The following is a 57,671-nucleotide window of genomic DNA, read 5'->3' on the forward strand; positions in this document are numbered from 1 at the left end:
TTGTTCCCGGCATGTCATAAACCACAACACGATCTTCGCCCAGAATACGGTTGGTTAGTGTGGACTTACCGACGTTTGGACGCCCGACGATAGCGATCTTGATAGGCAGATCTTGAGGATTGAAATCATCTTCTTCCTCTTCAGCCATCTCATCGGCTTCATCCGCTTCAAGCTCTGCCCAGTAGGCCGCATTAGCTTCTTCTTCCGTCAGCTCACGCTCAGGCTCTGGAGCTTCAACGAACGGGATCAGCGCTTCTTCAATCAGCTGAGCGACGCCACGGCCATGGGAGGCGGCAATTGGATAAACTTCGCCAAAGCCTAATGAGTAAAAATCGCCGATCGCAACGTCAGGATCGATACCATCAGTTTTGTTAGCAACTAAGAAAGTGGCTTTTTCACGGCTGCGCAGATGCTGAGCAATGCCTTCATCGGCAGGCATTAAACCTGCACGAGCATCAACCATAAACAGCACGATATCCGCTTCTTCAATCGCCATTAACGATTGTTCAGCCATATGCGTTTCAACGCCATTTTCAGTGCCATCAATACCACCGGTGTCGATGATAATGAATTCATTCCCATTAACTTCAGCACGGCCGTATTTACGGTCACGGGTCAACCCTGGGAAATCCGCAACCAACGCATCACGAGTGTGCGTTAAGCGGTTAAATAAGGTGGATTTACCCACATTCGGGCGCCCGACCAGCGCGACGACAGGTATCATTGTTGAAGCCTCTATTACTTAATTTAATTCCAAATACGCGGGGAACATTCACTCCCGAGCAAGGACTTTTCAGAAGACGAAACGGCCCCTGAGGTGATCAGGAGCCGTTCCCAGACGGCTAATTCGCCGCCCTAAATAATTGTTTTATTAGCGAGTAAATGCGTAAACTTTACCGCCGCGAGCCTGAATAATCAGCTTATCGCTGGCTACCAGAGGCGCGCTTAGCAGACCAGAACTGTCTACTTCTTGCTGAGCAACAAAACGCCCATCATCGGTATTCAACCAGTGCAGATAGCCTTCGCTATCACCCACGACCAAATAGCCGTTATACAGCGCAGGCGCGGTCAGATTACGGTGCAATAAATCGCTTTGTTTCCACAGAGAAACACCGCCATCGGCGCTTAATGCCGCAACGCGGTCATCTTGGTCAACCACATAGATACGGCCAGCATCAACGATGAAATCGTTCACTGAACCCATTTCGCGTTTCCATTGGATTTGTCCAGAACGCAGATCCAGCGCCGCCAAGTTACCGTTGTAACCCAGAGAGTATACAACACCATCGACTACGACAGGGGTAGTATCCACGTCATTTAAGCGGTCGATTTCGGTTGAACCCATAGGCTGCGCAACACGCTGCTGCCAAATCATTTGGCCTTGCTGCATCATGATTGCGCTAACGCGACCATTATCACCACCAACGATAGCTGCACCAAATGCCGTAGCAGGCGCTGACTCACCGCGTAAAGTCAGAGAAGGCATATCAAGGTTAACAGTCCACTTAATGGAACCATCAGCTTCATCTAACGCCTGCAGCATACCGTTAGCGGTATGGATTAATACCAGACCATCGCTAATCACTGGGCGAGAAATAGCTTCACCGGCTACCGTCGTTTTCCACGCTTCGGCACCGTCTTCAGTGCTCAGCGCATACACAACGGCACGTTCTGAACCAACAAAGACTTTTCCGCCAGATACTGCTAAACCACCAGACAACAGAGCCGTTTTGTGCGAGAACCAGCCATCTTTCTCAGCCAAGTTCACAGACCAAACAACGTCGCCGCTATCCGCGTCCATTGCTTTTACAACGCCCATGCGGTCAGCCGCGTAAATGCGGTTATCCTGCCAAGTTGGACGCAGGTGGGAATAGAATTCGCCTACACCATCGCCTACTGACGTGCTCCACACCTTGTTCGGTGTGAATTGGTTTTCAACTTTTGGCAACGGTGACATGGTGACCACATCAGTTTCACTGCTGAACCACGAGCATCCGCTCAAAAACGTCACAGACAGCAATCCGACCAAGAGCGTTTTACGCAATTGCATTGATTATCCCCTTAGTTGGATAAATTGTTCAGTTTCATGCGCAGTAAACCCTGCAATGACTGGGAAGCATCAGAGGCTAAGCCTTTGCTGTATGCTTCACGGGCGCCTTTTACGTCGCCTTTCTTGACCAGTACATCACCGCGAATATCCTGCGCCATAGCAACCCAGCCGGTCGCTTTAATTAAATCCAATGTTTTGAGTGCGTCGTCCAGCTTATTTTCCTGTAGCTGTACACGAGCTAAACGCAGATCAATCAGGGATTTCAGATTTTCGTCTTTCGTTTGACCTTGAGCCCAAGCCAGCTGCTGTTCAGCTTTAGCAAAGTTCTTCTGGTCAACTTCATGTTGCGCTAACTGCAAGGCAGCCAAAACACCATAATTGTTAGCGTTTTTTTCAATAAACTTTTCAGCCAGTGCCACGCCGTCAGCTTTACCGCCGGTCAGCGCTTCACTTGCTTGCTGATATGACTGGGATGCACCGGTCATTTCTGCCTGCTGATGATTCTGCCAGTAACGCCAACCGAGCAGTGCACCAATCCCAATGACAACACCAATCGCCAACGCCTTACCGTTTTCGATAAAGAAGCGGCGCAGGGCATCAACTTGTTCGTTCTCTGTGCTATAGACTTCCACTGTTCTCTACTCCTTACGCCAACATTGATGCCAGGAACGCCGCAACGTCGTCCTGAGCAAGAGTTTGCTGATCGCCACTTTGCAGGTTCTTAACATTCACCTGACCCGCATTCATTTCATTTTCGCCTAATACCAGTGCAACGCGAGCGCCCCACTTATCAGCACGAGCGAACTGCTTCTTAAAGTTGCCGCCGCCATAGTTGGTCATCAGTTTGACCTGTGGATACGCATCGCGAATCTTTTCTGCCAAACGCATGGCAGCGCTTTGCGTGCCTTCACCTGAGGAAATCAGGTAGACATCAACGGCGCGCTGAGGCTGGAAGTCAGGGTTTACCGCCTGAACCAACAGAACCAGACGCTCCAAGCCCATGGCAAAACCAACCGCTGGCGTTGCATGCCCACCAAGCTGAGCAACCAAACCATCATAGCGGCCACCGGCACAAACGGTGCCTTGTGCGCCTAAGCTATTCGTCACCCATTCAAATACGGTACGGTTGTAGTAATCCAAACCACGAACCAAACGCTCATTAACGGTATACGCAATGCCCGCTTCATCCAGCAATTTACATAGGCCAGCAAAATGCTCACGAGACTCTTCGTCCAGATACTCTGACAGACGCGGAGCATCGTTGAGCAATGCCTGTACGTCTGGATTTTTAGAGTCCAGAACGCGCAGCGGATTGCTATACATACGACGCTTACAGTCTTCGTCCAGCTTATCTTTAAACTGTTCCAGATAGGCTACCAGCGCATCGCGGTAGTTAGCACGAGCTTCCAGAGAACCAATTGAGTTCAACTCCAGAGCAACGTGCTCAGAGATCCCAAGCGCACGCCACCAACGAGCCGTCAGCAGAATAAGCTCTGCGTCTACGTCAGGGCCATTCAGGCCAAAGACTTCCGCGCCCAACTGATGGAACTGGCGATAGCGACCTTTTTGCGGACGTTCATGACGGAACATCGGACCGATGTACCATAAACGTTGTTCTTGATTGTACAGCAGACCATGTTCGATACCGGCGCGCACACAGCCAGCCGTCCCTTCAGGACGCAGCGTCAGGCTGTCACCATTACGGTCATCGAAGGTGTACATCTCTTTTTCAACGACGTCGGTCACTTCACCGATCGCACGTTTGAATAACGGGGTCTGCTCTACAATCGGCAAACGGATTTCGCTGTAACCGTAGCTGGTCAGGACTTGTTTGAGCGCAGCTTCAATCGGCTGCCAAAGCGCCGTATCTTCCGGCAGGTAGTCGTTCATGCCACGAATAGCTTGGATATTCTTCGCCACGTCAATTCTCTATACTATGTAATTCAAAAAATGACCCCGATTATGGAGGATTGAAGCAATCTCATCAATCGGGAGCATTGTTTATTCAAAGCAAATGAGATTACAGGCCGCCTAAAGCGACCTGCTATTCAGTTACTTCTCGTCGATCTGGCTGACTTCGATGCGCTTGTTAACATCCAGCATCGATGCTTTGGCACGGATCTTAGCCTCAAGCTGATCGATCATCTGTTCGTTATCAAAACGCTCTTTTTGACGCACACCGTCTTCATAGAAGCCGCTCTTATTGTGTCCGCCTGTCACGCCAATCGTTGAAACCAAGGCTTCGCCTGGACCATTCACCACACAACCGATAATGGATACATCCATTGGTGTGATGATGTCTTCTAAACGCTGCTCTAGGGCATTTACCGTACCAATAACGTCAAATTCCTGTCGTGAGCAGGTCGGGCAAGCGATAAAGTTAATCCCACGCGAACGAATGCGCAGAGATTTAAGAATATCAAAGCCCACTTTCACTTCTTCAACAGGATCCGCCGCCAGCGAAATACGCAGCGTGTCACCAATCCCTTCGGCCAGCAGCATGCCTAAGCCCACCGCAGATTTAACCGATCCGCTACGCGCGCCGCCTGCTTCGGTGATCCCGAGGTGCAGAGGCTGATCGATACGTGACGCTAACAGGCGGTAAGACTGCACTGCGAGAAATACGTCTGACGCTTTTACGCTGACTTTAAACTGATCGAAGTTAAGACGATCAAGAATATCGACATGACGCATCGCTGACTCGAGCAATGCTTCAGGCGTAGGTTCGCCGTACTTCTCTTGAATATCTTTTTCCAGCGATCCGCCGTTAATCCCAATACGGATGGGGATATTTTTATCACGTGCGCAGTCAACAACTGAGCGAATACGTGATTCATTGCCGATGTTGCCTGGATTAATACGCAGACAATCAACGCCATACTCAGCAACTTGCAGCGCAATGCGGTAGTCGAAATGAATATCGGCCACCAGCGGCACTGAAACCTGCTGCTTAATGAGTTTGAATGCTTCAGCAGCATCCATAGTCGGAACTGACACACGTACAATATCTACGCCAACACGTTCGAGTGCGCGTATTTGTTTTACCGTGGCATCAACATCCGTTGTCTTGGTGTTGGTCATCGACTGTACGGCAATCGGTGCACCATCACCGATAGGCACATTACCGACATAAATGCGGGTCGATTTTCTCCGCTTAATGGGTGATTCATTATGCATATCAATTCTCCATGAATGCCGTACTATCAATTGAAGCACGCATATTCTGCTTCGAACATTTAACCGGCAATCAGGTAAACAAAGTACTTATACTGCCAACGCTGCACAAAACAAACCGCCTTCCCCCTGCTTATTGCAGAATGTCAGAGCGGTTCATTTCGATTCAACAGCGCGCTGCGCTCACCATAAGCGACTCTAACGAATCACTCAGCATTCAACGTCAAACGAGCAACCTGACTTGATTTAATAAAGCGGCTCAAATCAACTGGCTTACCTTGATACGTGATATCCACGGCAGCTGGTGCACCAATTTTCAGCTTATACGGTGCCGTACCGGCTAAATCCAGTGAAGCACCAGATTTTTGCATTCCGCTGAACAGCGTTTTACCCGTTGCGTCTTTAACTTCTAACCAGCAATCAGCTTTAAATTTCATCACTAAGTTGTTGGATGCTGACGCAGCAGAATCGACGGTCGCCCCTGCGGTTGGTAAAGTTGCACCATTCGCAGTGGAGGTGGCATCAACCGGAGCCTGACTCGGAGCAACAACGGTGTTATTGCTTTGGTTTGGCTGGGTTTGAGCCGTTGCGGCTGGAGCGGTAGCCGCATCAGTAGGTGCAGCAGTCGCTTGGCCATTGTCTGCCGCGGTCACTGACGAATCTGGCGGTGTACCGACAGACTCTTGAGTATCCGCAGATTGCGCAACTTCATCAGAACCATTAGCTGATTCTGACGGTTGTAACTGACCATTTTTTGCCAGCTGAGCAGAAGACTCATCCGCCATTGTCGCAATATCTTCTTGTTGAGCTTTGTGATTTTCCCACCACCAAGAACCGGTGATGCCAATAACCACAAATACCACCAACCAGGTAAACATCATCAGCCAACCATCGCGCTTTTTGCGTTTTTTACCCAGTGAGAAGCTTTGCATCGGCGCAACTTTTGCCGCCTTCAACGGCGCCTGCTTTTCTAACAGCGGCGTTAATTCGTCTTCCGGGATATGGACCAGTTTTGCATAGGAACGAATATATCCACGCAAAAACGTTGAGGCCAAATCAGCCGGAGCCTTGTCTTCTTCAATATCGCGAACCGTTGAAACTTTCAGGCACAGACGTTCTGCAACAGCCCGCTGTGTAAGTTCTAACTTTTCGCGCCCTTGGCGCAGGCGTTCACCTGTAGTCAATGGAGCTGTTTGATCTTGGGGGGCTTCAGTATTCATTCGCTAGGAACTGCTGGTACTGTTGAGATTGTGGAAAATTTCGCGCCAGTTGTTTGCCATAACGCTCTAAGTTCGTTTGGCGCCCATCTAACGCAGCGAAGCGGATTTGTAACCATAGACTATTGGCACTCGCCGGTAGAATATGATTGTAAACATCCAACATTACTCGCGCATCTCCGCGCTTCCCTTGGTCAAATTCTCGGATAGCTTCCGCGATTAGCGAAACTCCCTTATCCGGATCGCTCTTTAAAGCGCGACTAAATAATTTTCGCGCTTCGTCAGTCTGTCCTGCTTTTAGAAAACAATAACCTGCATTTTCGAAGCTATCTGCAACCTGACCGTAATCAGGAAGATTTGCAGCTGAACTAAACTGTTGTTGTGCCGCTACATACTGCCCTAAACTACACAGAAACGCACCGTAATTATTCATCACAGTGCCATTCTGTGGCGCTAAATTCATCGCTGTTTGATAACTTTTCTGCGCAGCGTTGTTATCGCCTGTGCGCTGTTGGTAAAGCGCCATGCCAAGCTGGGTTCGGTAATCATCTGGAGCCGCATCTCGCGACTTTTCCAGATTTTGCTGAGCGGCTTTTAAATCGCCCTGATTCAAGTATTCCAAGCCAAGTTCGAGCCGACTCTGCGACGCCGCAGCCATCTGCTCTCCATCAGGTTTAGAGCTTGAACAGCCCACCAACAAACTCGTCGTTAGTAGTCCTATTACCCATCCCATTTTTAGCTTCATTGCTTTACCCCCGTTATCCTTTTCGCTGAATCATCAAAAGATCTGACCAACAATGTTAGGGAAATCACCAATATGCATGCGCTCTGCGTCAGACCTCGCGAACCGTGATAGGTTCACCGGCCATTTTTTTCTTGATCGTGCGTTTGGTACGGTCAATAACATCACCGGCCAACTGTCCACAGGCCGCATCAATATCATCACCACGCGTTTTACGCACAATCACGGTAAAGCCATATTCCATCAGAACTTTAGAGAAACGATCCACGCGGCTGTTTGAGCTACGTCCGTAAGGTGCGCCTGGGAACGGGTTCCATGGGATCAGGTTGATCTTACATGGCGTATCTTTCAGACACTCGGCCAACTGATGCGCGTGATCCATACCATCATTGATATGATCCAACATGACGTACTCAACCGTAACACGCCCTTGGTTAGCATTAGATTTCTCTAAGTAGCGGCGCACAGCCCCAAGGAAAGTCTCGATATTGTATTTGCGGTTGATAGGCACAATTTCGTTACGAATTTCATCCGTCGGTGCATGCAGAGAGATAGCCAGCGCCACGTCGATCATGTCACCCAGTTTTTCCAGCGCAGGAACAACCCCTGATGTTGACAGGGTGACACGGCGCTTAGACAAACCAAAACCAAAGTCGTCCAGCATGATATTCATGGCTGGAACAACGTTATTCAGGTTCAGTAAAGGCTCGCCCATTCCCATCATCACCACGTTGGTGATCGGGCGCTGGCCGGTAACTTTATGAGCGCCGATAATCTTAGCTGCACGCCATACCTGACCGATAATTTCAGATACACGCAGGTTACGGTTAAAGCCCTGCTGGGCGGTAGAGCAGAATTTACATTCCAGCGCACAACCGACCTGCGAAGAGACACACAGCGTAGCGCGATCGTCTTCTGGGATATAAACCGTTTCTACACGTTGGTCACCAACCTGAATCGCCCATTTAATGGTGCCATCGGTTGAGCGTTGCTCTTCTGCGACTTCTGGCGCACGAATTTCAGCGATTTCTTTGAGCTTGTTACGCAACACCTTATTGATGTCGGTCATCTCATCAAAATTATCGCAGCAATAGTGATACATCCATTTCATCACCTGATCGGCGCGGAACGGTTTCTCACCTAACTTAGCGAAGAACTCGCGCAGTTGTTGGCGATCAAGATCGAGAAGGTTAATTTTTTCCGACGGATTGGCCGGGGCAGGTTGCACACTATCAACCTGCGCAGCATTTACAGGTGCGCTAATTTCAGACAAGTTTGACTCGACGACAATAGATTCAGATATAGCATCTGAATTGGATGAATGGGGGGTAGTTGTTGGATCTTCAGACATGCGTATAGACATACTAAACTCTGGCCTCGTTGTTACACTTTGCGGCACGGTATTAAAGTGACTGACCCGACAAGCGTAGTGCCTGTTGGCGACAGATACAAACCCAGTTTGCATCTCATTCAGTCTTGCTCGGTACAACACATCAAAAACACTTATTAAATAAGGCGGTTAGCAATGTGTCTAAAAAAATGTCCCTGAGGATAATCACTCAGGGCGCGGTATTGTACTCGGTCTGTCAACGGTATGCTATGCCATTAGGCTTAGCTTACCGAATCAATTTCCGATTTGCGTAATCGATTAACGAGTGCGCGGGCAAACTTCATTGTTTGCAAAGAAATAGGCGATTTCGCGCTCAGCAGACTCTAATGAATCAGAACCGTGAGCGGCGTTTTCAGTCAGACTGTCCGCATAGTCAGCACGCAATGTGCCAGCTAAAGCATTTTCTGGATTGGTCGCGCCCATAATTTCGCGATTACGGCGAACGGCATCTTTGCCTTCCAGAACCTGAACCATGATTGGGCCAGAAGTCATGAAATCCACCAGACCGTCAAAGAACGGACGACCTTTGTGTTCGGCGTAGAAACCTTCAGCCTGTTCACGAGTCAGATGAACCATTTTTGCCGCAACAATTTTCAGGCCTGCTGCTTCAAAACGAGAATAAATAGCACCGATAACATTTTTAGCCACCGCATTCGGTTTTACGATGGAGAAGGTACGTTCTACTGTCATTTAAACCTCTGTCTAACTTCCAATGAGAGCCGTTATTTCCGCTAGACCATGGCATAACACCAATGACTCTAGGGATACTTTTTATGAGTTTACGAGCAGTAAGAGGCAGATGGAATATTTTTAGAGCACTAACCATTTGAATGAAAGGATTATTCTCTTATTTCACACCCCGAAAGCCGAACCCCGGCCATGAATCGCCGCCGATTATAGATGGGCGGCTAATATTTGCCTATTGAAATGAGATAAAAATGTTAAGGAAATATTACTTTTTTGATTTGAAGCACAATGCGGATTTACTCCACCTGAAAATCAGCGCTAGTCAATTGCCCACCGTCGTCCATAACCGTTAGCTGATATCGTCCTGCACGCGTGAAGCTATAGGCAAACTGTGGTTCCTGAGAAACCAGTTCTCCATTTAAAAACCACCAGCGCTCCCCTGTCCCACCTTGCGTCGTTAGGCGCAAATCGATGCGAGTCTTACCCGGCGGGCGGCGCAGAATCGAACCATCATTGAGCCCAATCAAAATGAGTGGCACAGACGCTGTCTCGACCGGTGGTGGGCAGGTTTGGCTTGCCATAGGCAAACGATGGGATCTTTTTTCGGCCTCAGGGAGCCAAGGCTCTAGCGGCAGTGGCCATAGCGCCAGCTTTTTCTCAACCGCTCCCACGTATTCAGGGGCAACACGCTCGCCTTTATCATTTAACCACTGACGTCGCCAAATCCCCTGACTGCTTTCCTGCCCAGGAGCAACGAGCGTAGGTGGAATAGTGCCATCCAGTATCCACGCCGAGCGGCGTTGGCGACAGTTGGTATCCTGCGCACTTAGCGGCTGGCCGCCAGGCCAGCAGATTACCGCACTGGAAACCGAACGTGGCCGAGGATCTGTCGGCCATCCATTGCCACGCAGGCGTGGGTTATTCAGCAATAAATTATTGAGCTGAAACAGCAGCGGTATCGCCGTCGCATAGCCAAATTGTCCAGCAACCGGAGTACCATCTGGGCGTCCAACCCACACCCCAATGGTGTAACGCGCGTTCACGCCTACGGCCCATGCATCACGATAGCCAAAACTGGTTCCCGTCTTCCATGCCAGCGGAACTACCGCCGATAAGGAGTCATCCGGTTCAGGCCTTGCCTGCCCTGCCAGCGTGCGGCGGATAATCCATGCAGCCCCCGGCGATATCAGCGGCCGATTATGAATTTTTTGCGTGGGTACAAAACGCAAATCTGCACTTTGCCCATGTCGAGCTAGCGCGCTATAGGCAGAAACCAGCTGATCTAGCCTAATGCCCGCACCGCCTAAAATGAGCGATAAATTAGGCTCAGCATAGGCGGGAAAGCGTAGCGTTAACCCTGCATTGCGCAGTTCGGCGGTAAAACGTTTTGGGCCATAGGCTTCCATCAGCTGTACTGCCGGAAGATTCAACGAACGCGTAAGTGCTTCACTTGCCGCCACGGCCCCATGAAACCCCGTATCAAAATTTCCCGGTCGATAATCGCCAAAACGACGCGGCACGTCCTGCAGCAGAGATTCGTTGTGGATAATTCCGTCATCCAGCGCAAGCCCATACAAAAACGGCTTGAGAGTGGAACCTGGAGAGCGCCAAGCGCTCACCATATCCACATAGCCAAAGCGTGTACGGTCGGCAAAATTTAGCGATCCCAGATAGGCTTTCACCTGCATATCCGTGTGATCGACAATCAGCACGCCTACTGATGTTTTCGCTGGCAGACGTGAAAGCCATCCCTGCGCTAACGTTTCAAGCTGCCGCTGGAGGGCTGCATCAATAGTCGTCTGAATGACATCCTGATGTGGATAGGTTTGCACCATGCGCCGTGCTAGCAGTGGCGCTGTCTGCGGCATTTGTCGTGAAGCTAACCAAACTGGCTCCTGCTTGACATCATCTGCCTGCTGTTTTGTCCATACTTGATACTGCACCAAACGATCGAGCACCTTGTTGCGTGCCGCCTGCGCACGCTCTGGGTAACGGTCTGGACGTAAGCGGCTGGGAGCCTGAGGTAATACGGCCAACAAGGCGGCTTCTCCACGTGTGAGTTCGTCAGGCGGCTTGCCTAAATAGGCCCAACTTGCTGCACCGATGCCTTGTAGCGTGCCACCAAAGGGCGCGCGATTAAGATAGAGTTCAAGGATTTGAGTCTTAGATAGATGCCATTCTAGCTGTGCCGTGCGCCAGATTTGGCGCACTTTGCCGCCAAATGTTCGAGGATGGGGATCGAGTAAACGCGCAACCTGCATAGACAGGGTGCTTCCACCGGAAATAATCTCACCGTGGCTAAGGTCTTGCCAAGCCGCCCGAGCAATAGCAAAAGGGTTAATGCCGAGGTGTTTATAGAACCAGCGATCTTCGTAAGTTAGCAATGCCTGAAGATAATACGGCGACACTTGTTTTATCGTAACAGGGTAGCGCCATACCCCCTGCCCGTCTGCAAAACGCCACAGCGGCGAACCGTCCTCAGCGACAACAACCCGCGCGACTTGCACGTCGCTGAGTGGAAGCGGCCAGACTTTATCGGCTAGCCACAAACCAACACAAAGCAACGACGCAAGCAGTGCGATTATCACGCACCACTTGCGTAAGCGTTTTAGTGACATCCTCAATCAGTTATCACTGGCCGATGGTCACAGTTGCGGGCGTTTCACCTACCGCACGCCACTGCGGGATATACATCGATTCCACCTGTGGAGCAGGCAGTTGATATTTACCCGGCGTTACCGCTCTTGCCAGATACAGCAAAGTCGTATGCTGACCAGACTGAATATCCACCGCGGACACATAGCGATCGTCTCGGAACTCTTGATGTTTGAGCGTCGTCTGACGTGATGCATCGAGCAGCGAAGTCACCTCAGTTGCCGCATCATCCAAGCTTGCGCTAGCATCATTCAGGTTTTGATTTTCAAGCTCAACGCCTGCGGGCAGCAGATCAACGACCAACGCATCCGGCACATGCTCTGACGCCCACACATCCAGATGAACCAAGATTAGCTGACCACTTTTTAGCTGAGCCAAGTCAACCGGTTTGCCATCTAGCCCTAAGAAATCACGTTTAATATTGAGAATATTGCTCATTGGCTGCGGAACGCTATTTGGATATCCAACAGCGTCAAAACGCGGATATAACGTGGACTCGCCTTGGTTATCAATGACCAACCCATTAGCCAGCCAAGACTCATCATAGTTTTTCACCTGAGCCTGTTCGCCATAGGCTAAATCAGCACCTTTGGCCGATGAAATCACCGCTTTCCATGCGCTTTCCGGCTGGCCGATAAAACCTTTGCCTGCCATAAATACCGCATTCTGTTCTTGGGTCGAAAGGTATTCGGTGGTTGTTAATCGATCCGACAATGAAAGTAAGCGCTGTTCCTGCGTTTTTGGATCGAGGTTAAACTCTTCCATCAGCGCCAGAATCATCGCGTCATCCCGCACTGGGCTACCGTAGTCTTCCAGCCAATAGTTCGTTGCCGAGCGCTGTAATGCCAAACCTTGTTTGAGCACTTCTTCGCTGCGCGGTGTATCTCCCATCAGCTTAAGCGCAATGCCTAGCTGAATGAGAGGTAAACCGGACTCCGCCTGTGCACGACGCTCATACAGCTGACGCAACGCACCTAAAGGTGCCTGTTTTTGCTGTGCTAAAACAAGCCCAGCATAGGCCTGCACGGCAAAACGCGTCGCATCTGGACGTGCGCTGCTGTTAACATCGATTTGATTACGATCTTGGAGGTAGCGTAACAGCGCGGCATCCGCCTGTTTCAGCCCGTCATCCTGTACGGCAAAACCGCGTTCACGCGCACGATGCAAGAAATCGGTAACATAAGCGGTTAACCAATACTCTTCTGGTCCATCGCTGCTCCACAACGCAAAACTACCGTTATAGCGCTGCATACCCAGCAGACGGGTAATTCCCGTTTCAATATTCTGTCGGCGGACATCATCCGTAGAGGTTTTGATGCCAAGCTGTATCAACTGTTGTTGATTGGTATATAGCGATGGGAACAGGCCACTGGTGGTTTGTTCCAAACAGCCGTATGGATAGGCGTACAGTTCCCGTATGTAGCGAGCAATATTCAACGGCGGTCGGCTTGTCAGCAATAGTTGCCCCTCAAGCGCACCTAAACCGGACATTTGCTCCGCACTCACTCCCCAACTTTGCCCCGGTTTGATAACGCTCATCAAATGCCGCGTCTCTGCTGGATATGCCGGACGCACGCCTATTTTCCAGCTATGTTCATAATCACTGACTTGTTCGCCCGGTATCTGCATTCCAACGACGCGGATCGCAACGCTACCATCCCCAAATCCATTCTTCGCACTGACCGGAATCGTGATGGTCTTACGCTGCCCATTTTCGAGTTCAACCGTTTGAGAATTGTCACCACTCAGGCTGATTAGGCCAGATGCGGTGAGTGCCACTCCCAACGTTTGCGGATGCCCAGACAGATTCGTGACATCCAGCGCCAGCTGGCTGCTATCGCCACCTGCTAAGAAGCGGGGTGTTTGTAGCTCTGCGATAACCGGTGCTGCGACCGTCATTTTACGTTCGGCGCTACCAAAGTTTTGCTCATTCCACGCTTGAGCCATAAGCCTTAGCTCACCGTTAAAATCTGGAACGGGAAGCTGAATCGTCCCGTTGCCATTTTCATCCAGCGTGATGCGTTGCAGCTGCTGCGCGACGATATTCACTTCCGTTGGCGGTTTCTTACCTCCGCGTGACAGCGCGTCTTCATCTTCGCCATCGCCACCAAAGCGCAGCGTTGCTAAACGCCCAGAGCCTTCGATAAGCTGCCCATAAACGTCATACTGATCCGCGCCGTAGCGTTTACGACCTAAGAAGGCGTCGTAAGGATCAGGGGTTTTGAAATCAGTAATACTCAAAACACCGGTGTCCACGGCGGAAAGTAAAACGGTCACTTCTTTTTGTTTCTCACCACCTGCGCCAGCAACGTTCACCTGAACCGGCACCGTCTGGTTTGGTCTGATTTTCTCTTGCGCTGTCAGCGTCACATTCAGCTTACGAGCTTCTTCATTGAGAGGAATATGTAATAAGCCTACCGCGCGCTTTGGTGTTACCTGCTTATCTTTCTCACCGGGACGAACCACCAGCGCATTGAAATAGAGATCGTGACGACGCCATTCTTGATTGAGCGGAACCTCTACCGTTGTACCGGCTTCTGGTACATCAATTTCCTGCCACCATAAAGGCCCTTCGCCAGACTCTAGCATCAGGTATCCCTTACCGGCGGTTGGCGCATTGATGGTTACTTTCACCTTTTCACCCGGCTGGTAATTAGGTTTATCCAGCTTCAGCTTCACTTGATCGGGACGCACAGCGCCCGTACCGTCAGTATTATCCTGCCAGCGATATCCGACCCAGAATCGAACGCTGTTGATCAGGCCGTTGGTTGGATCTTTAACTTCAAGACGGTAAGAACCCCATTCGACGGGGAAACTCACTTTAGCGCTACCGTCAGCGGCGATATTTAGCGTTTGTTCACCAACAGGCAGATCTTTTTGATCGTATTGAGACTGCCAACCTGCCCCTTCAGACCACTGCCAGTAATAATCGCGACGCTCTTGAATCAGCGTGGCTTTCAGCCCCTGTTTAGCGAGGCGTTTCCCCTGCGGATCGGCATAGATTACATCAAAAGCAGCTTCGCTATTTTCATCAACCATCGGCTGCTTACGATAGCTATTGGTTTGGTAATCATAAATATCTTGTTGGCTGAACAGAGGGCGGATCGCTGACAGCTGTTTAGCAGGCCAAATATCCTGTTCGCTACGTCGAGTCACCGGACGGCCTCCGGATTCTAATAGACTCGCTTGGAAAATCAGACGCACAGGCGATTTAACATCGGCCCACTGACTTTCAGTTTCAATGCTTGCCATGCCCTGCTCATCGAGCGTGGTATCGACCTCATCTAAAGAGCGCTTTAGATTCTCTTCCGTGGCCGAACCAAAACTGTAACCTGGTAATTCGGTCACCGCTTCACGCAGCGGGCGCAAATAAAGCTGCCCTTGAAGGCGGTTCATGGCCGCCGGAGCCCCATATAAATAGCGTCCTGACACATTGAAACTGGCGCTTTGCTGCATCTCAATTGGAGATGCGCTTTCCGGTTTGATTTCCAGAGCCATGCGCTCAGGCATGAAGTCTTCAACGTTAATCGCGTAGTAGCGCGGCTGGTTATCGCCCAGATTGAAACGCAGCGACCATTTGCCCGTCGCCGCGTTTTCAGGCAGCGCGTAACGATATTGATATAACCCATTTTCCGGTTTCCAAACGAAGCTCGACGCCACGCTATCGTCTGGACGCAACACATCGACTTTTATCGGCTGCTCAGGTAAAGGCTGTCCATCGGCATCGCGCAGCAGAGCATTCACAATCACCGTTTCACCCGGGCGATAAAGATCGCGTGGGCCAAACGCAAACAGCTGTTTGCTGAAGCCTTCTGGGCCACCAATATCAAACTCACTGAGATCGAGCGCAGGCTGCGTCAGGTCGATAATGCTGGTCTGTCCATTTTGATTAGCCAGTAACAGTTTCGCTTTTGGCGATTTGCTTAACTGCGCATGCCCCTGTGCATCGGTTTTACCTTCCGTTAGCACACGCCCTTTTTCATCTAACACCTGCAATGCCACATCAGACATCGCACCACCGCCAGCTAACGCCTGAGTGAAGACATCCATTCGTTCATGATAGCTGTGCAGTGAAACACCGATATCGCTCAGGGTTAGCAGCGTAGCCGGATTACTGTAGCTGTAACGCCCCGCCTGCTGCATAACGGCTAGATAAACACCGCTCTCTTGCAAAGGTTTGATATCGCTAAGAGGAAGCTGAAGCTTTTCACGCGTATTGCGCTGAGGATTGAGATCAAAGCGGCCGCTGTAGACCAAATCGGCCATTTTTAGCAGCTCATCAGACCGCCATGATTCTACCGATTGGCCGTAGCCCCACTCGGATAAAAACGCAGGTAACGACACAGGCTTAATGCGATAAAAATTGACGTCTACGCTATTTACGTTAAGCGCCATCACCGGCAAACCCGCAGCCACTTTACCGGGCAATAACGAACCGCGGCTAGCAAATCCAACGCTTGGCTGAATATCTTTGGTGGCAATTTTTTTCTGTGTTTCTTTACCTAGCGTTGCGCCATTAAGCGCTACCAAGGAGGGATCAATCGTGAGGAGTAATTTGCGTTTAGGCTCCAGATGACGCAACCGAAGTTCGCGCAGATTATCTGAAAGCTCCCATGCTCCGTCGATTTTGCCTTTTTCGGTATCCACTAAGTGAACGCTATCGGCAAATTTTTGCTTAGGATCTAAGGGAATGGAAAAGGTGAGCACAAGCGCGGCTGCGCCATCAAGCTGTAGCTCAGAGGCATCGAGTAAAGTTAGCGTTTTACCCTGCGATTGTTTCGCCATTTGCGCCAAGTCGGTGTCACTCAACGCTTTCTTTTGCGTGGCGACAGCTGCGGGATCCGATGTGGTTGTGGTTTTCACATCGCTGTTATCACAGGCGGAAAGCGCAGTAATAAGTGCTGCCACGAGTACACTACGGCGCAGCATGCGGACAGAGCGGCAGTTTTGTGACTGAGATGATCCTTGGCGCATAACATTTTCCATTTTTAATCCGAATAGCACTATTATCCGTGACAAACAATGAAAGTGAAATGGCGAAACCTTAATTCAGATTATGCTAAGCCTAAAATGACAAAGAGAGCCTTACGGCTCTCAACGTTATTTATCTATTAGGCAGTTCCGCTGGAAGGGATGCTGTTGCGTAGCCAACTGCCCCAGCGTCGCTGATAAAACGGCTGGGTATGGGTTTTCAGATAATGACTTACCGCATCCCCTTTTTCATCGGTGACGAGGCAAAGGTCTACCGGCTCATCTTCTGGCGCTGTTTCGCTCGCCAAGCTGCCGGTTTCCTGAATGAGTAAATCGATTTCCTCATCGGTGCCATCAATTTCTAACCCAATCAGCAAATTAGGTTTTTCATCGACCGCCTGATCCTGAAATATCGCCAAATAGGCATTGCGCACGATCTTACGTTGGGTAAACAGCGTGGTTAACGCATCTACCATGGCAGACGGATATTCTTCTGGCTGGCCAAGCAAAATTTTGCTTCCACCATCAACCACCTGCTCCATCGGCTGCGCCATCCCGCCGGTTTGCAGCAGCATCGCCACTTCCTGCGCGTAGAAAGCTTTGCCATATTCACATTTTGGATTCAAAAACAGCTGAGCGCCTTTGGTTATTGCAAACAGATCGCGAACCGGTAACGCCATAAACGGTTGTTCTTCGTCTTCTACCGCCTGCTGCAACATCTTCAGCGAAGAGAAAAACGGGATCGTCGAGAGCCCGTCCTGCATTTCCCAATGCTGTACATTCAGCTCACCGTTAGGCGCAATGATAAGCTCGCCTTTATCCTGAACGCCGCTTTCAGCCAGAATATAAACGGTAGAATCCAGCAGCGTGCGGTAAAACAGTGTGCGATAGGCAGGGTCTTTTACCGCTTTTTCCAAGCTTTTTTCGAGCTGCTCTTCTGGGGTGTCATGGTGGTGATCGTGATGATGAGAACTCATCGGGTGCTCCAAAATCGATATGTAATGACCCCACCCTAACCCTCCCCTTCGCAGGGGAGGGAACAGAATGAATGCACAATATAAATTTGTGCTCGGACGGCTCCTCCCCCTGCAAAGGGGGAGGTTGGGTGGGGGTCAGTCGTTCGTAATTACGCTTTCGCTTTTTCCAGCAGTAAATTAGCCAGCGCGCGCACGCCTAAACCTGTTGCGCCCGCAGCCCACTGATCGACGGCACTTTTGCGATAGGTTGCAGAACAGTCAATATGCAGCCAGCCTTGACGGTATTCTTTAACGAAATAAGACAGGAACGCCGCTGCGGTGCTTGCGCCTGCGCCGTATGCCGCACCGGCAATGTTATTGAGTTCCGCAAAGTTAGATGGCAGCTGGCTGCGGTGGAATTCAGCCAGCGGCAAGCGCCAGAAAGCTTCATTCTCTTGCTCGGCGCTTTGCAGCATGTCGGCAGCCAAGGCGTCATCAAAGCTAAACAGGGCATGGTAATCATTACCCAGCGCCGTTTTAGCCGCGCCGGTCAACGTTGCACAGTCAATGATCATCGCCGCATTCTGCTCGGAAGCATCAATCAGGCCATCAGCCAAAACTAAACGCCCTTCCGCATCGGTATTCATAATCTCAACGGTTTTACCGTTACGATAGGTAATGATGTCGCCCAGCTTGAATGCATTACCGCTAACCAGATTATCCGCGCAGCAAAGATAAAGTTTTACACGCTGATTCAAACCACGAGAAACCGCCAGCGCCAACGCTCCGGTGACCGTAGCCGCACCACCCATGTCTGATTTCATGGAGTCCATGAAGGCGCTTTGCTTCATGCTGTAACCGCCGGAGTCAAAGGTGATACCTTTGCCCACCAAGCAGGCTAGAACAGGGGCGTCAGGATTTCCAGTTGGGTTGTAATCCAGAGCCAACAGCACTGGAGAACGTTCCGAGCCGCGACCCACCGTGTGCAAGCCCATGTAGCCTTGCTCGCGCAGATCTTCACCTTTGGTGATACGGTAGCTCACATTGTCACAGGCAACGCTGCACATCAGATCAACCGCACGTTGTGCCAGCTGGGATGGCCCCACTTCTTCGGCTGGCGCATTGATCGTGTCACGCACCCAGTCAACGATCTTCAAGCGGCGATCTAATTCAGCGCGATCGGATTCGCTCAGATCAGGCCACTGCACTTGGCGCGATCCTTTTGGCCCACGATAACCCTGCCAAAAAGCCCAGCATTTTTCCAAGTCCCAGCCTTCACCCGCGAGATGAACCTGCTTGATACCTTGTCCATCAAGCTTGCGCGCAGCGCGCTGAACGGCAACAAGCTCACCGTTACCGTTCAGATGAATAACCATCCCTTCGCTGCCGGAACTCAGCAACGCTTTTTCGCCCCAGCGTGCATCGGCTGGCTGATGGGATAGGTTTACAGGCATAAATTCGGTCGACATAAATCTTCTCCTGATATACCCACGTATTTGCAGCGATACGTCGTTAAGTGGCTGCTCGAATAAGCGCGGGTATCATTATTAATCGTTAGTTTTTCAGTGAAATTGATTTGCGATTAGCGTGTTCTATCAATATCTGGATGTAGTAATTTGGATTGTAGTAAAAGGGCCACCTTCACAGGTAGCCCTTTAATTTTTACTCTGCTTCATCTAACCAGACTAGCAGGATAGCTTCCAGAATTTTTTCGTTCGATTTTGTAGGGTCATCGTCGAAATCTTCTAAATCGCAAATCCATTGATGCATATCGGTGAAGCGCACGGTTTTAGGATCGATATCCGGAAACGCATCATACAGCGCTTCGCCAATCTCGCGGCTGTCTTGCCACTTAAGACCCATAATATTCTCCCAAACAAGCGTTACCGCTTATTTTTAATGCTCGCGAGCGTGGTTAACGGTATAACGCGGGATCTCAACAACCAGATCCTGATCCGCCACTTTTGCCTGACAGCTCAGACGGCTTTCCGGCTCTAAGCCCCACGCCTTATCCAGCATGTCGTCTTCCAGCTCGCTGCTTTCATCCAGCGAGTCAAAACCTTCGCGAACGATGCAGTGGCAGGTTGTGCATGCGCAAGACTTTTCGCAGGCATGTTCAATTTCGATTCCGTTACGTAGAGCAACGTCGAGAATCGTTTCGCCTTCCTGAGCTTCAAGAACTGCGCCTTCAGGGCAGTGCTCCTGATTAGGAAGAAATACGATTTTTGGCATTTTTAAACCTCATCCACAGAATGACCAGCCAGCGCTCGGCGAACAGATGCATCCATCCGGCGCGCAGCAAATTCTTGCGTTTGTGCATCAAGCACTTTAATCGCAGCTTCAATATCTCCGGCAACATCACCCGCAGCGGCCTGTTCTAATGCAGCTACAGCCTGTTTAATGTTGCTCAGCTCTGACTCACTTAACAGCGCAGAATCTTCTGCTAAGGCACCGGTCAGGCTCTCAAGCACGCGTGCCGCTTCAACTTTTTGTTCTGCCAGCATACGCGCACTGATATCCCCACTGGCATTAGCCATGGAGTCTTTAATCATGGTGATGATTTCGTCATCGCTCAAACCATATGAAGGCTTGACCTGAATCGACGACTGAACGCCGGTGGATTTCTCCATCGCGGTAACGCTCAGCAGACCATCCGCGTCAACTTGGAATGTCACACGGATATGTGCGCCACCCGCAGGCACTGCAGGGATACCACGCAGTGTGAAACGCGCCAGAGAGCGGTTGTCTTGCACCAGCTCACGCTCGCCCTGTACCACGTGAATCATCATGGCATTTTGGCCATCTTTGAAAGTGGTAAATTCTTGCGCACGCGCCACTGGAATGGTGGTATTACGCGGGATCACCTTCTCAACCAAACCGCCCATGGTTTCTAAACCAAGAGACAGTGGGATCACATCTAACAGCAACATTTCTGAGTCGGGCTTATTACCCACCAGAATATCGGCTTGAATAGCTGCGCCAATCGCAACCACGCGATCGGGGTCGATAGAGGTCAACGGCACACGGCCAAAGAATTCCCCAACCAGCTCACGAACCAACGGAACGCGCGTTGAACCGCCAACCATAACCACTTCAATCACTTCATCAGCGGTGACGCCCGCATCTTTCAGCGCGCGGCGGCATGACAGCAAAGTACGTTTTACCAACGAACCAATCAGTTCATCAAACTGTTCACGGGTAACACAGCCTTTCCACCCCGCAACTTCAACGTCGACTTTTTCAGCATCGCTGAGTGCAATCTTGGCCTCAACCGCCACGTCAAGGAACTGGCGTTGAATGCGCGCATCGCTGCGATCGGCATAACCTGATTGTTCGCGCAGGAAATCGGCTAACAGGTGATCGAAATCATCGCCGCCTAGCGCGGAATCGCCGCCGGTTGCCAGCACTTCAAATACGCCACGGCTTAGGCGCAGGATAGAAATATCGAAGGTGCCGCCGCCCAAATCGTAGACCGCAATAACGCCTTCTTGGCCGGAGTCTAGGCCATAAGCAATCGCTGCCGCCGTGGGTTCATTGAGCAAACGCAACACGTGTAGACCGGCTAAACGCGCAGCATCTTTGGTTCCTTGGCGCTGAGCATCATCAAAATAGGCAGGAACGGTAATGACCACGCCATCAAGCTCGCCTTCTAAGGTCACTTTGGCGCGCTCAGCCAACGCTTTTAAGATTTCGGCAGACACCTGAATAGGGTTAACCGAGCCCCCTTCCGTGATCATCATCGGCAAGCCATTTTCGCTCGCTTCAAACTGATACGGCATATGCGGGTAACGCGCCTGAACATCAGCCAAAGAGCGTCCCATGAGACGCTTAGCAGAGCTAATGGTATTAACCGGATCTTGCGCTGCCTGTTGGCGAGCTTCGTAGCCAACCACAATGTCATCTTTCAGATAATGAACGACAGAAGGCAGCAAATGACGGCCCTGCGCATCGGCCAGAGTTTCTGCTTGGCCGCTGCGCACGGTCGCCACCAATGAATTGGTAGTACCTAAATCGATACCCGCCGCTAAACGGCGTTGATGCGGAGCAGCACTCAGCCCCGGCTCACTAATTTGCAATAAAGCCATCTTGAGCTTCCGTTAAACAAGATTTGTCAGAACAATTTCTGTTAGAAAACATCCATTGAATCAACGCAATCAAAAATCGGTTATAGGCCCAGCAGTTTTTCTTCGAGTTGTTCCACTTGCTGCTGTAGCTTGTCGAGAAAACGTAGCTTGCGCACGGTGTCTGCGGCTGATTCCCACTGCTGTTGATCCAGCTCGGAAAGCATTTGCGCACTGCGCGTTTTGGTCATTTTAGCGATCCGCGCAGAAAAGGCCATGAGTGCCTCTTCGGGATCAGCATGCCGTGCAATACCATCCAGCTCCTCACGCAGTTCAAGTTGTTCCATCAGGAACGACGTATCGCGCATGGTGTGCTGTTCATTGCCTAAGTCAAACCCTTGTAATGACAGCATATACTCTGCGCGTTTAAGGGGATGTTTTAACGTTTGGTAGGCATCATTGATGGTTGCAGCTTGTTGAATAGCCTGCATACGCTCGCGTTCAGGTTTAGACGCATAGCGATCGGGATGGAATTGACGCTGCAATTCCTGATAGCGTGAAGCAAGAAGGCTGCCGTCCACTGGGTAGCGAACCGGCAGCCCGAATAATGTGAAGTAATCCATGCCGTGCTCTGATGTTGGTCTGTGGATGAGGTATCCCAAAATACCTCATATACCCTAAATAATTCGAGTTGCAGGAAGGCGGCAAGTTTGTGTGCCCCTAGCAGCATAGATAGCTATGTAACTAGAGTGAACAAACGTAGCCAACGCACATGCGGCTCGAAGTATGACGGGTATACAAAACGTTGCGATACGTCAGTAGTCCGGCCAATCAGACGTTAAAGCTTTCGCCGCAGCCGCACTCGCTGGTCATATTTGGGTTGTTGAATTTGAAGCCTTCGTTCAAGCCTTCTTTCACGAAGTCCAACTGAGTACCGTCAAGATACGCCAGGCTTTTACCATCAACGATCACTCTTACGCCTTTGTCTTCAAACACCACGTCATCTTCATTAGGTGCATCAACAAATTCCAGTACATACGCCATTCCCGAACAGCCAGAAGTTCTCACTCCCAGACGTAAGCCATACCCTTTACCGCGGTTAGCCAAAAATGTCTGTACGCGCTGTGCGGCAGCGTCGCTCATGCTAATAGACATACAACAACCTCAATTCTTATTAAGCGTTTCTCTGATAACGGCTACTGGCGATTCAATCTTAAATCGCCAGTCCTGAAACCCACTGAAAAACGTCTACAGATTACTTAGCGGAATGCTTGGTTTTATAATCAGCAATCGCCGCTTTAATGGCATCTTCAGCCAGAATCGAACAGTGAATCTTCACCGGAGGCAGAGCCAGTTCTTCAGCGATATCAGTATTCTTGATAGCCTGAGCCTGATCCAAAGATTTGCCTTTTACCCATTCGGTAACCAGTGAACTTGATGCGATTGCTGAACCACAGCCATAAGTCTTAAAGCGGGCGTCTTCAATGATACCCTCATTGTTGACTTTAATCTGCAACTTCATCACGTCGCCACACGCAGGTGCACCGACCATGCCGCTACCAATGCTCGGATCTTCGTTGTCGAAGGAACCGACGTTGCGCGGATTTTCATAATGATCAATAACTTTGTCGCTGTAAGCCATAACGTTACTCCTTAAATTTGAATCCTGAGATTAATGAGCAGCCCACTCAATGGTGCTGATGTCTACGCCCTGCTTGAACATATCCCACAGCGGAGACAGGTCACGCAGACGGCCAATAGACTTACGAACCAGAGCAATGGCGTAGTCGATCTCTTCTTCCGTGGTAAAGCGACCCAATGAGAAACGAATTGAGCTGTGTGCTAACTCATCGTTCATTCCCAAAGCACGCAGCACGTATGACGGCTCCAAACTCGCAGAAGTACAGGCAGAACCAGAAGACACGGCCAGATCTTTCAGAGCCATAATCAGCGATTCGCCTTCGACGTAATTAAAGCTTACGTTCAGGATATTCGGTGCACCGTGCTCTAAAGAGCCGTTGAGGTACACTTCTTCAAGATCTTTCAGGCCATCCCACAGACGGTCACGCAGCGCGCGCAGACGTGGAACTTCGGTAGCCATTTCTTCTTTAGCGATACGGTAAGCTTCACCCATACCGACGATCTGATGAACAGGCAACGTGCCTGAACGCATACCACGTTCATGACCACCGCCGTGCATCTGTGCTTCGATACGAACGCGTGGTTTACGGCGAACGTACAGGGCACCAATCCCTTTCGGGCCATAAATTTTGTGGCCGGAGAAGGACATCAAATCGACTTTCAATTTGCTCAAATCGATCGGCAGCTTGCCAACGCTTTGCGTCGCATCAACATGGAAGATGATGCCACGGCTGCGGCACAGTTCACCGATAGCTTCGATGTCCTGAATCACGCCGATTTCATTGTTTACATGCATGATAGAAACCACGATGGTGTCTTCACGCATAGCTGCTTCCAGCTCTTTAAGATCGATAATACCGTTACGCTGCGGTGCCAGATAGGTCACTTCGAAGCCTTCACGTTCTAACTGACGGCAGGTGTCCAGCACGGCTTTGTGTTCGGTTTTGCTGGTGATAATGTGCTTGCCTTTTTTCTGATAGAAATTGGCAGCGCCTTTAATCGCCAGGTTGTCAGATTCGGTTGCACCGGAGGTAAAGACGATCTCACGCGGATCGGCACCGACCAGTTCAGCAATGTTGTTACGTGCGATATCTACCGCTTCTTCCGCCTGCCACCCGAAACGGTGGGAACGCGAAGCCGGGTTACCGAAAGTACCGTCCAAGGTTAAAAACTGCATCATCTTCTCAGCTACGCGCGGATCGGCTGGCGTAGTGGCTGAATAGTCTAGATAAATCGGTAATTTCATTCTCTTGCTCCGTACATCACTTCCAAATTAGTACATTTAAAGAAAGTGTTATGACTCGTCGTCGCAGCTGCTTATGCGCGCAGATTCACGTTAATCGTGTCCTGACGACCGTTAGTATTGGCACCACGACGCGTATCGGAATTCTGGCGATCGGCAACATCCAGCACTTCTTGGTTATTCACCAATTCAGCCAGAGTGATGTTATTCAGAAAACCGCTGATACGCTCACTCAGGTCACGCCATAGCGTGTGCGTCAGACAACGGGTTCCACCCTGACAACCTTCTTTACCCTGACAGCGCGTTGCATCAACAGATTCATCAACGGCAGTGATCACGGTACCGACGGCGATTTCTGCTGCGTCTTTACCCAGCAAATAACCACCGCCTGGCCCACGCACGCTGGAAACTAATCCATTTTTGCGCAGGCGTGAAAATAATTGTTCCAAATAAGAGAGCGAGATGCCCTGACGTTCGGAAATATCTGCCAGTGGAACTGGCCCTTCCTGGGAGTGCAATGCCACATCAAGCATGGCTGTAACAGCGTAACGGCCTTTGGATGTCAGTCTCATGGCAAATAGTAACCTTTAAGAAAAAAGATGAAACACGCTTACTTATCGAACGCGTTAATTTTCTCATTCCTGAGTAAAACAGTCAACTATTTAACCTAGTAATTCACTCAACTATTACATCTTGTTAAAAAACGTTACCACTGGAACAACAATCCCTGTTTACTATCAGCATCTTACTCATCGGAATACCTGTGTATTTTACTATGATATTCCGACGAAAGCAGTCATGAATTAGTGCTTTCCGTGCTCTTGCTTCTCAATTGAAGCCAAAATACCGCGCAAAATGTTCAATTCTTGCGCTTCAGGACGCGCTCGCGTAAACAATCGACGCAGGCGGCTCATGATATTTCCTGGATGCGTTGGGCGAATGAAGCCTGTCGCATGCAGCGTTTCTTCCAGATGAGCATAGAAACGTTCAAGATCGTCGACCAACGGATATGGCTCTTCTTCTGCTACCGGCTGATGAGCGGCAATACGATCCAGATGCGCTACGCGAATTTCATACGCGATGATCTGCACCGCCATGGCTAAATTCAGAGAGCTATATTCTGGGTTAGCAGGGATGGCGACATGATAATGACACTTTTGCAGCTCATCATTGGTCAAGCCCACGCGCTCACGACCAAACACAATCGCCACTGGCGCATGCTCAGATTCCATCGCGCTGCGCTGGCCACATTCACGCGGTTCGAGCATTGGCCACGGCAGTGAACGCGAACGAGCGCTCGTTCCGACAACCAAGCTACAACCGGCAATAGCTTCATCGAAAGTATCCACGATAGTGGCATTACCAATCACATCGCTGGCACCCGCAGATAAGGCGATAGCCTGAGAATCTGGCTTTACCAGTGGATTGACGAGATAGAGGTTGGTTAACCCCATGGTTTTCATAGCTCGTGCAGTCGAACCCATGTTTCCGGTATGGGAAGTCTCCACCAGCACAATACGAATGTTGTCCAGCATGCTAACTCTGATTTGGTTTGGATAATCGCGATATCTTAACATAAAGCGTCTATTGATCGTTTCTATTGATTTAATCCGTTTCTGATAGAATTCTCATTATTGGCTTTTCGTTGGCCTCGCAAACGCCCCATCACAATAGGTTTGCCAAATATAAAGAAGAGATGAATTGAAATCAGACGTGGCTGTTTAATTCGCAGCCTGCTATACTGCGCGCCGTTTCCTGTTCTTTAACATCCCGTGGAAGATACCCATGCATCCGATGCTGAATATCGCCATACGCGCTGCGCGTAAGGCTGGTAACCTGATTGCCAAAAATTACGAAACTCCTGACGCTGTTGAAACTACACAGAAAGGCAGCAACGATTTCGTGACCAACGTTGACCGTGACGCTGAACACCTGATCATTGAGACTATCCGTAAGTCTTACCCTAAGCACACGATTATCAGCGAAGAACGCGGTGAATTGGTCGGTGAAGATCACGACATTCAATGGGTAGTTGATCCACTGGATGGCACTGCAAACTTCATCAAACGTCTTCCACACTTCGCGGTATCTATCGCTGTACGCATCAAAGGCCGTACAGAAGTTGCTGTGGTCTATGATCCAATGCGTAACGAACTGTTCACTGCAACCCGCGGTCAGGGTGCACAGCTGAACGGCTATCGTCTGCGCGGCACAACCGCTAAAGATTTAGACGGCACCATTCTGGCGACCGGCTTCCCGTTCAAAGTCAAACAGCACGCGCCTGCTTATATTGCTATCCTTGGCAAACTGTTTACACAGTGTGCAGACTTCCGTCGCACCGGTTCTGCAGCGCTTGATCTGGCCTATGTTGCCGCTGGTCGCGTTGACGGTTTCTTTGAAATCGGCCTGAAGCCTTGGGATTTTGCCGGTGGCGAATTGCTGGTTCGTGAAGCAGGCGGTCTGGTTACCGACTTCGTTGGCGGCCACAACTACCTGAGCTCTGGCAACATCATCGCGGGCAACCCTCGCGTGGTGAAATCCATTCTGGCCAATGTGCGTGACGAACTGAGCGAAGCGTTGAAGCGTTAATACTTCCGCTCGTTGAGTAAAAAAACCGTCTTAAAGACGGTTTTTTTTGTTTTTATCACGATGCGTTAACGCCCAAAAACTCTGCCACTGCCCATCCCTACTGGAATTGCGCTTTGGTACATCAGCAAACCAATAAAAATAAGCAACGCGCCACCGATAAACATCAGCAGCAATCCCCAATATGGGCTAAAGCTACGACCTCGTTCAATCGCCCAGCGGACAACTATCTGTCGCGCCATATGAACCAAAAGTGCAATTCCGCTGATCGTTAATGCCGTCCCCGCCGCCATCGCCATCGCCGCTAAAATACCCCAGCTATAAACCCCGATCACTTTGGAAAATAACAGCACCAGTATGGCCCCCGAGCACGGGCGCATTCCCATTGCAGCAACAACCGCAAACTGCGTTTTCCACGTAGTCGCCGCCGCAATTTCACTATCACTCGCCACATGTTTATGCCCACAACCGCAGTTAGCTGAGTGCCGATGCTCCTGATGAACATTCTGGTTCAACGGCTTAATGGCAGAAATCTGCAAAGGAGTAGAAGACGTCCGCCGTCTAAGCGTGAAGACCTTCCTTAGAGCGCGCCAGCAAAGAGCCGCCCCTAAAACAACCACCAGCAGATAGCTGGCTTTCTCTAGCCAGAAACTGCTTTGATGCAGATAGCGTGTCGAAAGCTGCAAAACACCTAACACTCCCGAAACAAGAGCTATCGCGACCAGACCTTGTAGCAGTGAAGCAGCTAAGGTCAGGCGTACACTGCTACGTAGCCGAGATGGGTTAGTGGCCAAATACGTCGTTATCACAACTTTGCCATGCCCAGGCCCCAGAGCATGAAGGACGCCATAGGCAAAACTCAGCCCAACCAGTGTTAAGCCAGCCTGTTTGGAATTATTCCCAACCTCCTGCAAAAGCTGGGACATTGATTGATGCAGTGATTTTTGCCATTCGATCGCCACAAAAAGCCAATCGTTCCAATGAACAGCGCCATACGTCACCCCTGAAATCAGCAGCAATGCCGCTACAACCAAAGGCACATAGCGCCATCGTGTCTTTTTTTTGTGGGTTGTCGGAATAATCAATGACATGTGATCTCCACGCGCTGCGCAAACTGTTTCCCGAGCTCCATGTCTTCATCAGGAGCATCTGCTTTATCAAGGTTTTGTGCATAGGCTTGCAACGACGTATCTGGTTTAGGCGTTATCAATGCTAATTTACATCTCGCCTGAACATCGACAGGCAGAGTGATAGAAGCCGCATCGGTGTAGGTCATATCGACGTAATACGTGGGATCGTAAGTCAACACGGAAAAATTGGCGTTCAAAGGCTGCGGTTTTGCCAGCAGCATTTCAAATGACAAAATAGCGTTATTGCCGTCGCGGCTGAGGTGATATTCACGAGGGCGATCAAGGAATTTAACCTTTTTGCCATCATGATAGAATTCAGTAAAGTAGTGCTGACCAATCACGTTTGCCATCACTTCTGCAGCTAGCTGTTTCCAGATTTCTGACCCGTTCGCCGCATTGCCTGCATCGTAGAGCAAATCGGCCGATGTGAGCGGATCCATCGTCCACGTCATGTTCATTCCGATCAGTTGATTATCGTTCACCACAAACGCATTTTTCATTTCAATAAAACTATGCGGGTGCGCTAACCCAGCGCGAGAAAAAATGAGCCCGCCGATCGTGATTAACAAACTAGACCACCGTAGGAATTGCTGTTTTTTAATCCCAAAATGCAACATAAACGCCCTGTTTAATCCTTAGCAACAGCCGCAAAACGCGGCAGGTAATCAAATTCATTCATTTCTGTATCACAAAAATACAAAAACATGGCACATCAGCACCGCGCCTTTGCACAACTTTGCTATTCTTAGCCAACAAAACATGTTCATTCACTGACCGAAACTAAAGAGATATGAATATGAGTTTAGACACACCTCTGGTGCCTGAGCTCTCAGCACAGCAAAGGCACTGTAATCTTGTGCTATTGCTTTTCACACCGACAACCCCGCTACATCTGGCCACCGTTAGCCGGATTAATCGCGTTTTGCCCGCACAAGCCGAATTAGATATTCACAGCGTGGCGCAGGAAATCATGCGGTTTCATGCACTGCGTGTGATCTTCCATCCTAAACAAGGCTATCGGCTACAAGGCTCGGCTTACGATCAGCGGCTTTGTTTGCTGCATTGGTTAAGGCGCTCTCAGCGGCTTGTTCCCAACAGTATTGAAACTATTTTTGTGCCCCGCATCAATGAAAGCCCTACGGGTATCACTACAGCTCATTTTTCGCAGCAAATTATTGATGTGCTCGCTCAGGCCGAAGCCACCTTGCAGCGTAGTTTTAGCGACCAGCATCGCGATCTTATTCAGTCTTTCTTACACTACAGCCATTATCAAAGGCAAACGACACAGCTCCCGGTCTTTCCTGCGCATCTAAAACGCTGGCTGCAAGCCAAAGAAGAATATAGTGTGGCGAGAAATCTATGTCATGCCGCCTATGGGCAATTGCCAGATCCCGCACTGGAACTTGAATCAGAATTTACCACGCTGTTATTAACGCTTATCAAAACCTACCGTTATTTGCCCCACGCTTACCCTGAAGATCGTCGCTTGATGGATGAGATCGAGTTTGCCATTCGGCAAATAGAACAGGCCACTCGCGTCACATTTAGCCATCGAGAACAGCTTTGTACTCAGCTGTTTGCCCATATGGGGCCCGCGATTGAGCGATGCTTATTTGGTTTAAAAATCAGTAATCTGTTATTGGATGAAATCGAACTGCTTTATCCCGGCTTAATGAATATGACTCAACAGGCCGTTCGTCATATCGAACGCGATTACCATATTCATTTTCCGCCTGAAGAGCTTTGTCTGATCGCCGTGAGCTTTGGCGCATGGCTGATGCAGGAGGGCGTACTGGCAGACAAATAGACGGTTTTCAGAAACAAAAAAGCCCGCTTTCAAAGCGGGCTTTTCACATCAAGCAATAAAGATTATGCGTAAACCGGCAGGCGTGCGCAAATATCCAATACTTTCTGTTTAGTACGTTCGATGGTGGCTTCGTCGTTGATGTTATCCAACACGTCACACATCCAACCAGCCAATTCACGTGCGTCAGCTTCTTTAAAGCCACGGCGGGTAATAGCCGGAGTACCCACACGAACACCTGAAGTCACAAACGGGCTCTTCGGATCGTTAGGCACGCTGTTTTTGTTCACGGTGATATTTGCACGGCCCAGTGCGGCATCAGCATCTTTACCGGTGATATTTTTATCAACCAGATCCAGCAGGAACAGATGGTTTTCAGTACCGCCGGAAACCACTTTGTAACCACGGTTCAGGAATACTTCGACCATCGCTTTCGCGTTTTTAGCAACCAGCTGCTGGTAAGCCTTGAACTCAGGCTCCATTGCTTCTTTCAGGGCAACGGCTTTACCGGCAATCACGTGCATCAGTGGACCACCCTGTGCGCCAGGGAATACCGCTGAGTTCAGCTTTTTATACATCTCCTCGCTGCCACCGTTGGCCAAAATCAGGCCGCCACGCGGACCTGCCAAGGTTTTGTGCGTCGTGGTAGTCACAACATGCGCATGAGGAACAGGGTTTGGATAAACACCCGCAGCCACTAAACCAGCAACGTGAGCCATATCGACAAACAGATAAGCGCCGATGCGGTCAGCAATTTCGCGCATTTTCGCCCAGTCAACCACGCCAGAATAAGCAGAGAAACCACCGATGATCATTTTCGGCTGGTGTTTTTCAGCTTGAGCGGCCAAGTCGTCATAGTCGATATGACCGCTTTCATCAATACCGTAAGGAACGATGTTGTACAGTTTGCCGGAGAAGTTAACCGGAGAACCGTGAGTTAAATGGCCGCCGTGCGCCAAGTTCATGCCCAGCACGGTATCACCTGGCTGTAACAGCGCAGTGTATACGGCAAAGTTTGCCTGAGAACCGGAGTGCGGCTGGACGTTGGCATAATCAGCGCCAAACAGCTCTTTCGCACGATCGATTGCCAGTTGTTCAACAACATCAACGTATTCGCAACCGCCGTAATAGCGCTTGCCCGGATAACCTTCAGCATATTTGTTGGTCAGCTGAGAGCCCTGAGCCTGCATAACACGCGGGCTGGTATAGTTTTCTGATGCGATAAGCTCAATGTGCTCTTCCTGACGCACGACTTCCTGCTCCATTGCCTGCCACAGCTCGGCATCGTAATCGGCAATGTTCATTTCACGCTTTAACATCCGCTTCTCCTGACTCAGCTAACCTGAATTGTCTATTCGCTATTGTTCAATAAAAACACACCCCGTAAGGCGACTGCCCACAGTGTAATATGTTTTCACCTTGTTACGATAGACCCTAGGCCATGTTTTTACGCAAACGTTTGGCTTGGCGCTGCATAAGGCTTTAATACTGCACATGAAGACGCATGCCAGCAGGAGTTTTCTTCAAATGTGATATGCAACAATTTCACCTTGGCGAAACAAAAGCGATAAAAACGCTATGTAAATAACATCAGCACAACAAAAATAGGGATTTACAGCTCAAAGAAAAATCTGTAAGTTGCATTTAAAATACATCAATTAAAACACCTGCAATAACGAGGACATTTTTTATGTTGGATAGCCAAACCATCGCCACCGTTAAATCCACTATTCCACTATTAGCGGCTACGGGGCCAAAGCTCACAGCACACTTTTACGACCGGATGTTTGAGCACAATCCTGAGCTAAAAGAGATTTTTAATATGAGTAACCAGCGCAATGGCGATCAGCGTGAAGCGCTGTTTAACGCGATTTGTGCTTACGCCACTAATATTGAAAATCTAGCCGCGCTGCTGCCCGCCGTTGAACGCATTGCCCAGAAGCACGCCAGCTTTAATATTAAGCCAGAACAGTATCAAATCGTCGGTCATCACCTACTAAAAACCTTAGAAGAAATGTTTAATCCGGGTGACGAAGTTCTGGAGGCATGGGGCAAAGCCTATGGCGTTTTAGCCGATGTCTTTATCCAGCGTGAATCCCAGATTTATCAGCAAAGTGAAACCACTGAGGGCGGCTGGCGTGAACTTCGACCGTTCAAAATCCTCAAGAAAGAGAAGCAAAGCGACTTAATCACCAGCTTCATTTTGGTGCCTGAAGATGGAAACCGCGTGGCCGATTTCCAGCCGGGTCAATATTTGGCTGTCTATATCCGCCACCCAAGCCTGCCGCATCAGGAAATTCGTCAATATTCTCTGACCAATGAGCCAAACGGCGAATACTATCGCATTGCCGTAAAACGTGAAGGTCAGGGGCAAGTCTCGAATTTTATGCATGATATCGCGCAAGAAGGCGCCGTGATCCAAATCGCACCTCCGCACGGTGATTTCTTCTTAGAAGTTAAAGAAAACACGCCTGTTGCATTAATTTCTGGCGGCGTCGGCCAAACGCCAATGCTCGGCATGCTGCGCACGTTACAGGCTCGCGGCCATCAGGGCGAAATTCAGTGGTTACACGCAGCTGAAAACAGCAAGGTTCGCGCCTTTGCCGATGAAGTTAACACCATTATCTCCGCAATGCCTCAGGCTCAAAGCCACGTCTGGCTGCAAGAAATCAGCGCTGACGATCGCATTGATATCGACTTCAACTATCAGGGATTAATGGATATCACCCCACTCGCTGAGAAATTGAGTAACCCAGAAATGCATTACTACTTCTGCGGCCCAGTTGGATTTATGCAACATGTCGCCAAGCAGTTACAAGGACTGGGCGTCGATGCAGACCGTATGCACTATGAGTGTTTTGGGCCACATAAGGTGGTGTGAGGATTCTTATCACACGTTGATTATGTGAGCATTGTGTAAGGTTTCGAACGCCGTTGTTAATGTGATCACTGTGTAAGGTTTCGGCCGCCGTTGTTTATGTGATCACTGTGTAAGGTTTCGACCGCCAGTCAGCAGCGGCTTTCACATGCCACTCTGTTGAAGGCGTCCGATAAGGGTGGGCCAGAGCGCCCACCCTTAACCCGCGCTCTTTTATCCGCAATGCCATCTCCGCGCCGGGTCGGCATGCGCCATCCATGGCGCCTCCTCCCCTAGTGGAAACCTCCTGTTTCCACTGCCCTAACTGCCAAGACTTAAACTTAAAAAGTAAAAAATCGTTATCTTTCGTTTTTGCTTAGTTAGTTTGCTGTTGCCCTTTTTCGGCACGTTGTTCTTCAGCCGAAGAGAGGAATGAAGGCTAGGATTCGCCGACAGGGACGTCGGCGAAAGAACGGAGGAGCCAGGATGGCGATTGCCGTTCGTTCCGTAAAAGCCGGAATGACGAAATGAGGGAACCTGCGCAGCAGGCTGGAGAACGGTGCCAAGCCGAGGCGTCGGAGGGCGGCGCTTGAGCCCTCCGACACGGACGCCTGCACAGTGCTAATGTATGGCTAGATATTTTAGGCGGACGTAACATGCACCATAGTTAAAATATTCAGACGTTGGCTATCCACACTTTCATCAACGGTTTAGTCGTTCACCTCCACCCTCATCCCCATCTCCGTCATCTCCCCTTTCCCCAACAACACCAGCCCTGGTTGTCCATCCATATTGTGGGCATCGACAGGGTGGCTTTGCGGTTCAAGGCAGATAAACGGTTCATCAGGCATTTGAAACAGCATCAGGTAGGACGCGGAGCTGCGTAACGATATCGTCGGCTGATTTGGCGTCGCTAAATGTGCCACGCCGTTCCATCCTGAATAGCCGTGATTCATCCACACATTATCCGGCACTTTCGTGCGGGTGAAATCCAGCGCTGCTGGCGTGTTACCCTGCCATGCTAAGGGCAAATGCAGTTCGCCCTCCGGCCAATAGCCGGAAGAGGAAAACCGAATTTGCGTCTGCGGGGTTTTCACAAAAAAAGGATGAAAACCTAGCCCATACAGCATGGGTTCTGCGCCACAGTGGCGTAACGTGAGATACGCGCTAAGTCCCTCGTCCGTGAGCCGATAAACCAAACTCGCCGAATAATCAAAACCACAGCTATGTTGCACACGCAGCCCGAGGGAAATGTGTGTGCAGCTCAAATCTCGCAGCTGCCAGCGCTGTAGCCAGCCATCTCCGTGTAAAAAGAATTGGTTATCCAAGGCGCTGTCTGGCAAACAAATTTCACGCCCAGCTAGGCAAAAGCGATTATCTCGCACTCGGTTCGCCAACGGTAACATCGGAAACAATGCGCTTTCGCCCGGATGCCATCCCGTATCCCGCTGATAAGGGCGTAGAATCGCCGTGTCACTACCCACGTCGTCAAAGCTTAAGATCGCCGCAGACTGCGGAGTTACCCGCAGCCGAAACCGCGGGGTTGAAAGGGTATAAATATCCATCATGCCTGTTTCACACTGGGTTCAACGGGTTTAGTGCTTCCCGCCAGCTGATGTTCTAGCGCTTCCAGCGTAACGCCTTTGGTTTCAGGCACGCTGCGTAGTACAAACACAAACCCGAGCGCACAGATGATGCCGTAAAGTAGGAAGCTTCCCGATGCCCCCAAATTCGCATTCAACAGAGGGAAGGTATAAGTCAGTAAGAAACAGGCAATCCACAGCGCCAAAGTCCCGACTGACATCGCCATACCGCGCACGCGGTTAGGGAAGATTTCAGACAGCAACACCCACGTCACTGGCGCAAGCGTTAAGGCGTAAATCGCAATCGCGGCAAGCACCAGCAGTAAAACCGGCAACCCCATAATGCCCAGCGCATAGGCACCGGCAATCAGCACGTAAATAATGGTTAGGCCAGCCGCTCCCAGCAGCATTAATTTGCGACGCCCCAGTTTATCCACCAGCGGTAAGGCGATGATGGTGAAGATCAGGTTAATTAGCCCCGTCGCCACTATCGATTTAAGCGTGCTGTTGATATCAAAACCGGCCGACGCAAAGATCTCCTGCGCATAGTTAAAGATCACGTTGATCCCACACCATTGCTGGAAAACCGCCAGTACGATCCCAATCACGATAATGGGCCTGACGCGTGGATTCAGGAGCTCACTTACCGCCACTTTTTGCGTATTTACGCCAAGCGTTTCACGAATATCCGCCATCGTTTCCCGCGCATATTCTGCACTACCGATACGCCGCAGCATGCGTTCCGCTTTGTCTGGTTTACCAGCTTTCGCTAACCAGCGCGGAGAATCAGGTACTAAGAACATCAGGAGTAAAAACAGCACCGCCGGAATCAACTCTGCGCCAAACATCCAGCGCCAGCCAACTTGTCCATTCCAGCTTTGTACGATGTCCTGCATGGTTGCCGAGCTGGCAACGGGTTCAGCGATCATCAGGTTAACCAACTGAGCGGCCAAAACGCCAATAACGATAGTCAGCTGGTTGATGGCTACAAATTTGCCTCGTTTTTCAGCCGGACTTACCTCAGCGATATACATTGGGCTCAGCGCTGAAGCAAGACCAATGCCTACGCCGCCAACGATGCGGTAAAACACAAACCAGTCAAAGTGCGTTGCCACCGCCGTTCCCCACGCAGAGGCAGAGAATAGAATGGCTGAAATTATCAGCGGCAGCTTGCGACCAAATCGATCGGCGCACCAGCCAGAAATCAGCGCACCAAAAACACAGCCCGCCAGTGCGGAGCTCATCGCCCATCCTGACTGAGCCGGATCGGTGATCCCAAAATAGGCTTCATAGAAGGGTTTGGCACCGCCAATCACTACCCAGTCATAGCCAAAAAGTAACCCGCCACAGGCAGCGACTAGACATATCATCCAGACGTAAGACATAGTGAGATGGTTCTGCGTGTTTTTCATTTTTTCACCTTATTTTAACCTTGTAGGATAGAGGCTTACGCAGTCATGAAAATGTGGGCCACAACCGTGGCCCGTTGTGGCTTAGTGATTAAAAATGCCGTGTTGTACTGCTAGACGTAACAAATGCGCTTTATCATGAGCAGGATTGCGTTTTAACAGCTCATCGGTAAGACGTATAAAGCTCGCTTCATCACCCAGCCCTAAATGCCCTAATGCTTCAACCCACAAGCAGTGTTGGCTATGCTGCTCCTGCGCCGATGCATCCAGAACAATCAGATCGGGCAGAGAAACGGCGAAGAAATCAGGTTCTGATAAATCATTCCTATGCTGCTTGGCCCAATCGATCATGGATTGGAACTGCTGCTGAGCCTGCTCTCTTTCTCCTAAACGTGCGGCCGCCATCGCTTGGTAAAACAGATAATCAACCGGCTGATCGTTGTAGTAGCGTCCCGCACTCAACGCAGAACCGCCCTGTAGTGCGTGCTGTAGCGCAGATTGAGACTGCTCTTTTTCGCCCATTTTCTCGGCGCAGATAGCCATTAAGAACCAGATATCATTGTCACTTTGTCCCACCAAACGCCCCTCACCGAGATTAGCGGGATAGCTAAGCGACTGACGTAGCACGTCATAGGCTTCGGCGTAATGACGTTCCTGCATCAAGGCCAACGCTCGGCGCTGATGGTTAATCAAAAATTGCCCTGTGACTTTGCCTTCACCGCCTTCCCATGGGTGGAATTGGCGACGCCACAGAATTTCAGCGGCCGCATCTACTTTGTGATGAATGTGATAGAGGCTGAGCAGCTCGGCGGTGAGATCGTCGCGTTTAAGCGCCACATCACGGCGATCGTCCAACAATTGCAGGCGCTGTGCGGTTGGAACCGTCGTTAGTTTTTGCAGATAGCTGAATTCAAACAGCAAACGTGGATTTTCAGGCTCAAGGTCAAGCGCACGCTGGAAATACTCCGCGGCTTGATCCAAATTGCCCTGCTTGTTAAACGCATAGATCCCAAGCACGCGGTGCAGTGCGGCAAAATCTGGCATCTGCTGTAACGCAAACAGCCAACAAGATTCGGCGCGGGCATAGCTGCGCTTGCTGTAGAAGAAACAGCCCAGTAGATATTGAGCAAAACCGTCTTGAGGGAGACGTTGCAGAACCGCAATATCATCTAAGGTGTTAGGGAAGCGGACTTTAAGCGCAAAGTTCTCGCGCGCTAGCTGTAAACAGTGGCTTCGCTCGCTTACGTCCTGAGTTAATGCCGCACGATACAGCAGCGGAAGCGATTCTTGGCTGTTCAAGCGTTTCAGCAGCGCCAAGGCCTCTTTTTCTCGACCTAATCCCATCAACCATCCTGCTAACACGCAGGCGTTTACTCCTCGCGCTCCCGCAACCTGAGTCAATGCACTCGCGTCGCCGTTCAAAACAGACTGCGCATACAGCAGGACATAGCTCAGCGGATAGTGAGCCAACTGGGAAGCGACATATTCAAGCGCCTGTTTGCTCTCTCCCAACTGCTGTAAAACCAGTGCTTTTAACCCCATGGCTAAATTGTTTGCACCGTTGAAGTTCAGGCTCTGATTGATAAACGTCAGGGCTTGTTCCGCGTCGCCTTTGCGCAGCGCTAAACGTGCTAGAGCATAAAACGCCGCATCACGACAATTTCCGCTCCACGTGGCTTTGAAATAGTCATCATAGGCTTGAGTTTCTTGGCCTAGTTTTTCACGAGCAGAACCCAGCAGCATACTTGCTTGACCGCACTGCGGATTTTTATTCCAGCGCTGGGCTCGTTGCAGAGCGGTATTGGCATAGCTTGCCGCTTGCTCAAAATCAGCACGGTTAAACTCCAGCGTTGCCAGCGCAACGTTGCAGCGATAATCGAGAGGGTCGATATCCAATGCACGGCGGTAATAATCAAAGGCAGAACGGCTGGCGTGGAGATATTGCTCAAGATGTTGGCCGATAAAATAGAGCTCGTCGGTATTGGTGATTTGCTCTGGTTTTTGTGGCGCAGTCGCCGCCTGTGGCAGCGGGGTTTCTTCCGGAATATGCTCGAGATAGCTGATAATTTCGCGGCCATCGCGATCCACCAGCGAAAGCGTTAAACGCTGCGGCGAACGATCGGGCAACGCGTGCAGCCATGCTTGTGCCGATTGAAGAGAAAGCGGCTGACGGAAAATTTCTTCGCCTTCGCCTTTCACCACCAGCGACACCTCGTTCAACGGAGCAATGGCGTATAGCCCAAGCTGCAATTCTCCGTTAGTACGTTCCAGCTTAATCGCGGCCTGCGTGTTGGCATTCTGTAGGGTTCCGAGCTGGCTGTATGGCAAAAAGTTCTGCACAAACACCTTTTCTTCGTAAGGCGCAAGCCAAGTAAAGTCCGGCTGGTTATCGGTGAATACGCCCGTCATCAACTCAATGTAAGGGCCGTTGTGATCGGTTAAGTTGCGATCCCACGCAAGGCCAAAATCGCAGTTGCCCCACGTCCACTGCTTTTTACCTGGGGAAACGTGGTGATCGGCAATATGCAGCAGGCCGCCTTGCTCGCCATGATGGTATGCGCCAACAAAATCATAATCTGACTTATCGGCCATATATGACGTCGGCACGGGAATATTCTTGTAGCGGGAAATATCAACGCCAGCGGAGTAATCCACTTTATAGTAAGTGCCGGTGGCAATAGGAAAAGCCGAAACATCACGCTTGCCGTGGTCATATACCGCCGTGACATCGGGCGGGAACACGCTTTGGTGATCGTCGCCGCCTTTCACCGCAGGGTTTGCCCACCATAGGAAATGGCGCGGCGTGGCGTTACCGTTGAACACCTTACCCTTAATTTCGATCAGCGCTTTTTGTGGATACAGCGTAAAGCCGGTCATAACCTGTAAACCGCGCATCGGCTCAACTTCGCCCAGCCAAACCGTTTTGCTGCCGTCATCCTGCTAGCTAATCGTCACATCCACCGGCATAAACGTCGTTGGGCGGTGGTGCTGCGGCCAGTTAAATTCAATTCCGCCGGAGATCCATGGCCCAACCAATCCCACCAGCGCAGGCTTAATCACTTCGTTGTAATAGACAAAATCACGCTGCATCACTTTGTCGTAGGCACGATGAATTCGCCCTCCCAGCTCGGGCAGCAACATGACGCGAATAAAATCGTTTTCTAGCCATACAGCCTGATACTCACGATCTTCACATTCACCGGTTAACGTATCGATTACGCCATAGGGATAAACCGCGCCAGACGATCCTTGGTAAACCCGCTTTTCTAAAAACATCGGGTTGGGATCTTCCGCTCCGGTGCGATAGGTCGGTAAGGTCACACTTTCTTGCCAAACTTTGACGTCGCCGTACATTTCCGCATCTCCAGTAAAAAAATGACAGTGAACTGATGTATGTTTGCAGTGTATGTGAGCAATTCTTTTCCGTTGTGAGCAACGCTCACGCAATACAGTTAACGGAGTTAAGTGAAATGTTTGATCTGGGATTGAATAATCAGCGGGTGCGTCATCTCAACAAGCGGATACTGCTGGCGTTGATCTATCGCTATAAGCACGCCAGTAAATCAATGCTGGCGCAGCACACGGGGTTATCGATTCCGGCGATTGGCAAAATACTGGAAGAGCTGCTGGATGAAGGGAAAATAGAACATTCAGATCGCATGCTCAGCAACCGTGGATTAAGCAGCGGGAGCTATCAAATCCCCGCCGGTAATGCTCTTATTTTATGCATGAACGTAACGCCAAACTGTATTGAGAGCCAGCTCGTCAACGGCCAGATTTTGCCCTTGGGTGAATATCAATTCACAGCCGTTTCAGCCCCCCATCCTCAGGATCTGCTAACGGCCATTGAGCAGGTCTATTATCAGCAAAGAAAGCTTTATCCACAGCGCACGATCCAGTTAGCACTGGCCATTCACGGTCAAGTCGATCCTGTCACCGGCGTTTCACAAAATATGCCGCAGGCGCCGTGGAAAGAGCATATTGAGATGAAGTATCTGTTAGAGGAAAAGCTGAAAACTCGCGTTTTACTCGACAATGACTGCGTGATGCTGGCGTTGGCGGAGAAATGGCAAAATACGGATAATCAGCAGGATTTTTGCGTCATCAACGTGGATTATGGGATCGGTTCGTCATTTGTGATTAACCAGCAGATTTATCGCGGCAGCCTATACGGCAGCGGACAAATTGGGCATACCATCGTGAATCCCGATGGCGTGGCCTGCGACTGTGGCCGCTACGGCTGTTTAGAAACCGTCGCCTCACTTTCGGCGCTAAAAAAACGGGCGCGCATTTGGCTGAAATCTCAGCCACACAACAGCATTCAAACCGATTGGGATTCACTCAGCAGCAAACAGCTTATCGAGCGTTATCATCAAGGCGATGTGCAGGTGCAATCATGGGTGGATAGTGCGGCAAGCGCCATTGGTCTAAGCCTGTATAACTTCTTGAATATTTTGAATATCAACCGGATCTATTTCTACGGCCGCAGTTGTGGGTTTGGCGATCGTTGGCTCAGTGCCATTATGCGTCAAACGGGGTTTAATCCTTTCGATCCAGCCGATCCGAATATGACAAACGCCACGCGTATTGGCTTTGGCCAGCTGACTCGACCACAGCAAATTATGGGAATTGGGTATTTGTATGCCGAGAAGGCGTTGGAGGGGGTTTGAACGTCCGCGCTAGTTTAATTGTTCTTATTAAATCGATTCCCTCCCCTTCGAAGGGGAGGGTTATCGCGTATTAGGCCAACACCACTTCTTAATCTCAGCCCGCACTTTTCCTACCTGTTCAGCCGTCACGGGTTCTGCTTTATTTCCCCAGCTACCGCGCAGGTAACTCATTAAATCAGCAGCCTCTTGGTCATTCAGCGCCCAACCATAGCCCGGCATCGCGTAAGACATATGCTGTTGCGTGACCGGTGTTTGCGCGCCGTCGAGCACCACGCGAATAAGCGTTTGCGGATTATCGGCATTCACCGTGAGATTCCCAGCCAGACGCGGGATGGTGAAATCAACGCCCTCGCCTTTCGGAGTATGGCAGGTAGAGCAATAGCGGGCATAGGTTTGAGCGCCAGACAGCATCGCACCCGCCGCCGGCTTGGTTGGTTTCGCATCGCTCGGTAAAGCTTCCAAGCTGAGCAGATAAGTGGCAATACCGTTTAAATCGCTGTCTGTCAGGTATTGCGAGCTGTGCGTAACCACTTCACCCATCGGGCCACTAAGCGCGGCATGACGGCTGCGGCCGGTCTTGAGCAGTGCGACTAAATCATCTTTGCTGACGTTTAGGCCACGTAAAGAAGGCGCATACCAACCATCCAGCTCTGCGCCGTTCAAGAAACGCAACTCGGCCTGATCCATACCTTGTTCCTGCATCGCCCAACCGCGCGGCGTATGGCAGGCACCGCAATGCCCAGCGCCTTGAACCAAATAGGCGCCGCGATTCCATTCATCGCCTTTTTCCGGCTGCGGCTGGTAAACACCTTCTTGCAAGAACAATGAATTCCAGATGCCTAAAGGCCAACGCATAGAGAGCGGCCATGGAATATCGCTCTTTTTATTTTCAACCGCCTGCGGCTTCACTTCGGTCATCAGGTAGTCATACAGCGCCCGCATATCTTCAGGCGTCATTTTGGCATAAGAGGTGTACGGCATGGCGGGATAAAGATGATGACCATCTTTCGCCACGCCCTTGCGCATCGCCTTGTCAAAATCATCAAAGCTGTAGCTACCGATACCGTATTTTTTATCTGGCGTAATATTGGTGGCATAAATATCGCCCAACGGCGTTGCGAAGCGCATTCCCCCCGCCAGCGCTTGTCCTTGAGGAGACGTATGACAGGCCGAACAGTCGCCCGCTTTGGCCACGTATTCACCGGCCGACATTGCACTTGCGCCCGCGCTGGTGGCTAGCAACGTTAAAATCAGTAACGGTTTCATACGCTCTCCTTGTTCATCGCGGTTAGCTCATTCACCGCTCTCCACGCCTGATCAACCGCAGAGTTCGCGTAAGGGCTCCAGTCTGAATCCGAGTTGGCGATAGTGATACGCCCTATCGGCTGGCGTGCGGTATGAATAATTTGCTCGGCTTCTTTTTCATCATCGAACAACCCGTTCAAGAAATAAGAGTAGCCGTGCGACCAGCGGTTAACCGTTATGGCTTGAATATCACGCTGATGATCGAAGCCTGCCTCACCGAACATGCCCTGTAGCTGCTCGCGGATCATTTTTTCATGCACTTCAAACGGTGTGCCTAAGAGCAACGCTCGTCCTTTACGCGACTGTTCACGCGGGCTTAGACCGCTGCCCGGCAGCGTGGGGACATACACCATATGCAGCCCGATCGGTTGGTTAGGATCGCGTGGATGCTGGTAGCCGCCCATGTTGACCGGATAATCTAGCTTCACGCGGCTATAAGGCGCGGCGGGAGAATAGATTTCATGCACCCCAAGTTTTACGAATGGCTGCCAGTTGCGGATCACCACTTTTGAATACACCAGCGGCGATTTCACGTTTTCTTTCAGCGCAGCGGCCTGCGTTTCAGGCATTTCCGGTACAAGATACGGGATCATCATGTTGTAGCCCGCCATCACCACCTGCCCAGCCCGAACACGATGCAGTTTGTCGCCCGTCAAATACGTCACATCAACGGCAGGTTTGCCCTGCTCATTCACGTTCGCCACATGGACACCGGTGCTGTTTAAACGCAGCCGAACAGGGGAATCTGGTTTATCTAACTGGCTGTAATCAAACTTCGCCAATACGATACTTTCCATCGTGTCACCCGGTGCAACGGCCGGAATTAAATGACGTACCATCAGGCGAGCTAAACCCGCATTGCCATCTGGGAAGTGGAAAATATAGGGCTCGTCGAGATCGGCCAATGACTCGGCGTCCAGCGGAGGCAAATTCATGCCATCTAGCCCAGGTAAGGCGCAGATACGGGCATCGCTGCACGAAGTCGCGTCAATGCCAACCGCTTGGAAATCGTTGGTACGTTGCTGGAAATAGCGGATCGCCATTTCGCTGAGGCCCACTTTTTCTCGCAAAAATTGGCTATAGCTATGGCTGTCTAACCAAGCCACTTTTTCATCGGTATTGAGTTCAGGCAGATAATCTTTTTGTTCCGTGTGCAGCGCGATCAGCGCCTGACGATCGGATTCGGCCAGCGGGAAATCACTGATGAACGCGGTGATGTCGCGGCCGTTTAAGCGGTCAGGGGCAATATCATCGGCAACCGCTCGCCCTGGATCGCCGTTAACAATTTTATCGACGCCAAAGTTTTTGCGATCGAAATAGACGCCACGGCTCAGTTTCATATCAGGATAGAAATTCTGATCGAAATCTTTCGCCATCTGTTCAATATCAACGTTGAGAGTTTTCAGCAACCCCATTGCGACAGGGCTAAAGTTAGTGCGCGGCGATTGGAAAGATTCACTGCCGCCATAGCCGAGTATCGTTTTGCCTTCAACGTTGAATTCGTTACGCTTGGCATGTCCGCCAAAATCATCATGGTTATCGAGCAACAAAATGCGCTGATTTTTGCCATGCAGCTGTTGCCAAAAACAGGCCGCAGCTAAGCCGCTGATCCCCGCACCAACTACCACCAGATCAAACCGATCTTCAATTGGCGCGCTTTTAGGATCGAAATGTTTGCCTTCACGCCCCAGTAAATGAGCCGCTTCAAACGATCCCGGATGGTTGCCGCGTAAACCAGTCAAGGTCGGCGGATAGTAAAGGCTTTGGGTTAAAGCCTGAGGAGATGCTCGAAGTGCCTGCCACGGTGTTAATCCCGCTGCAATGGTAATTGCCATCCCATTGAGAAAGTCACGTCTTGTGATGCTCATAATGCTTCCCAGTTTTATTTTAAGATTTGAAATCGAAGGAAAATCACAATTATTTTACATGATGACAACGTATAGGTCAGCCACCAAATATTCTCAGGCTAAATGTTGATATGACCTCACCCAGCCCTCCCCTTCGCAGGGGAGGGAGCAGAGTCACGTTTAGGATGAATTCAGCTCTTAGACGATGTCTCCCCAAAAGCAGAAGACATGAAGGGGGAAACTGATTACCCGTGATTAATCATCACATGGCGCACCACGGTGTAATCCTCTAGGCCAAACATCGACATATCTTTGCCGTAGCCTGAGAGTTTTTGTCCACCGTGTGGCATTTCACTCACCAGCATGAAGTGGGTATTCACCCATGTGCAGCCGTATTGCAAACGTGCGCTCATGCGGTGAGCACGGCCCACATCACGCGTCCATACGGAAGAGGCTAAGCCATAGTTGGAATCATTCGCCCAGCCCAAGACCTGCGCTTCATCATCAAACGGGGTGATGGTGATGACTGGCCCAAACACCTCTTTTTGCACGATTTCGTCGTCTTGTTTGGCGCCCGCTAAAATGGTTGGCTGGAAGTAGAAACCAGGACCATTGACGCGCGAACCACCGGTAGCCACCGTGATATGCGGCAACGCTTTGGCGCGTTCAACAAAGCCTTCGACGCGTTGTAAGTGCTGCTCGGTGATCAATGGCCCCAGCTCGGTGCTTTCATCGCCTGGGTTCCCCATATCAAGCGTGGAAACCGTCTGCGCCAGCGCATCCACCACTTTTTGATAGATTGATTTCTGTACATACAGACGACAGGCCGCTGTACAGTCTTGGCCTGCGTTATAGAAACCAAATATGCGAATGCCTTCGACCACTTTTTCCACGTCGGCATCATCAAACACGATAACCGGCGCTTTGCCGCCCAGCTCCATGTGTGTGCGTTTAATGGTAGACGCCGTGTGCTCAATAATGTGCGCACCCGTGCCGATAGAACCGGTGAGGGAAACCATGCGCACTTTTGGGTGGCCTGTCAGTACGTCACCCACGTCTTTGCCCAAACCGAACAGAACGTTAACGACGCCAGCGGGGAACAAATCTGCCAGCGTTTGGCTCAGATGGAATGCGGTCAACGGCGTTTGCTCCGATGGCTTCAGCACCACGGTATTGCCTGCCGCCAGCGCGGGCGCTAATTTCCATGCCGCCATCATCAACGGGTAGTTCCACGGTGCGATCGACGCGATCACGCCAACCGGATCGCGGCGGATCATCGAGGTGTGATCCGGCAGATACTCACCGGCAACGGGGCCGCTTAAACAGCGGGTCGCACCAGCAAAGAAGCGGAATACGTCTGCAATCGCAGGGATCTCATCTTCCAATACGCGCTGATAGGGCTTACCGCAGTTTTGCGATTCCAGCTTCGCCAACACTTCGCCCTGCTGCTCAATCACATCAGCGACCTGCAACAGCAGCGCGGCACGCTCTTTCGGCGTCGTTTGTCCCCATTCGGTGAACGCTTTGTCTGCCGCATTCACCGCCTCCTCAACCTGCGCGGCACTTGCCTGTGCAATATGTGCAATAACCTCCCCCGTGGCGGGATTGTACACAGGCAGTGCAGAACCTTGACCTTCGACCAAACGCCCGTTAATCAGCAGTTGTGTATGCATTGTTTTATCCTTCATTAAGAGAGGTGGCAGCGCAGCGCTGCCGGTTGTTAGTGAATCACTTAGCAATCTGAGCACCCTTTTCCCCCACCCAACCTCCCCCTTCTCAGGGGGAGGGTTGGGGTGGGGTCATGTATCTTTTATTTACCAGCCCCTTCGACATCTTCTGAGCTTTTCGTCAGGTAATACGCGCCTAAAATTGGGATTGCCGTCAGGCACATCACGCACAGCGCAACCACGTTCGTGACAGGTACGTCACGCGGACGGTTAAGCTGATTCAGCAGCCACAGCGGCAAGGTGCGCTCATGGCCTGCGGTGAAGGTGGTGACGATGATTTCATCAAATGACAGAGCGAACGCCAGCATTCCGCCCGCCAGCATGGCGGATGCCAAACTCGGCAGCATCACGTGACGGAAGGTTTGCCAGCCATCGGCGCCCAGATCCATTGAGGCTTCAATCAAGCTGTGCGACGTGCGGCGAAAACGGGCAATGACGTTATTGAATACAATCACCACGCAGAAAGTGGCGTGACCAATCACAATCGTCATCATCCCCGGTTCCATGTTGAGCGTTTTAAACGCCGAGAGCAGTGCAATACCTGTGACGATGCCGGGCAACGCAATCGGTAATAGGATCAGAAAGCTGATGGTCTGCTTGCCAAAAAACTCACGACGATACAGCGCAGCCGCCGCCAAGGTGCCAAGAATGAGCGCGATGGTGGTTGCCATGGCAGCGATTTGTACCGAGAGCCATAGGGCATCCCAAACATCCTGCCGTCCCGCGGCAACCTCAAACCAGTGCAGCGTGAAGCCTTTTGGCGGGAAGCTGAACGCCGAGTCTTCGGTGTTAAAGGCATAGGCGGCAATAATTAAAATCGGGAAGTGTAAAAACACTAACCCACCCCACGCGGCGATTTTTAGTCCCCACGGTGCAGCGTTGAGATCAGAGCGCATCGAAAGCCCCCAAACGTTTCACGATGGTTAGATAGATAGCAATCAGCACGATAGGCACCAGCGTGAAGGCCGCGGCCATCGGCATATTGCCAATCGCCCCTTGCTGGGCATATACCATGCTGCCGATGAAGTAACCGGGAGGCCCCACCAGCTGCGGCACAATGAAGTCACCTAGCGTGAGGGAGAAGGTAAAAATCGATCCTGCGGCAATGCCTGGAATCGCCAAGGGCAGCACGATATGACGGAAAGTTTGCACCGGACGCGCACCGAGATCCGCAGAGGCTTGTAATAGCGTTGGCGGCAAACGTTCTAGCGCGGCCTGAATCGGCAAAATCATGAACGGCAGCCAGATGTAAACAAACACCATGAAGCGCCCAAGGCCTGACGTTGACAGCGTGCTGCCGCCAATATCGGGGATCCCCAGCACCCACGCCAGTACCGGTTCCAATCCCATATAATGCAGGAACCATTGCGCGACGCCGTCTTTCGCTAACAACAGCGTCCACGCATACACTTTGACGATATAGCTGGCCCACATCGGCATCATAATGGCGATGTAGAAGAAGGCTTTGCTACGGCCACTGGTGTAACGCGCCATGTAGTACGCAATGGGAAATGCCAGCAGTCCACAGGCCAGAGAAACCAAAATCGCCATCGTTAACGTGCGCACAATGATGTCGTAATTCGATGGGTTGAACAGCGCCTTGAGGTTGTCGAGCGTGAAATCCGGCGTTACCGTCATGGTGAAATCATCAAAGGTATATGCCCCCTGCCACAGCAAGGTGAACAATGACCCTAGATAAATCACTCCAAACCACAGCAGCGGCGGCGTGAGTAACAGCAGCAAATAGAGCGTCGGGCGGCGGTATAAAAACGTTGAGAACCGGCGCGCCGGACGGTTACGAACTTCGGTGTAGTCCATGCCCATCTCCATCTCAGCGATCTCCCGCCAGCGCCACCATCGCATTCCTTTCCCAGCACAGGCGAACCGGTTCACCGGTATTCCGCACCGGCTGTAAAAGCTGCTCTTGCGTATTGCCCTGACTCACGAACAAACGCACACCGTTATCGATCATCACTTCATAGCGCGTTGCAGCCCCTTGGTAATGGACGTCGCGTAAAATGCCCTGAACGTGGATCTCTTCTGGCTTCGCCACATCACGCGCGAAACGAATATGCTCTGGACGGATCGAGAAGATCCCTGGCTGCCCGAGCAGAGTTTCTGCCGATGGGCCTCGAATAACGTTTGAAGTACCGACGAATTCGGCCACAAAGGCGGTTTCCGGCTGCATATAAAGCTTCTGCGGCGTATCAACCTGTTCAATTCGCCCTTTGCTAAATACCGCCACGCGATCGGACATCGACAGCGCTTCGCTTTGATCGTGGGTGACAAAAATGAAGGTGATCCCCAGTTGACGTTGGAGCTTTTTCAGCTCGGTTTGCATCTGCTCGCGTAGCTTCAGATCGAGTGCACCTAGCGGTTCATCCAGCAGCAAAACGCGTGGACGGTTCACCAGCGCACGCGCCAAAGCCACACGCTGACGCTGACCACCGGAGAGTTGGGAAGGTTTGCGCTCGCCATAATCGGCCAGCGCAACGCTGTTAAGCGCTTCACGGGCACGGCTCTGGCGCTCATTTTTAGCGATGCCTTTCACCATCAGCCCGTAGGCAATATTCTCCAGCACGCTCATGTGGGGAAATAGCGCGTAATCCTGAAACACGGTATTCACATCACGCTGATAAGGCGGTAATCCGGCGGCCTCTTGGCCTTGAATACGGATAGAGCCACTGGTTGGCTGCTCAAAGCCCGCAATTAAACGCAAACAGGTGGTTTTCCCCGAACCTGAAGGCCCTAGCAGGGAGAAAAACTCGCCCTCTTTAATCGTCAACGAAACGCGATCGACCGCATGAACGTCGCCGTAGAGTTTGGATACATCAATTAATTCAACAGAGCCGCTCATTTTTATGTTCTCCGACAAAACTGTAACAGCATCCCCCTCCCAGCCTCCCCCTTTACAGGGGGAGGAGCACACCGAACGCACAGGCAAAGACCACGCGATTCGATGCCCTTCGTTAAGAAGGTTTCAGGAGAGATAACAATGAATTACCTACCACCCATGATGGCGATATAGTCCTGCGTCCAACGGCTATACGGCACACACTGGCCTTGGCTTTCACACTTGGCCTGCGGTGTTTTCCAGAAGGCAATTTTGTCGAAGAATTTATATCCGTTCGCTTCGCAACCGTTGCCACCTAATAAGGTGCTGGCTTTACAGCCCTCAGGCACGGCTGGCAGAGAACCAAACCATGCGGCGACGTCACCTTGAACTTTTGGCGTGAGCTGCCAGTTCATCCACTTGTAGGCGCAGGTCAGATGCTTAGCCTGTGCGTGAACCATGGTGGTATCCGCCCAGCCTGTCGCGCCCTCTTTCGGGAATACCGCATTGATTGGCTGGCCTTCGTTTTTCAGGCCGTTAGCTTGGAATGGCCATGAACTACCGGCAGCAACGCCTTCGTTTTTGAAGTCACTCATCTGCACGGAAGCATCATGCCAATAGCGGTGAATCAACGGATGTTGAGTGCGAAGTAAATCGAGCACCGCCTGATATTGGGTTTCGTTCAGCTCATACGGATCTTTGATCCCTAGCTCAGGCTTGGCGGTTTTTAAGTAGAGCGCGGCATCGGCGATATAGATTGGGCCGTCATAGGCCTGTACGCGCCCTTTGTTGCTTTTACCATCCGGCAGGTTTTGTGGTTCGAAGATCACGCCCCACGTATCAGGCGCTTTTGGGAATACTTTGGTGTTGTACATCAGCAGGTTTGGCCCCCACTGATATGGGGTGCCGTAAACTTCGCCTTTAACGGTATACCACGGACCGTTGACCATACGAGGGTCGAGGTTTTTCCAATTCGGAATTAAAGCAGGATTGATCGGCTGAACGCGTTTGCCATAGATTAGGCGCAATGAGGCATCGCCGGACGCGGTAACCAGATCATAGCCGCCTTTGGCCATCAGGCTAACCATCTCATCGGAGGTCGCTGCCGTTTTGATATTGACCTTGCAGCCGGTGTCTTTTTCAAACTGGGTCACCCAGTCATAGTTTTTATCGCTTTGGCCACGTTCGATATAACCTGGCCATGTAATGATGTCGAGCTGCCCTTCTGCCGGGCCGAGCTTTTGCGGTAGTCCATCGGCCTGAGCTGTTGCAATCCCACCCAGTCCGCTGATACAGAGCGCTGAAAGCGCCGTGATAACTGTATTTTTCATTGCTATCCCCTGTCTGTGTCGTGTTGCTATTTAGTGCGGCAGATGGACTGCCTGCATTGTTATGTAATCACTTGATTCGTGCTTAAAACTGCGTTTTTACTTTCGCCATGATGTGACGCACAACGCTGTAATCCTGCAAAGCATCACCGGATAAATCCTTGCCATAGCCAGAGCGCTTGAGGCCTCCGTGCGGCATTTCACTCACCAGCGTGAAGTGGGTATTGATCCACGTGGTTCCGTACTGAAGCTGCGCCGCTAGCTGCCACGCCCGATCGATATTTTTGGTCCAAACGGAAGACGCGAGGCCGTATTCAGATTCATTCGCCCATTGCAACGCCTGCTCCAATGAATCAACCGGCGTAATACTGACGACGGGGCCAAAAACCTCACGCTGAACAATTTCATCCTGCTGCTGACAGCCTGCGAGGATCGTGGGTGGATAGAAAAAACCGGGGCCGGAATGCATCTGCGCACCGGTGATCCGTTCGATATGCGGATGACCCAACGCCCGCTCAACAAAACTAGCCACGCGGTCGCGCTGTCTGGCGCTAATAAGAGGCCCCATTTCATTTTCGCTATCGTTGCTGCGCGCATAGCGTAAAGAACTGGCTGCGTGGCCGAGAGATTCCACCAGCGCGTCATAAATTTTGCGGTCGGCGTAAACACGACAAGCCGCGGTACAATCCTGTCCGGCGTTATAGAAACCGTAGCGGCGTACTCCCGCGACCACTTCATCTAAATCGGCGTCATCGCACACGATCACCGGCGCTTTGCCGCCCAGCTCCAAATGCGTGCGTTTTACGTTCTTGACCGCCGCCTGCATGATTTTCTGCCCGGTCACGATGTCGCCGGTAAGGGAAACCATGCGTACCAGCGGATGATTTACCAGATAATTCCCCACGGTTTCGCCGCGCCCATAAACGACGTTAATTACGCCCGTTGGCACGATATGGCGTAATAAAGGGATCAGCGCCAGTGTGGAAAGTGGTGTGTGTTCGGAGGGTTTGAAGACCACGGTATTACCCGCGGCTAGCGCAGGAGCCATTTTCCATGCAGCCATCATCAAGGGATAATTCCATGGCGCAATAGATGCCACCACGCCGATAGCATCACGGCGGATCATCGAAGTATGACCTTCCAGATATTCCCCCCTAACTGCCCACGCTGACAGCGGACCGCACCGGCGAAATAGCGGAAGGTATCAATAGCGGCGGGAATATCGTCTGAAAGAGCCTGATGATAGGGTTTGCCGCAGTTAAGAGATTCAAGTTCGGCAAACATAGTGGCATGGCGTTCAATCACATCGGCAATGGCCAATAATACGGCAGCGCGTCGAGCCGGAATGGTGCGAGACCATGATAGAAAAGCGCGTTGTGCAGACTCAACGGCATCGGAAACCTGCTGGGCAGACGCTTCGGCGAGCAACAACAAAACCTCACCGCTGGCCGGATTGAGCAATTGCTCTTCTGGGCCTTCTCCTGCGACCAGCAGACCATCAATGAATTGCTGTGTGTTAAGTCCTTGCGTCGCGCTGCTCATGCTGCGTTCCTCTAGGGCAAAATTGACATTACTAAAATGTCAATTACTTGTAATTAAAATGTAAATTAATTAATTTTAGCCTAGAGCAGCCGCTAGCCAGCGGCAAATACGAAATTATGAACGCTGCATTCGATTATTTAGATACCTGATGTTTTATAGGGATATAGCGATGTCATAGCTTGCGAGCCCCACCATTCTCGCGAGCAATTTGTAGAAACGGGGTGACGAGCTCTGGTCTTGCGCTGCCGCGCCGCCATGCCAATCCCACATCCAGCGGTTCTGGCGTATCCACCAGCGTGCGGGCTTCAATCATATTTCCCTCAAGCGACCACGGGCGATAGGCCATATCAGGAAGCAGAGCGACACCAATTCCAGCCGCAACCAAGCTGCGAACGGCCTCGGTAGACGCGGTGCGCATGGCAATAGTCGGCGTCAGTTTAGCTTTCTCCCAGATACGGCGTAGATGGCTGCCCATCTCATCGGTGTTGAGCTGAATGAGCGGTTCTTTCACCACGTCGGCCAAACGGATGCTGTCGTTTTCCAGCAACGGATGCAGCGGCGGGAGCCATAAGCGATACGGCGAGTGCATCAGCACTTCGGTTTGCAGCGCATCTCGGTCTTCGAGGTTCGATAAAATAAGCACCCCGATATCAATCTCGCCGTTTACCAATAAGTGTTCGATATAGGGGCGTTCATCTTCAACCAGTTGGGTGGTGACATTGGGATACGCCGCACGAAAACGGGTGAGCATATCCACCAGAAAGTAACCAGCGACAAGGCTAGTCACGCCAATTTTTAGCGTTCCACTCAGGTTCTCGCAGCCCAGCTCCAGGCTGCGCTTGGCATTTTCAACCGTGGCGAGAATCAAATATGACTGGCGTAGAAATTGATGTCCTTGGTGGGTGAGATCCATTCCCTTCGCGTGGCGCTTAAACAATACGGCGCCAATCTCCTGTTCCAGCAACTGAATGGCCTGCGTTAGCGAGGACTGGGAAACAAAAACCGTCTGCGCAGCCGCAGAAATCGAGCCGGTTTCGGCAACGGCAATAAAATGGCGAAGCTGGCGTAAGGTCATCATGGGAAGATCATCCGTTTGGGTGCTGATGATCAAAGTGTAGACAGGAAAAGCATCTCGTTCGGTTTTATGTCAAAAGTATGACGGCGTTCGGATTTTCCGAATTCATATTTCTACTTGGGTGGGAAAACTACTGGGGGCGGGGAATATGAAAATTGCGGAGTGCTGAATAGACGAAAGCCCTGAGTCATTGCTGACTCAGGGCTTCTGAATGTGGCGGAACGGACGGGGCTCGAACCCGCGACCCCCTGCGTGACAGGCAGGTATTCTAACCAACTGAACTACCGCTCCGCGTTGTTCCTTGTGGGAACGATGCGGATAATACGGATACCGCTCTGAGTCGTCAACTGTTTTTCTAACAAAGAATTTCAACTGAGCGCTTTTTCATCTTTTTGGCTATTTTTCAACAGATTCCGCGCAAAAAACTACTCAGCTTCAGCGCGCCATAAACAGCTGCCGCCCTTCTTTTGCACCAAATCAAGCCGATGCTCATGCTCAGCTAATTCATCCGCATTGGCTCTCACCACTTTTAGCGCGTGTGCTTTACGAATTATCTTTTGTACTTCGCCTGTAGGCCTCGCTTTCTCACCTTCGCTTTCCATGGAGAATGTGAGAGACGTTTGCCCACCCGTCATCGTTAAATAGACGTCGGCCAGTATTTGGGAGTCAAGTAATGCGCCGTGCAGTGTTCGCTTGGTGTTATCTATTTCGTAGCGATTGCATAAGGCATCCAAACTGTTGCGCTTGCCGGGGAACAAGCGGCGCGCCATCACCAAGCTATCGGTGATCTTACAGAAGGTTTCCGTCTTCGGAATATCGCGATTGAGCTTACGGAACTCGTAGTCCATAAACCCGATATCAAACGGTGCATTATGAATAACCAGCTCTGCACCGCGTATGAATTCCAGAAACTCGTCGGCGATATCAGCGAAAGTCGGTTTATCCAACAGGAAATCGTCGCTGATACCGTGAACACCATAAGCCTCTGGATCGACTAAGCGATCGGGCTTGATGTAAACATGGAAGTTACGCCCCGTTAAACGACGGTTGATAACCTCAACCGCACCAATTTCAATGATTCTATGTCCTTCGTAGTGAACCCCCAGCTTATTCATACCGGTGGTTTCTGTATCGAGAACGATCTGTCGAGTTATTCCTGTGCTCATAATGTCACTTTATGTCAGACTTACGGTTTTGACTGCGGAGTAGTCTACCAGAGATGCTAAAACAGGTTGAGATTTTCACCGATGGTTCGTGCCTAGGCAACCCCGGCCCCGGTGGCTACGGTGCCATATTGCGCTACAAGCAACACGAAAAGACCCTAAGCGCAGGGTATTACCTAACTACCAACAACCGCATGGAGCTGATGGCGGCCATTGTGGCACTGGAAACGTTGAAGGATCCCTGCGAAGTGGTGCTGTGCAGCGATAGCCAATACGTTCGCCAAGGCATCACGCAGTGGATCCATAACTGGAAAAAACGCGGCTGGAAGACAGCGGATAAAAAACCGGTTAAAAATGTCGATTTATGGCAACGCCTCGACCTCGCGATTCAATCACATAAAATTGAATGGATGTGGATCAAGGGCCATGCTGGACATGTAGAGAATGAGCGCTGCGATGAATTAGCGCGTACAGCCGCAGGCTCGCCCGACAGAGATGACACCGGCTACCAGCCTGACAACAAATAAAGCCAGATGTAGGGCAACCGTTAGTCAGATCGTTTGCGGAAGCTCTTCGTCGCGCCGACGGTTCCACGCCAGCTAGCACGCTGGCTTCTCTCTCGAAGGGCGGTCGGCGTGAGAGGAACGGTTCTTTTGCGCGCCACGATAACGCTTAAGCATCCCAATACGGGTAAATGTTTGCCGAGGAATAAACCACCGCGACGATTCCACGGTAAAATTTGGCTGCGATTCTCATACAAAACTTCATAGTTTAGGAGTTGCAGCCAGTCTTGCATTCGCATCATGCTAAACATTCGGCTGCTATAAGGCAGCCGGTTACGCAGTTTGGGAACCAGTTTACCTAAGCCAATCAGGCTGGTTGGATTAAACCCGGTTAGAATAAGCCAGCCGTCGTCCACGAGCACACGATCAACCTCACGTAAGATTCGGTGAGGATCGCTGGCAAAGCTTAACGTATGCGCAAGCACGCACGCGTCAACGGATTTAGCGGCAAAAGGTAAACTGCACGGGTCTGCCATCACCTGTAGATTATCGCCTTTCACACCCACGCTGACCTGATGGGAAATGCCGCATTTTTCGGTAGAGAGCTGAGAACTCAACGTGCCGATTTTAAGAAGATGATAACCAAATAGCTTTGGCCACCATGGCGCAAGCTGCTGCTCTAATGCGGCACGGTAATACTCTCCCCAAGGGATCTCGCTCCACGACAACGGAGGAGAAATCATTCGTGTTATCTGTGCTGGTTTCATCCGTTCACCTATACAGGGGGAATACCCCAATGGAGAGCTATCGATTATGAATCTTATCAGTATCCCTGCTATGCAAGATAACTACATTTGGCTGCTCGCCAACGATCAGCAAGAATGTTTGATCGTCGATCCCGGCGTTGCGGCTCCAGCTTTACACTACCTGACGGAAAATAAGCTTACTCCTAAAGCCATCCTACTCACGCATCATCATAATGACCACGTAGGCGGCGTGGGCGAGCTCTTGCAGCACTATCCGGATATTCCCGTATATGGGCCACAAGAAACGGCCAATAAAGGCTGCACGCAGCAAGTTCGAGGACACGATGAAATTACCGTATTAGGTATGACTTTCAGCGTGTTGGATGTTCCTGGGCATACTCTCGGACATATTGCTTACTATGCCACTCCCTATCTATTTTGTGGAGACACCTTATTTTCGGCGGGTTGCGGACGTATTTTTGAAGGTACGCCTGAGCAAATGTATGCCTCTTTACAGCTCATTGCGCAACTTCCTGATAACACCTTAGTTTGTTGCGCTCATGAATATACTGAGTCAAATCTTAGGTTTGCAAGATACGTTTTACCAGAAAACAAAGAGATTGAAACATATCAGAAACAAGTTCACGAGTTACGGTTAAAACACCAACCTAGCGTGCCTTCTTTACTCAAAATTGAGAAGGAAATTAATCCTTTTTTACGTTGTTATGACAATGATTTACAACGAAATTTAGGATTCGAAAATCAACCAATTAAGACTTGGCAAGTTTTTGCCCGCCTACGCGACATGAAAGACAGCTTCTAAAGCTTTTTGTTGTGTTTTGAGGCTAGGCAAAGTATTATTGCTCGTCTTTTAATCACCAGTAGACACACACATGAAGGCTAAAGCAATTATCTTTGCCTCTATGTTGCTGGTCGGGTGCCAAGGCGTAAACCACCACGCTAAAGAGCCCGAACAGTATGCACAGAGTTTGTCTTCAGTCAGTCGAAGTGAAGCAGGACAGCCCTCAAAGGACGCTCGAGCGACCTCCGCGCGATGGCTCAACGAAAGTAGTAGTGACATTGCGCAGAAAGATTTGTGGGGCTTCATTAGTGACGATCTGAAGATGAAGGTTCCGGACAATAGCCGGATCCGCGAACAAAAAAATAAGTTTTTAAGAAATAAGAGCTATCTCCACGATGTAACATTACGGGCAGAGCCGTATATGTACTGGATAGTCGAGCAGATTAAGCAACGTAAAATGCCGATGGAACTGGTACTACTACCCATAGTGGAGAGCGCTTTTAACCCACACGCAACGTCATCAGCTAACGCCGCAGGGCTTTGGCAGATAGTTCCTCAGACGGGGCGCAATTACGGGTTGAAACAGAACCAGTGGTATGACGGTCGACGTGATGTTGCCGCCTCTACTACCGCCGCATTGGATATGATGCAGCGAATGAACCGCATGTTTGGCGGTGACTGGTTATTGACGGTGGCTGCATTCAATAGCGGTGAAGGCCGTGTGATGCAGGCAGTCAAAGCGAATAAGCGTAAAGGTTTGCCGACTGATTTTTGGTCATTATCATTGCCACGCGAAACATCTATCTATGTTCCAAAGATGCTAGCACTGAGCGATCTGATCAAAAATAATAAACGTTATGGCATTAAACTGCCGCAGTCTAACGACCAACGTGCACTGGCAAAAGTTGATGTAGGGCAACAGATTCAGTTGACTCAGGCCGCAGAAATGGCGGGCATGTCTCTGACGAAGATTAAGGCATTTAATCCTGGTTACAAAAAGAATGTAACCGCGCCAAATGGCCCGCACTACATCATGGTGCCAAAAGCACATGTTGAGCAGTTTAAAGATTCACTGGCCGAAGGCGAGATTGCAGCAATCCAGCCCAACGCACAGTTAGCATCAACGAACACCTCGTCTAAAGCGAAGGTTTCAGGCTATAAAGTTCGTTCGGGCGATACGATATCTGCAATTGCTAAGCGTTTAAATATCAGTCAGAAAGAGTTGTTGAGCATGAATAACCTGCGCAGCAACAGCAAACTGAAAGCCGGTCAGACATTGCAGGTGGCGAATAACGCCAGCACGTCGATCGCTGATAACAGCAGCATTACTTACAAGGTACGTAAAGGCGACTCACTGGCCAGCATTGCAAAACGTCATGGTGTAAACATCAATGATGTGATGCGTTGGAACAGCGTCATTACTAAAGCGAGTCAAATCCAGCCTGGCGATATGCTAACGCTGTATGTAAGAGACTCAGCTAACTCCAATAGCTAATGTTCGTAAGCAGAATCAGTTATACGCAAAAAGCGCCGAAAGGCGCTTTTTTTATAGCTAGATTTTAATCTCAGCTATTATTTAGTCAGGTTTGAAATCGACCAACAACGGATTATGGTCAGATGCCTGTGTAACTAGCACCGATGCCTCAACAACACCAAGACCACGGTAGAAAACAAAGTCTAATGGTCGTCCAAAGGCAGTACGACGGCGATCGTTGGTGAAGTTGACCTCCTGTAGCTCCATCCCACTTGCAAACCTCTGTAGCGCATTGATGCGCTGTTTGCTCCAAGCGTTAAAATCACCAGCCATGATAACTGGGCCTTTATGCAGCGCTATCTGTTCGCCAATAGGATCGAGCTGTTTACTATATACGTCCACACCCAAGCTAAAATTCACCGCATGGATATTCACAACCATTAATAACCGGCCATCAAACAGCGGATAAACAGTCACTAGCGCAGATTTCGACAACCGAA

General features: G+C 50.6%; 44 protein-coding genes, 1 tRNA gene and 3 pseudogenes (2 of these 48 cut by a window edge). 7 read left to right on the forward strand and 41 right to left on the reverse strand.

Annotated features, from left to right (window positions below; translation table 11 throughout):
• The 22 genes from der to trmJ all read right to left on the reverse strand — a co-directional run.
• Positions 1-724, reverse strand: partial view of a ribosome biogenesis GTPase Der gene (gene der / locus DSM2777_RS20995; protein WP_025800435.1) — the 5' portion only. Its footprint begins 764 nt before the window's first position; only the first 724 of its 1,488 coding nucleotides appear in the window; it begins with the start codon at positions 722-724; its stop codon lies beyond the left edge, outside the window.
• 147 nt (positions 725-871) lie between these two features.
• On the reverse strand, positions 872-2,050 hold the full coding sequence (gene bamB / locus DSM2777_RS21000) for an outer membrane protein assembly factor BamB (RefSeq protein WP_043491277.1): 1,179 nt from the start codon (positions 2,048-2,050) through the stop codon (positions 872-874).
• 11 nt (positions 2,051-2,061) lie between these two features.
• Positions 2,062-2,682 carry a YfgM family protein gene (locus DSM2777_RS21005; RefSeq protein WP_043491273.1) on the reverse strand — a complete coding sequence of 207 codons (621 nt, stop codon included), beginning with the start codon at positions 2,680-2,682 and terminating at the stop codon, positions 2,062-2,064.
• 13 nt (positions 2,683-2,695) lie between these two features.
• Positions 2,696-3,970 carry a histidine--tRNA ligase gene (gene hisS, locus DSM2777_RS21010; protein ID WP_025800432.1) on the reverse strand — a complete coding sequence of 425 codons (1,275 nt, stop codon included), beginning with the start codon at positions 3,968-3,970 and terminating at the stop codon, positions 2,696-2,698.
• Positions 3,971-4,102: 132 nt separating this feature from the next.
• Positions 4,103-5,227, reverse strand: coding sequence for a flavodoxin-dependent (E)-4-hydroxy-3-methylbut-2-enyl-diphosphate synthase (ispG, locus tag DSM2777_RS21015; RefSeq protein ID WP_025800431.1), 1,125 nt, complete (start codon positions 5,225-5,227; stop codon positions 4,103-4,105).
• Positions 5,228-5,430: 203 nt separating this feature from the next.
• Positions 5,431-6,444 (reverse strand): cytoskeleton protein RodZ, encoded by a 1,014-nt coding sequence (gene rodZ / locus DSM2777_RS21020; RefSeq protein ID WP_061555079.1) that lies wholly within the window; start codon positions 6,442-6,444, stop codon positions 5,431-5,433.
• On the reverse strand, positions 6,434-7,186 hold the full coding sequence (gene pilW / locus DSM2777_RS21025; protein ID WP_061555080.1) for a type IV pilus biogenesis/stability protein PilW: 753 nt from the start codon (positions 7,184-7,186) through the stop codon (positions 6,434-6,436). Before pilW ends, rodZ begins: the two co-directional genes overlap by 11 nt.
• 88 nt (positions 7,187-7,274) lie before the next feature.
• On the reverse strand, positions 7,275-8,534 hold the full coding sequence (gene rlmN, locus DSM2777_RS21030; RefSeq protein WP_061555081.1) for a dual-specificity RNA methyltransferase RlmN: 1,260 nt from the start codon (positions 8,532-8,534) through the stop codon (positions 7,275-7,277).
• A 297-nt stretch (positions 8,535-8,831) separates the two neighbouring features.
• On the reverse strand, positions 8,832-9,263 hold the full coding sequence (ndk, locus tag DSM2777_RS21035) for a nucleoside-diphosphate kinase (protein WP_025800427.1): 432 nt from the start codon (positions 9,261-9,263) through the stop codon (positions 8,832-8,834).
• A gap of 293 nt (positions 9,264-9,556) precedes the next feature.
• Entirely contained in the window at positions 9,557-11,878 is a 2,322-nt protein-coding gene (gene pbpC / locus DSM2777_RS21040; protein WP_061555082.1) for a peptidoglycan glycosyltransferase PbpC, read from the reverse strand.
• Positions 11,879-11,891: 13 nt separating this feature from the next.
• Positions 11,892-16,901, reverse strand: coding sequence for an alpha-2-macroglobulin family protein (locus tag DSM2777_RS21045; protein WP_061555083.1), 5,010 nt, complete (start codon positions 16,899-16,901; stop codon positions 11,892-11,894).
• Positions 16,902-17,026: 125 nt separating this feature from the next.
• Positions 17,027-17,863, reverse strand: a complete 837-nt coding sequence (sseB, locus tag DSM2777_RS21050; RefSeq protein WP_061555084.1) for an enhanced serine sensitivity protein SseB — start codon at positions 17,861-17,863, stop codon at positions 17,027-17,029.
• A gap of 149 nt (positions 17,864-18,012) precedes the next feature.
• The gene (gene pepB, locus DSM2777_RS21055) at positions 18,013-19,311 is read right to left on the reverse strand and encodes an aminopeptidase PepB (RefSeq protein ID WP_040047044.1); all 1,299 of its coding nucleotides are present in this window, start codon (positions 19,309-19,311) and stop codon (positions 18,013-18,015) included.
• A 193-nt stretch (positions 19,312-19,504) separates the two neighbouring features.
• Complete coding sequence (iscX, locus tag DSM2777_RS21060) at positions 19,505-19,705, reverse strand: Fe-S cluster assembly protein IscX (protein ID WP_025800422.1); 201 nt, start codon at positions 19,703-19,705, stop codon at positions 19,505-19,507.
• A gap of 33 nt (positions 19,706-19,738) precedes the next feature.
• Positions 19,739-20,074, reverse strand: coding sequence for an ISC system 2Fe-2S type ferredoxin (fdx, locus tag DSM2777_RS21065; RefSeq protein ID WP_025800421.1), 336 nt, complete (start codon positions 20,072-20,074; stop codon positions 19,739-19,741).
• A 2-nt stretch (positions 20,075-20,076) separates the two neighbouring features.
• Positions 20,077-21,927, reverse strand: coding sequence for a Fe-S protein assembly chaperone HscA (gene hscA / locus DSM2777_RS21070; RefSeq protein ID WP_061555085.1), 1,851 nt, complete (start codon positions 21,925-21,927; stop codon positions 20,077-20,079).
• An 80-nt stretch (positions 21,928-22,007) separates the two neighbouring features.
• Positions 22,008-22,526: a co-chaperone HscB gene (gene hscB / locus DSM2777_RS21075; RefSeq protein WP_043491221.1), complete on the reverse strand. Its 519-nt coding sequence runs from the start codon at positions 22,524-22,526 to the stop codon at positions 22,008-22,010.
• Positions 22,527-22,734: 208 nt separating this feature from the next.
• Entirely contained in the window at positions 22,735-23,058 is a 324-nt protein-coding gene (gene iscA / locus DSM2777_RS21080) for an iron-sulfur cluster assembly protein IscA (RefSeq protein WP_025800418.1), read from the reverse strand.
• A 100-nt stretch (positions 23,059-23,158) separates the two neighbouring features.
• The gene (iscU, locus tag DSM2777_RS21085) at positions 23,159-23,545 is read right to left on the reverse strand and encodes a Fe-S cluster assembly scaffold IscU (protein WP_025800417.1); all 387 of its coding nucleotides are present in this window, start codon (positions 23,543-23,545) and stop codon (positions 23,159-23,161) included.
• A gap of 30 nt (positions 23,546-23,575) precedes the next feature.
• The gene (locus DSM2777_RS21090) at positions 23,576-24,790 is read right to left on the reverse strand and encodes an IscS subfamily cysteine desulfurase (RefSeq protein ID WP_004847473.1); all 1,215 of its coding nucleotides are present in this window, start codon (positions 24,788-24,790) and stop codon (positions 23,576-23,578) included.
• A gap of 71 nt (positions 24,791-24,861) precedes the next feature.
• Entirely contained in the window at positions 24,862-25,359 is a 498-nt protein-coding gene (gene iscR, locus DSM2777_RS21095) for a Fe-S cluster assembly transcriptional regulator IscR (protein ID WP_004847474.1), read from the reverse strand.
• Positions 25,360-25,590: 231 nt separating this feature from the next.
• Positions 25,591-26,322, reverse strand: a complete 732-nt coding sequence (trmJ, locus tag DSM2777_RS21100) for a tRNA (cytosine(32)/uridine(32)-2'-O)-methyltransferase TrmJ (protein ID WP_025800415.1) — start codon at positions 26,320-26,322, stop codon at positions 25,591-25,593.
• A 250-nt stretch (positions 26,323-26,572) separates the two neighbouring features.
• On the opposite strand from trmJ, the gene suhB reads away from it, so the two are divergent.
• Complete coding sequence (suhB, locus tag DSM2777_RS21105) at positions 26,573-27,376, forward strand: inositol-1-monophosphatase (protein ID WP_040047047.1); 804 nt, start codon at positions 26,573-26,575, stop codon at positions 27,374-27,376.
• A 65-nt stretch (positions 27,377-27,441) separates the two neighbouring features.
• On the opposite strand, the gene DSM2777_RS21110 is transcribed toward suhB, so the two are convergent.
• The gene (locus DSM2777_RS21110; RefSeq protein WP_061555086.1) at positions 27,442-28,464 is read right to left on the reverse strand and encodes a nickel/cobalt transporter; all 1,023 of its coding nucleotides are present in this window, start codon (positions 28,462-28,464) and stop codon (positions 27,442-27,444) included.
• Entirely contained in the window at positions 28,455-29,120 is a 666-nt protein-coding gene (locus tag DSM2777_RS21115; RefSeq protein ID WP_061555087.1) for a DUF1007 family protein, read from the reverse strand. The genes DSM2777_RS21110 and DSM2777_RS21115 overlap by 10 nt, the downstream gene beginning before the upstream one ends.
• Before the next feature lie 179 nt (positions 29,121-29,299).
• On the opposite strand from DSM2777_RS21115, the gene DSM2777_RS21120 reads away from it, so the two are divergent.
• Entirely contained in the window at positions 29,300-30,310 is a 1,011-nt protein-coding gene (locus DSM2777_RS21120; RefSeq protein WP_061555088.1) for a PRD domain-containing protein, read from the forward strand.
• Positions 30,311-30,372: 62 nt separating this feature from the next.
• Here the strand turns inward: DSM2777_RS21120 and glyA are convergent, their stop codons facing one another.
• Positions 30,373-31,626, reverse strand: a complete 1,254-nt coding sequence (gene glyA / locus DSM2777_RS21125; RefSeq protein WP_046359173.1) for a serine hydroxymethyltransferase — start codon at positions 31,624-31,626, stop codon at positions 30,373-30,375.
• 371 nt (positions 31,627-31,997) lie between these two features.
• Here glyA and hmpA point away from each other — a divergent pair, with 371 nt between their 5' ends.
• Positions 31,998-33,188: an NO-inducible flavohemoprotein gene (gene hmpA / locus DSM2777_RS21130; protein ID WP_061555089.1), complete on the forward strand. Its 1,191-nt coding sequence runs from the start codon at positions 31,998-32,000 to the stop codon at positions 33,186-33,188.
• A 686-nt stretch (positions 33,189-33,874) separates the two neighbouring features.
• Here hmpA and DSM2777_RS21135 read toward each other — a convergent pair.
• The 3 genes and pseudogenes from DSM2777_RS21135 to DSM2777_RS21145 form a co-directional block, all read right to left on the reverse strand.
• Complete coding sequence (locus tag DSM2777_RS21135) at positions 33,875-34,732, reverse strand: aldose 1-epimerase (protein ID WP_237087796.1); 858 nt, start codon at positions 34,730-34,732, stop codon at positions 33,875-33,877.
• The gene (locus DSM2777_RS21140; protein WP_061555090.1) at positions 34,729-36,159 is read right to left on the reverse strand and encodes a sugar porter family MFS transporter; all 1,431 of its coding nucleotides are present in this window, start codon (positions 36,157-36,159) and stop codon (positions 34,729-34,731) included. The genes DSM2777_RS21135 and DSM2777_RS21140 overlap by 4 nt, the downstream gene beginning before the upstream one ends.
• Before the next feature lie 81 nt (positions 36,160-36,240).
• Positions 36,241-39,510: pseudogene (locus DSM2777_RS21145) on the reverse strand (DUF5107 domain-containing protein).
• Positions 39,511-39,626: 116 nt separating this feature from the next.
• Between DSM2777_RS21145 and DSM2777_RS21150 the strand changes: the two are divergent.
• On the forward strand, positions 39,627-40,826 hold the full coding sequence (locus DSM2777_RS21150; protein ID WP_061555091.1) for an ROK family protein: 1,200 nt from the start codon (positions 39,627-39,629) through the stop codon (positions 40,824-40,826).
• 60 nt (positions 40,827-40,886) lie between these two features.
• Here DSM2777_RS21150 and DSM2777_RS21155 read toward each other — a convergent pair whose 3' ends face one another.
• The 11 genes and pseudogenes from DSM2777_RS21155 to dnaQ all read right to left on the reverse strand — a co-directional run bounded on the left by DSM2777_RS21155 (position 40,887) and on the right by dnaQ (position 53,649).
• Entirely contained in the window at positions 40,887-42,092 is a 1,206-nt protein-coding gene (locus tag DSM2777_RS21155) for a cytochrome c (RefSeq protein WP_061555092.1), read from the reverse strand.
• Positions 42,089-43,999 carry an NAD(P)/FAD-dependent oxidoreductase gene (locus DSM2777_RS21160; protein WP_061555093.1) on the reverse strand — a complete coding sequence of 637 codons (1,911 nt, stop codon included), beginning with the start codon at positions 43,997-43,999 and terminating at the stop codon, positions 42,089-42,091. Before DSM2777_RS21160 ends, DSM2777_RS21155 begins: the two co-directional genes overlap by 4 nt.
• Before the next feature lie 224 nt (positions 44,000-44,223).
• Positions 44,224-45,651 carry an aminobutyraldehyde dehydrogenase gene (gene patD / locus DSM2777_RS21165; protein ID WP_061555094.1) on the reverse strand — a complete coding sequence of 476 codons (1,428 nt, stop codon included), beginning with the start codon at positions 45,649-45,651 and terminating at the stop codon, positions 44,224-44,226.
• Positions 45,652-45,788: 137 nt separating this feature from the next.
• Entirely contained in the window at positions 45,789-46,601 is an 813-nt protein-coding gene (locus DSM2777_RS21170; RefSeq protein ID WP_040047057.1) for an ABC transporter permease, read from the reverse strand.
• Positions 46,591-47,523, reverse strand: coding sequence for an ABC transporter permease (locus tag DSM2777_RS21175; RefSeq protein ID WP_369828313.1), 933 nt, complete (start codon positions 47,521-47,523; stop codon positions 46,591-46,593). The genes DSM2777_RS21170 and DSM2777_RS21175 overlap by 11 nt, the downstream gene beginning before the upstream one ends.
• 13 nt (positions 47,524-47,536) lie before the next feature.
• Entirely contained in the window at positions 47,537-48,562 is a 1,026-nt protein-coding gene (locus DSM2777_RS21180) for an ABC transporter ATP-binding protein (protein ID WP_061555095.1), read from the reverse strand.
• 143 nt (positions 48,563-48,705) lie between these two features.
• Positions 48,706-49,869 carry a putative ABC transporter substrate-binding protein YdcS gene (gene ydcS / locus DSM2777_RS21185; RefSeq protein ID WP_040047060.1) on the reverse strand — a complete coding sequence of 388 codons (1,164 nt, stop codon included), beginning with the start codon at positions 49,867-49,869 and terminating at the stop codon, positions 48,706-48,708.
• A gap of 82 nt (positions 49,870-49,951) precedes the next feature.
• A pseudogene (locus DSM2777_RS21190) lies at positions 49,952-51,408 on the reverse strand (gamma-aminobutyraldehyde dehydrogenase).
• A gap of 172 nt (positions 51,409-51,580) precedes the next feature.
• Positions 51,581-52,486 carry a LysR substrate-binding domain-containing protein gene (locus DSM2777_RS21195; RefSeq protein WP_046359163.1) on the reverse strand — a complete coding sequence of 302 codons (906 nt, stop codon included), beginning with the start codon at positions 52,484-52,486 and terminating at the stop codon, positions 51,581-51,583.
• 211 nt (positions 52,487-52,697) lie between these two features.
• Positions 52,698-52,774, reverse strand: a tRNA-Asp gene (locus tag DSM2777_RS21200).
• Between the two features lie 134 nt (positions 52,775-52,908).
• Entirely contained in the window at positions 52,909-53,649 is a 741-nt protein-coding gene (gene dnaQ / locus DSM2777_RS21205) for a DNA polymerase III subunit epsilon (RefSeq protein ID WP_025800395.1), read from the reverse strand.
• On the opposite strand from dnaQ, the pseudogene rnhA reads away from it, so the two are divergent.
• A pseudogene (rnhA, locus tag DSM2777_RS21210) lies at positions 53,603-54,173 on the forward strand (ribonuclease HI). The gene dnaQ and the pseudogene rnhA overlap by 47 nt on opposite strands.
• A gap of 20 nt (positions 54,174-54,193) precedes the next feature.
• Here the strand turns inward: rnhA and DSM2777_RS21215 are convergent.
• A complete protein-coding gene (locus DSM2777_RS21215; protein WP_046458708.1) occupies positions 54,194-54,916 on the reverse strand; it encodes a class I SAM-dependent methyltransferase in 723 nt (240 codons plus the stop codon).
• A 46-nt stretch (positions 54,917-54,962) separates the two neighbouring features.
• Between DSM2777_RS21215 and gloB the strand changes: the two genes are divergently transcribed.
• Together gloB and mltD are read left to right on the forward strand one after the other, a co-directional pair.
• Entirely contained in the window at positions 54,963-55,718 is a 756-nt protein-coding gene (gene gloB / locus DSM2777_RS21220; RefSeq protein WP_061555097.1) for a hydroxyacylglutathione hydrolase, read from the forward strand.
• A 70-nt stretch (positions 55,719-55,788) separates the two neighbouring features.
• A complete protein-coding gene (gene mltD / locus DSM2777_RS21225; protein WP_061555098.1) occupies positions 55,789-57,192 on the forward strand; it encodes a murein transglycosylase D in 1,404 nt (467 codons plus the stop codon).
• Between the two features lie 81 nt (positions 57,193-57,273).
• On the opposite strand, the gene DSM2777_RS21230 is transcribed toward mltD, so the two are convergent.
• Positions 57,274-57,671, reverse strand: partial view of an endonuclease/exonuclease/phosphatase family protein gene (locus DSM2777_RS21230; protein ID WP_040047068.1) — the 3' portion only. 367 nt of this gene lie beyond the right edge of the window; 398 of the gene's 765 nt are visible here — the last part of the coding sequence; its start codon lies beyond the right edge, outside the window — the gene reads right to left on this strand; its stop codon occupies positions 57,274-57,276.

This window comes from Obesumbacterium proteus, from assembly GCF_001586165.1.
In the GTDB taxonomy this organism is placed as follows: Bacteria; Pseudomonadota; Gammaproteobacteria; order Enterobacterales; family Enterobacteriaceae; genus Hafnia; species Hafnia protea.

Bases quoted from the DNA above. Each gene is read 5' to 3' on its own strand.
- fdx (WP_025800421.1), bottom strand. From the start codon at position 20,074: ATGCCAAAAATCGTATTTCTTCCTAATCAGGAGCACTGCCCTGAAGGC.
- DSM2777_RS21150 (WP_061555091.1), top strand. From the start codon at position 39,627: ATGTTTGATCTGGGATTGAATAATCAGCGGGTGCGTCATCTCAACAAG.
- DSM2777_RS21120 (WP_061555088.1), top strand. From the start codon at position 29,300: ATGAGTTTAGACACACCTCTGGTGCCTGAGCTCTCAGCACAGCAAAGG.
- iscR (WP_004847474.1), bottom strand. From the start codon at position 25,359: ATGAGACTGACATCCAAAGGCCGTTACGCTGTTACAGCCATGCTTGAT.
- dnaQ (WP_025800395.1), bottom strand. From the start codon at position 53,649: ATGAGCACAGGAATAACTCGACAGATCGTTCTCGATACAGAAACCACC.
- glyA (WP_046359173.1), bottom strand. From the start codon at position 31,626: ATGTTAAAGCGTGAAATGAACATTGCCGATTACGATGCCGAGCTGTGG.
- DSM2777_RS21155 (WP_061555092.1), bottom strand. From the start codon at position 42,092: ATGAAACCGTTACTGATTTTAACGTTGCTAGCCACCAGCGCGGGCGCA.
- rodZ (WP_061555079.1), bottom strand. From the start codon at position 6,444: ATGAATACTGAAGCCCCCCAAGATCAAACAGCTCCATTGACTACAGGT.
- iscU (WP_025800417.1), bottom strand. From the start codon at position 23,545: ATGGCTTACAGCGACAAAGTTATTGATCATTATGAAAATCCGCGCAAC.
- DSM2777_RS21215 (WP_046458708.1), bottom strand. From the start codon at position 54,916: ATGAAACCAGCACAGATAACACGAATGATTTCTCCTCCGTTGTCGTGG.
- DSM2777_RS21045 (WP_061555083.1), bottom strand. From the start codon at position 16,901: ATGGAAAATGTTATGCGCCAAGGATCATCTCAGTCACAAAACTGCCGC.
- suhB (WP_040047047.1), top strand. From the start codon at position 26,573: ATGCATCCGATGCTGAATATCGCCATACGCGCTGCGCGTAAGGCTGGT.
- gloB (WP_061555097.1), top strand. From the start codon at position 54,963: ATGAATCTTATCAGTATCCCTGCTATGCAAGATAACTACATTTGGCTG.
- DSM2777_RS21090 (WP_004847473.1), bottom strand. From the start codon at position 24,790: ATGAAATTACCGATTTATCTAGACTATTCAGCCACTACGCCAGCCGAT.
- pbpC (WP_061555082.1), bottom strand. From the start codon at position 11,878: ATGTCACTAAAACGCTTACGCAAGTGGTGCGTGATAATCGCACTGCTT.
- rlmN (WP_061555081.1), bottom strand. From the start codon at position 8,534: ATGTCTGAAGATCCAACAACTACCCCCCATTCATCCAATTCAGATGCT.
- DSM2777_RS21115 (WP_061555087.1), bottom strand. From the start codon at position 29,120: ATGTTGCATTTTGGGATTAAAAAACAGCAATTCCTACGGTGGTCTAGT.
- pepB (WP_040047044.1), bottom strand. From the start codon at position 19,311: ATGTCGACCGAATTTATGCCTGTAAACCTATCCCATCAGCCAGCCGAT.
- DSM2777_RS21170 (WP_040047057.1), bottom strand. From the start codon at position 46,601: ATGCGCTCTGATCTCAACGCTGCACCGTGGGGACTAAAAATCGCCGCG.
- mltD (WP_061555098.1), top strand. From the start codon at position 55,789: ATGAAGGCTAAAGCAATTATCTTTGCCTCTATGTTGCTGGTCGGGTGC.
- patD (WP_061555094.1), bottom strand. From the start codon at position 45,651: ATGCATACACAACTGCTGATTAACGGGCGTTTGGTCGAAGGTCAAGGT.
- iscA (WP_025800418.1), bottom strand. From the start codon at position 23,058: ATGTCTATTAGCATGAGCGACGCTGCCGCACAGCGCGTACAGACATTT.
- hscA (WP_061555085.1), bottom strand. From the start codon at position 21,927: ATGGCTTTATTGCAAATTAGTGAGCCGGGGCTGAGTGCTGCTCCGCAT.
- bamB (WP_043491277.1), bottom strand. From the start codon at position 2,050: ATGCAATTGCGTAAAACGCTCTTGGTCGGATTGCTGTCTGTGACGTTT.
- pilW (WP_061555080.1), bottom strand. From the start codon at position 7,186: ATGAAGCTAAAAATGGGATGGGTAATAGGACTACTAACGACGAGTTTG.
- ndk (WP_025800427.1), bottom strand. From the start codon at position 9,263: ATGACAGTAGAACGTACCTTCTCCATCGTAAAACCGAATGCGGTGGCT.
- sseB (WP_061555084.1), bottom strand. From the start codon at position 17,863: ATGAGTTCTCATCATCACGATCACCACCATGACACCCCAGAAGAGCAG.
- hmpA (WP_061555089.1), top strand. From the start codon at position 31,998: ATGTTGGATAGCCAAACCATCGCCACCGTTAAATCCACTATTCCACTA.
- DSM2777_RS21195 (WP_046359163.1), bottom strand. From the start codon at position 52,486: ATGATGACCTTACGCCAGCTTCGCCATTTTATTGCCGTTGCCGAAACC.
- ydcS (WP_040047060.1), bottom strand. From the start codon at position 49,869: ATGAAAAATACAGTTATCACGGCGCTTTCAGCGCTCTGTATCAGCGGA.
- ispG (WP_025800431.1), bottom strand. From the start codon at position 5,227: ATGCATAATGAATCACCCATTAAGCGGAGAAAATCGACCCGCATTTAT.
- DSM2777_RS21110 (WP_061555086.1), bottom strand. From the start codon at position 28,464: ATGTCATTGATTATTCCGACAACCCACAAAAAAAAGACACGATGGCGC.
- trmJ (WP_025800415.1), bottom strand. From the start codon at position 26,322: ATGCTGGACAACATTCGTATTGTGCTGGTGGAGACTTCCCATACCGGA.
- hscB (WP_043491221.1), bottom strand. From the start codon at position 22,526: ATGGATTACTTCACATTATTCGGGCTGCCGGTTCGCTACCCAGTGGAC.
- DSM2777_RS21175 (WP_369828313.1), bottom strand. From the start codon at position 47,523: ATGGACTACACCGAAGTTCGTAACCGTCCGGCGCGCCGGTTCTCAACG.
- iscX (WP_025800422.1), bottom strand. From the start codon at position 19,705: ATGGGTCTTAAGTGGCAAGACAGCCGCGAGATTGGCGAAGCGCTGTAT.
- DSM2777_RS21135 (WP_237087796.1), bottom strand. From the start codon at position 34,732: ATGATGGATATTTATACCCTTTCAACCCCGCGGTTTCGGCTGCGGGTA.
- DSM2777_RS21140 (WP_061555090.1), bottom strand. From the start codon at position 36,159: ATGAAAAACACGCAGAACCATCTCACTATGTCTTACGTCTGGATGATA.
- DSM2777_RS21160 (WP_061555093.1), bottom strand. From the start codon at position 43,999: ATGAGCATCACAAGACGTGACTTTCTCAATGGGATGGCAATTACCATT.
- DSM2777_RS21180 (WP_061555095.1), bottom strand. From the start codon at position 48,562: ATGAGCGGCTCTGTTGAATTAATTGATGTATCCAAACTCTACGGCGAC.